Here is a 57,166-nt window from a genome sequence, read left to right as displayed (position 1 = left end):
CATTAAACGTGTAATGTCTATGATCTGTCTATTGCAGTTAATCGAAATGACTCCTGCTAAAACCTGATCATGAAAATACCCATAAAATGTTTCATCACTCAGCTGTAAGTCACTCTCACGCTCACGTAATGGAGGGAAATCACTTATGCGAAGCAGTTCTGCCTCTACTTGATAAGAAAGCATCTGAAGCTTCCAGACTTTTGATGCCATATCAGCCTGATCAATCGCAATTTCTTTAATCACGATATTTCTTAAATGCTACCACAGCGTTATGCCCGCCAAATCCAAATCCATTAGACAGAGCGTATTCAATTTTTGTATTCACAGCTTTGTTTGGCACATAGTCAAGATCACACACCTCATCTGGCGTTTCATAATTAATTGTCGGTGGTGCTATATCTTCTTGAACAGCATGTAAGGTCGCAATTGCTTCTATTCCACCTGCCGCTCCGAATAGGTGACCGGTCATTGATTTAGTCGAGCTGACCTTTAATTGGTAAGCAGCCTCTCCAAACACCTGCTTAATTGCTTTTGTTTCTGATTGATCTCCTTCTGGCGTGCTTGTCCCGTGAGCATTAATATATTGAACATTCTCTTTGCTAATGCCACCCATCTCAAGAGCAAGTTTCATCGCCCGCTCCGCCCCACTTGGATCTGGCGACGTAATATGGTAAGCATCTGTTGTAGATCCATACCCTACAATCTCACCTAGGATCGAAGCTCCACGGCGTTTTGCATGCTCATACTCTTCAAGAAAGAGGATACCTGAACCCTCAGACATAACAAAGCCATCACGATTTTTATCAAACGGTCTGCTCGCAGTCTCAGGAGAATCATTTAACGTAGACATGGCTCTCATTCTAGAGAAACCTGAATAAGATAGTGGGTTAATTGGAGCCTCCGCACCACCCGCTAGGATGCCATCTGAGTATCCGTGTTTAATATTTAGATATGCTTCACCAATCGCATGGTTAGCAGTCGCACAGGCAGACACCGGGGAAAAGCTCGGTCCCTTAAATCCAGTTTTCATTGAGACAATGCCCGTTGCCATATTGCCAATCATCATTGGTACCATAAATGGTGACACTCGTCTTGGGCCTTTCTCTAAAAGAGAGGAATGATTTTCTAGAGTCGTATCAATACCACCAATTCCAGAACCGATATAAACCCCCATTCGCTCACCATTCACTTGTTCTACATCAAGCTTGGCTTGCTTAAGTGCTTGAATTGAAGCCGCATAGGCAAACTGAGCAAAACGGTCATATTTGCTTATTTCTTTTTTATCCATATACTCTTCTGGTTTAAAGTCTGTAATGAACCCACCAATTTGTGTTGCAATCCCATCATATAATTCAGACTCAATTCGTTTTATCCCTGACTTACCTTCCAATAAATGTCCCCAAAATTCTTCTACTGAGTTACCAAGTGGAGAAATGACACCCGTTCCTGTAATCACAACTCTACGTTCCATTGTTCATGCACCTCGATTTTTCTATTTTAGAAGAAGTCTTACCTGGCTTAGTATCTTTTCTAACACCGTTTCATTTATCGCACGCTGATATTGCAAGCCACCTTTAATTGTTGAAAGCAATAACCAAGACAAATCTTCTATTTCTTCTTTCTTTATTCCCTGAATGGCTCCATCTTTCTTAGCATCTCCTACTAATCGGACCATACTATTGGCTTCTAATTGACTTACATTCGTAACTGCTTCTTGCAAATCGTACGTTAACTCATTCATATCTGCTTGAAAAGCCGTTATCGGGCAAATGCCAGTTGAAGATATATGTTCTATCCTTCTTAGAATAAAAGCATAAGGTCGATCTTTCACTTGAATGGATGAATGGTTAATCTCATTTATCAGCTCTTCTAAACCTTCACGTAGATAGGAGCAAACAGCCAAACCTAAGTCTTCTTTCTTTTCAAAATGATAATGTATGCTAGCTTTCGTCACATGTAACTCTTTCGATAAATCATCGTAGCTAAAGGACCTATAACCCATTTCTTGAATCTTCTCTACAGCTAATGTAATGATTTGTTCTTTTCTATTTTTCATTTTTTTATACTAACTTACTAGTAGGTAAGTGTCAACGAAGGATCATTACTCTTCACCAAGGCTTGTGAGCAATTGAGATGTTCTATAACATAAAACATCTGGTTTCTGAGAAAAAGTTGGTCGATAGTCAGGCAACCAGTGGACACCAACTGTACGTACACCGGCATCATGCCCTGCCAGAATATCGGCATCACTATCACCAAGGTACACCGTATCCTCTTTTGTCACTCCAAGTTTTTTCATTGCTTCTTGAATGCCTTCTGGGTGAGGTTTTGCATACGTGACGTCATCTCCTGTTATCACCACGTCAAAATACGATGTCATGTGCAGGGCTTCTAAAGATACAGTTAGACTGCGCTGAGCTTTCCCTGTAACAATACCTACTTGATACCCTTTACACTTTAAGTCTCGCAATAACTCAATCATTTCCAAAGATTGAGGGACCAACTTGTTATGGTTCTCAGCGTACACTTTATAATACAATTCAATCGCACTGGACGATTCTACATGCTTGAGGTTTTCTCGAATAATCCCCGTCTCAGAAGGTCCAAACATGCTTTTAATATCCTCATTTGTCAGCTCTCTCTCATCAAATTTCTCAAATACTTCTTGGAAAGCTTTAAAGCAGACAGGCAATGTGTTCGCTAAAGTGCCATCAAAATCAAATAAAATTGCTTTCATCTGAGACCTCCTACCTTCCTTCCCTAGATTCCATTCCAAATCTCCTCCGCTTCCTCCATCACCCGCTCAATCAGTTCTTCTGCTGTTTGGATATTTGCAAGCATCGGACTTTGACCAGACCAAAGTGACATAAATTCTCGATTGTTTTGATTTGAAGAGGCAGTGCGAATCGATTTTGTTAGGGCGTTCTGAATTGGGAAAACCGGTAAATCATTCTCATGCTTCTGCATCATTCGGATAAATGTATTATTGATCCCTCTTGCTTTTTTTCCAGAGAATGAACTTGTTAAGGTAGTTTGACTGTCTGTTGCTTTTGTCACTGCTTGCTTATGTATATCAGAGGCTCCACTTTCGATACATGTTAAAAACGCAGTCCCCATTTGAACAGCTGCTGCGCCCAAACAACGGGAGGCCATTAAGCCCCGTCCATCCATAATTCCACCAGCAGCAATAACAGGAATCTTAATGAGTCTTATAGCCTGTGGGATCAACGCCATTAAGCCTATAAGCCCTTCTTCTTCTGAGTGAAGGAACGTAGCCCTGTGACCTCCCGCTTCACTACCTTGCAAAATAACCATGTCTAGGCCGGCCCGCTCAATTTCAATCGCTTCTTTAACCGTAGTAGCAGTTCCGATCATTACGATATCTTGCTCTTTTAATCGCCGAATCAGATCACTAGATGGCAATCCAAATGTAAATGTACACACTGGAACGTTCTCTTGAATAATTACATCAATTAGTTGGTGGTAGTTGGCTACGTCATGTTTCGACTCGGGTAGTGAAACATCTAGCTGATTTATTTGAAGGCTTTCATGAATAGGTTCAAGCAGAGTTTTTGATGTATGTAGGGCACAATCCTCTATCTCATAATCATTTGGCACAAAGACATTGACTCCAAACCAGTTCTTTGTCTTCTTTTTGACCTCTTTGATTTGTTTAAGAAGCGCTTTCGAATCTAAATATCCCGCGGCTATCATTCCTAAACAACCGTTATTTGAAACGGCTGCAGTTAACTCAGGGGTAGAAATCCCTCCTGCCATAGGAGCTTGGATAATTGGGTGTGTAAGATGTAAACGATCGTACAAGCTTGCTTGCTTCATTTGGGTCACCCCTTTGTAAAATTTTATGATGACGTTAGCTATGGTTTGGTTCTTGTGCCACTGTTGCCTCAACTTTATCTCTTCAAAACAGATTGAATAAACTCAGACTTTGCCTCTGTATAGGCTTCACGATTATTCTCGAATTTGGTGGCAAGCTTCTTTTTTAACTCTGCATATTCTTTAACTAACACGGGTTGGCTTCGCAGTGTGTCACGGAATTGTATATGCTCGTCCCATTTCACTGTACCTTCTTTGACTATATGTAGATGAGCCACTCGTTTGTTGTTATGTACTTTCACAAAGTATTTCCTCCACTCCCTCTGGTCAAGGTTCGGAGGAACATAGTTCCAATCATGCTTACTTAATGTAGCTATGATTTCTTCGATTTTGTCAAAAGACTTCACTTTTGCCATGATATCAATAATCGGTTTAGCAGGTAAGGAGGGAATAGAGGTGCTACCTATATGTTCAACAGCTTGAACCTCAAGCGGTTGAAGTAACGCATGCAAATGTCTCTTTTCTTCTTCCCCTTTTATTTGCCATTCTAAGCTTGATTCTTCTATGATTATCGTCTCTTCTGCCCAAACAGGCCACTCGCTCTTATCTTCTGATTTGCTCATTCTTGACTGGCCTCCACGTATCTGTTCGTTAATTTTTGCTTATGCGCTTCAAATATTTCGTCTAATGTAATGTCGTATTGATTGGCAATAACGAGTAGGTTACCTAATACGTCCCCCAATTCTTCAGTCAGTTCAAGTTTATTCTCCTCATATGACCTTTTAGACTCATCCGGTCTGTCTCGACCAATTTCCAACGCTCGGATCGCTCTTGCTACTTCGCCAGTTTCTTCAGCAAGAAAACCAATCCGCACAAAAATATCAAGATCTGACCAACCTCGCTCTGCGTACTTAACTTTTACCCACTCTTGAAAGTCCTTACTATTCATTCACTGACACACCCTTAATTACCCCATTTAGATACTTCAAACGGTTGAAATTGATGCAGCTTTTCCAGTAAATCCTCTGCTTTGTTCTCAGTTATAATTAACTCTTGGTATGCCGGTCTCATAAATCCTTGTTCAATCGTATGATCGAGCATTTGTAGCAATGGATTGTAAAACCCGTTTATGTTCAGAAAGCTGCATGGCTTGTGGTGATAACCAAGCTGAGACCATGTAAAGACTTCAAACCATTCTTCCAAGGTACCGGCGCCTCCAGGTAAAGCAATAAAAGCATCTGATAGGTCAGCCATCATTGCTTTTCTCTCATGCATGGTTTTAACAACATGCTGTTCAGTTAGTCCATTATGCGCAATCTCTACATTCATCAGCTTTTCGGGAATTACTCCGATCACTTCTCCGCCAGCTTCTAAGCAAGCATTAGCAACCGCTCCCATACAACCAACTTGAGCCCCTCCATAAACAAGACCAATTCCTTTTTCAGCAAGTAACGTTCCTAGCTTTCTAGCTTCCTCCATATAAATTGGATTCTCTCCCTCACTCGACCCACAAAAAACAGCTATTCTTTTTATCTCATGCATGATAATCTCTCCCTTTTTTATCTTTTCATCTAATTTGTTTTTCTTACTTTCGCTGAAATAATCATAGTCACTGCAGATATCGCACTATATGATACGGTGTAGAGAACAAGTCCATCTAAGTTTGCTCTAATGCTTTCAACATCAGATCCCCATACAATAAGTGTAAATGGAAAGAGAAAAGCGAGCAGAAACACTACGTATCGGAAACGCTTTAGAAACATACTTAAAACAATCAATATCGTTGGAAACACGACAAACAAAAGCAACATTAAAATAGCCATTGTTAATCACCTCTCATTCGATTGACCATTTCAATCAAACCTCTTATGTATAAGTATTCATTAGTTACCGATATCTTTCAACATTAAAGCTATTTTCTTTTCTCAAAAATTGTGAAAAGACTGTCGGTTTAGTGACAGTCTTCCTGTTTTTCGTTTAATTTACTTTTTCAAACGTGATCGGTAACTCTTCTAATCCTCTTATGATTAAACTAGGTCTCCAAATTAACTTGTGCTCTTCTACATTTAGTTTGAGGTTAGTCAAGCGATTCAACAAAGTGCCAACAGCAATTTCTGCTTCAAGTCTTGCTAAAGGAGCACCTAAACAAAAGTGAATGCCTTTACCAAAAGCAAGGTGTTTACTCGAATCCCTTGTAATATCAAAAAGATCAGGATCATTAAAGACAGATTCATCTCTGTTTGCTGAATTTAATGCGACCAAAACATGGTCCCCTTTTTGAATCATCTGTCCTCCTATTTCTATCGTTTCAATGGCCCATCGGTCTGTACTGAACTCAACTGGACCATCAAAGCGAAGAAATTCCTCAATTGCTGGCTTAATAAGAGATGGATCTTTTCTTAATGCCTCAAGCTGATCCGGATGATTGAGTAAGGCTAAGACGCCGTTACTAATTAAATTTACGGTTGTTTCATGACCTGCCATGATTAATAACGCAATTACCCCGTATAACTCTTGCTCCGAAAGACGATCCCCTTCTTCTTCTGCGTGAATTAATTTACTCACAAGGTCTTCTTTTGGTTCATGTCTACGTGTCGCTACCCAATCAGTTAGATATTGGGTGAACTGCTGCATATGCAACATGACTTTCTCTGTATCCTCTGGATCTCCTGTAGATTCAATCAATGTATTAGACCACATTCTGAATTGATCTCGATCTTCACTTGGCACACCAAGCATTTCACAGATCACTATAATCGGGAGAGGAAAAGCAAAATCATCAATTAAGTTCATTTTACCGTTTTGTTCAACTTGATCTAATAAATCATCTGTAATCTCTTGAATTCGAGGTCTTAATTCCTCAATAACTTTTGGCGTGAATGCCTGCTGAACTAACCCACGCAATCGACGATGATCAGGCAGGTCAGCAAATAACATATTTCGGGCAAAGATACTTGTGTGTGCGTACCTATCTTCTTCCTTTTCAAATTCCATAAGGTTTGTATAATCTTTAATGAAGCGTTTATCTTTAAGTATGGTTTCTGCATCCTTATAGGTTGTGACAATCCATGTATAATGACCACTTGGCAACATGGTTTTGCGAATAGGGTCTTCCTGACGTAAACGCTTAAAAATTGGGTACGGGTTACGATCAAAAGATTTCGAGAATATGGCTTCACTTGACTTCTCTTGCTTCTCTGTCATAAGAAAACTCCTCTCTTCGATCAAATAAAATAAGCCTACTATTTAGGCTCAAAACTTTACTACCACGCTGTAATTACATTGCCTATCTAAATGATAACATGATAAAGAAGAGACTGGTTAACTAAACCATCCCTTCTCCTTAGAGTGCGTTACTGCTTCAATACGATTTTTCACATCTAACTTCTCTAAAATAACAGAGACATAATTGCGAACAGTCCCAATCTTAATATCGAGTTCAATCGAGATTTCCTTTGTACTTTTCCCATCTGCGATCAGAGAGAGAACTGCTTTCTCACGCTCAGTAAGAGGGTTTGTTTCACGAAAGACATCATCCATTAATTCTGGAGCGTACACTCGTTTTCCTTCTACTACAAGACGAATAGCCTGGGCTAGCTCATCACTAGAGCTGTCTTTTAATAGATATGCACTAACACCCGCTTGAAGAGCTCGTTGAAAATAACCGGACCTAGCAAAGGTTGTCAGAATCACTAATTTACAATCGAGTGCCTTCAATTCTTCTGCCGCTTCAAGCCCAGTTTTCTCAGGCATTTCTATATCCATAATACACACATCAGGTTGATGCTTATGAACATAATCTACAGCTTCCTGCCCACTTTTTCCTTTTCCAACAATTTCCATGTCGTCTTCAAGATTAAGTAATGCTTCAAGTGCACCAAGGAGAAGCTGCTGGTCTTCAGCTATATAGATACTAATCATGAATTCCCATCCTTGTATATTATTTTTATATCATAAGGTACTTGGATACTAAGCTCGGTTCCTTCTGTCGTATCGACAGCAAGGCTACCATTTACAAACTCTAGACGTTCCTTCATTCCAGCAAGGCCATTCCCTTTTTCTAAATAATTCTCTTGGGCTTTGAATGTACCGTTATCTCTAACAATCATCACTAGCTCATCATTTTTTGATTGAATATATACTTCACATGTCGTCGCGTTACTATGCTTCACCACATTTGTTATCGCTTCTTTTAAACACATTGCTAAGATGTTCTCCGTAATGAGGTTAACATTTGTTAAGACATCTTTATCCTCTTCATGCCAGCCCCATGCAATATGGGCAGCCTTGAGTAACTGTGCAGACAACGTTCGCTCATCTTTGAGCCTAAGCCCTCTCATTGATGAAACCAGCTTGCGGACTTCATTTAATGACGTTCTCGCCGTTTGTTGTACTTCCTTGATCTCTATGACCGCCTGTTGCGGATCCTTATAGATTAACTTCCTAGCAAGCTCGCTCTTCAACCCGATCATCGAGAGACTCTGCCCTAATGTGTCATGAAGGTCTCTTGCTATACGCTGTCTTTCCTTAATCTTAATCAACTCAGACAGTTGCTCGTTGGCATCTTCAAGCTTGTCTTCTAATATATCCCGCTCATTTTTATTGTGAGTACTAAAAGGAAGCAAGATAACGCTAATCCAAGCAATGATAACAAAGGCCAACTGCGGTACAAATAAATTAGGTTCATTTATAATTCCATAATTAATAGAGAAGGATGTTGTCCCTAAGTGAATAAAATAAAGGAGATAAAAAGATCGTTTATTCCTAATGTTACCAATAAAATAGGCAATAAAAAAGGCAAAAAATGTGTAACCGAATAAAAAGATCGTTGATGTAGAAACACCCATCAAGATAAAGGTACAAAGGTAAAGCAGCCAACCTTTTGATAGAAAGGCGATTCGATAAAAAACAAAAAAGCTTACTGTTAAAATGACACTTGCGATCATATCAACTTCAAACGAGAACTGAAAGATATAATAAAAGGGTAGAATGAAGAATACCGCCCAAATATAGGGCGATATTCCGCTGTAGGTATGGAGATTTAATTTTTGCATTTTATTTAACATGTGTGTACTCATCCCAACCTATAAAAGTGTTTCAATGATTTGATTGTGGTGCTGTTTTTAGTGCTTTGTAGCTAACAAATCGTTTTTCTGTTGAATCCCATAGACGAAACTTTAACGATTGAAGACTAGTCATTAATGTCACAGTAGGAATATTTTTTAATTGTTCCGTGCCATTATGTGCTTCTGCAAGCTTATAATTTGGAATTCGAGGGCTAAGGTGATGCACATGATGGTAGCCAATATTACCGGTCAACCACTGAAGTAAAGGAGGAAGCTTATAATAAGAGCTACCTTCTACTGCTGCTTTCACATAATCCCAATTTTCATCTTCCTCGAAATACGTATCTTCAAACGTATGCTGGACATAAAATAACCAGATACCAAGCATGCCAGACAAAAAGAAAATAGGTCCTTGTATTAAAACAAATGCCTGCCAACCTACAATCCAGCATGTGAAAAGAGCAAACGCAACAATTAAACCGTTAATTGTGTAAGTGTTCATTCGTTCCTTTAAAGGTGCTCCTTTGCGGTTAAAACGATTCTTGATCAAGAAAAGATAGATTGGGCCTAAGCCGAACATGACAATTGGATTTCTATATAGTCGATACATCATCTTCTCACGAGAAGAAGCTGCTTGATATTCTTCAATTGTTAATACCCAAATATCACCTGTTCCACGTTTATCTAAGTTACTGCTTGTTGCATGATGAATCGAGTGGTCACGTTTCCACTGAAGATATGGAAATAAAGTAATCACACCTGTTATCGTTCCAAGGATATTGTTGACCTTCTTACTCTTGAAGAAAGATCCGTGGCAGCAATCATGAAAGATAATAAAGATTCTAATAAGAAAGCCTGATGCAACAATAACGAGTGGCAATGACAACCAATAAGAAACGTCCATTAAAAGATAAGCACCTATCCATAGAGCAATAAATGGGATAAATGTATTAAGAAGTTGAGTAATACTATGTTTATTTTCACCCTTGGCATATTGTAAAACCTGTTGTGTTAATTTTTTAGTTTTTTGAGTGTGATCAGAATTAGTCATACTACATTCTCCTCCGCTGCTTGCTTATAAACTAACTATAAATCAGCTTCGGCTTTACCGTAAGTAGTAACCATCATGTAGTGAGTATGACAGATGTCATACTCTAGACTTCCATCACTTGTAAATCTTCATCCGAAGTCTTCTTAATCTGCTCATCTATAGAAGTTCTATTCGTAGTTTTACTCAATCTACAGGACGTCAGAAGAAATAAGATATTCAAACAAAATCAGGGATTAAATCGTTTTTTTCTCCATCCTTCGAGGCCTTCTGACTAACTCACCACCACAATTCGGGCATATTTTTTTCATTTCTTTTGTACAATTCGTGCAAAATGTACATTCATAAACACAAATGTATGCATGCAAATGATCTTTAAGCTTTGCCTCACAACGTTCACACTTTTTCCTCATTTCTAGACCCATTTAAAATCCTCCTATTTTTAGATGTAAAAAAGAACCGCAAAAAAACAGCGATTCATTTTCTAACCTTATTTTTTTATTAGTGAGTAGCCAATAAGATCTAGAGCGACTTTAATACTATGAACGGTTTTAACGCCTAATTTAGAAAGTTGATTTTTATTTGATTCTAACATCGCAAATTGCGGACTAATTCCAGTTATGATGACTTCTATTCCCATGATACGAAGGGCTTGTACGATATCGAATAACATGGTCGGGAACGTCTGGTCTTGGACAGCAAGTTTAGATAAGTCAAACAAAAAGTAATCTACGTGATTTTCTGAACCATAATGTAGCGCCTCGTGCATGATTTTCTCTGCACGCGATGTATCAACTATTCCTTGTAACGTAAGAATCGATACACCTTCAATAATTGGAATGATCGGCACACTTAGATAACTTAAATGATGTCTATTTTGATCTAATTCAAGAATATAAGATAAGATGTCTGCCATAGAATGAAGAAAATCAATATCATCCTGACTGAACTCTTTTTCTTCTTTATCCATGACACAAAGCGTACCAAAAACATTCCCATTCAGATCCTTTAGCGTGACACCTAAGAAACCTTTTACCCCTAACTCAGGTGTTACAGCCAATTCTTTTGTTAAAAGATCTTTATTCAAATCAGCTGTGGTCATAACGTCACCATCATTCATAATGATCAACCGACAGTAGGTTCCTCCGTATTCAACACTATATCCTTCAGGAATAATTTGTTCTTCTTTGTTAAAAGAACTGAGAACCGTCATTTCCGATTCTCCTCTTTGAGTAATATACGTTGTATTCACATTTAATCGGTTACTTATTAATTGAAATAGTTTTTTAGAAACAATCTTTAACGAATATAGCTGTTCTGATGAAAGTTGATTAGTGGGATTCATACAGATTCCCTCCCTTACCTTATGATGTGCTCAATCAAGTATATCATAAAGCAAGTTGCATGCTTTCTTCATAGCTTTTAATTTATTTCCTTCTTATCTATCATGACTAAACCCAAGCCATTCCTCTCTTAACACTCCATATCGAATAGAATCATAATAAGTATCCTGATACAATCGACATTTGCGAAGCCTTGCTTCTAGAGTCATGCCTAGTTTCTCTCCCAGTCTCATCATACGTTTATTACCTGACCACGTAGTAAAACCAACCCTAACTAGTGGAAGGGTATCAAATAAATGAGTAATCCACGCTTTTAGAAAAGGCGTTCCATAGCCTTCATTCCAAAGGGTAGAATCATAGATTATAATACCAGCCTCCAACCAGTTCGAAGGTTGGTGTTCCCAATAAAACGATACCGTGCCAATCAGTTTTTCACCAACAAACATACCGAATAGATCCTCTTGCTTTTCATAATGAGGCCATTTATCTAAAAAAGATTCATAGGATAATGCCTCGTGTGTATAATAAGGAGCATCCCATTTTTTCCATTCTGGATTTGCATCTTTAAATGCTAGCTCCCAAAACACTTTCTTATCTTCCTCTTCTAATGGCCTCATTCTCATTTTTTCATTAAGTGTAATCAATTCCTCAACTCCAAATGACTTATTTTTACAGTCATTCTAACATAATAAGCATAATAAAACGTTGGAGTTCAAGATTTATTTTCCATTTTCCCCAGGAGAGGTGTGATCCTTTCTTTCCTCTTGATCCCGATCTCGGTTCTCAATCGTGTCCTCCTGGGTGTTCGTGTAGCCTTTTCCTTCTTTTTCAGTAGTTTTTTTATGTTCAGGATCGGTATGGTCTTCCCTATCTTCTTGGTCGCGGTCACGATTTTCAATCGTGTCCTCTTGCGCCTCGGTATACCCGTCACGATTATCCTTAGTTGATGGTTTGTCTTTTTTATAATCCTCTTTCATATAATCAGATCTCTGTCCGTGCCAAATCAAATCAAAAATAGCTCTGCCATTTGTCGGTTGACCATCTGGAAGATAAACAGGAATGAGATCAAAGAATACATAATAAAAGATATAGAAAAGAAATGTACTCCAAAACATGTTGCTCTCGAGTATATCCGTAGCTAACAGAGAATTAATAAGTAATCCAACAACCAAAGGGCTAATAATTGGTGAAGCATAAATTAAGCCGTGCCAGAACCGATTAGATGGATTTAATTCTTCATATTCCATCCAACTATACATAAAAAAATACCGTCTAACCTCAATAGTGGGCAAAGTAAAAAGAATGGGACCACTACCTACAATTAGCTTTTTCTCCTTCGCCCCTAGAATCGTAACCGCAAAATAATAGCCTGACTCCCGTATAATGGTCGTTATAGGTAAGATTATTAATGCCGAAACAATCAAGCGAAATAAATCATATAAACCAAACATATAAACCTCTCAAATCTAATGTATTGAGTACCGATTATCATATTCCGGATAACACTTACTACATTTCTTATAGTTTTTTTCTTTAATGAGTTTCAACACATAATTCTCATCGTGTGTACTTTCTCTGCTTTCAAGAGCTGTTGTATGATACTTACATGCGTCTCTAACAAAGGAGGATCGGTGTATTAGTTGCTGAGTATTATCAATTAGAAATTTCATCGTGTATCTCCCCTTATCTTGTGATACTAAACAAAAAAAAGCCGAAAAGGAGATTAATCCCTTCCGGCTTACGTTCAGCTCTATTTGTCTGACCCGTTACTACCATGGCTTTTATTTGGTTGTAGTATAAATGTGATGTAGCTTTTATCTTCTTTAAAATCCCAATCAACAAAGATATCCATTATCTCTGAATTGAGAATATCATTAAAGTCTCCTGTTTCAAGTAGACTTTTCTCTAAATGTCTTTTGGTCAGCTTTAACTGCTCTTCAAAGCCTGAGCGGATCAGCTCTTTTTCAATTCTAACAAGAATACCTGTTCTTTTGACAATCAACGTTCGCTCATTCAAAAAGCAAGAGTTGACTGTTTCAGGTATTTTCTCGGCTTGTTTACTAACTTGAGCGACTTCATTATGAATCGCTTCTTTTTGTGGATAATCCTCAAGTACTTCTCCAGATTCCAGCCCATCCTCATGCATGACTCCAATAATAATGCCAGAGCGATTATGCAGAGACCAATCATAATATAACTCATCAATGGATACTCCAAGACTTGCCTTTAATGTAGCTTTTACTTCAGGAATAAGCTCAGTCATTAATAAATCTCTTATTTCCTCAACCTTCAAATGTTTCTGTTGAGACATTAACACCCGTTCCATTGGTGCAAGAAATTCTCGCAAATGCATAGTAATAAACGGCTTCTTAATTGAAACATATACCGATGATGGTCCCTTACCAAAGTTATCCCTTAGTAATTTACCTATGTAACTGGCGATTTCTGTTTGTACTGATTTTTCCATTGTTCTATTCCTTCTGTGGAGACAAGAACATTATTTTTCTCGTCCACTTTTAGTATACTAGCCATACTTGCATATGAAAAGGCATGCGTCTTTCTTATACCCTACTCTCTCTCTTAAAATCTATTAATACCCCCTTTCCATCAGCTTATTCCTCTTTTTCATTTTTTTTAATTTCAACCAAGAAAAACCTTGAGGTACATTCCGCTACCCTAAGGTTTAAACATGTAGTAACTTTATTTCCTTGGAAACCCATTAAAGATCTCACCAAATTTCATATTATAAATATCGTTAACCACCGTATTAACTTTTCCCCCATCAGATAAATGTCCCTCTAATACAATCTCAACACGTTGATTATTATCTACTAATACAGCTTGAACAACCAATGCATCCAACAGGATTCCCGTAATCACTGCAATTTGTTGAGGGGACAAGCTGTATTTTGAAAACATACCGTCATAATGACTTCCATCCTTACCCATGCACTGATTCCCTCCTATTATGTCGAAATGATCTCAGCACTACCCAATGTTGAATCTGAACGAGCTGCCCCCACACTAAATAAGATGAAAATAATCACAACAATAAAAAATAAAGCGCCTGACTTGAAGGAACTTTCCATAAATACTCCTCCCACTTTATATAGCCTTATGTACCATATGATGAGGAGAATATTTAGTGACACATAACCATAAAAAAGAAATAATCCAATTTGCTCCCCTTACCATCATTCTTTTATTCCTAGATAAATTTGCAGTTTGACAGTTTATCTCACAGGGAAATTAGGTAAGTAACAACATTTAGGAGGAGATCACTTGACCGCAATGAAGAAAAGGCAACAACTAAGAGACAAATTAGTAGAGGATTTGTACCACTATTACTTTGAACACTCTGGTTCTCCACTCAAAACAGTGGTTACAGAAACGGAAACAGAAGAAGAACTTGCTTACCGTTACCTTGAAGATAAGGGTTATCTTTTAACCGAGAGACAAGGTCGAGATAATTTGTATATTGAGTTAACAACCAAAGGAATCGATTACGTTGAAAGTTTGGCTCGTAATTAGTAGAGCTCTTCTTAAAACTCACTCATAAAAGGGCTAAGACATAGTCATACTAATGACATGAAACGACGAACAATTTGAATAGTGTATAGCTAAAGATGAGATTCGCTCATTTTGTCAGTAACTCAATTCCCTTACAATTGAGCTAAAACCAGCGTAGGACATACATGTAGACTCCTATGGGAGTAAAGGCTAGGGTGAGACTTCGCAGTGCGTAAGCACAAGGAGGCTCACCAGCCTCCCATGGAAAGCGGAGTGTATGTCCGGAGCGGTAGCCTCACTCTCTTATTTTTAGTTGACAAAAACCCGAACCATTATGCGAGTTAAACCGCAAAATGGTTCGGGTTTTTAGATAGCTAAAACAGTTCTGTTCCAGCCCCTTAAATCTTATTTTAATTGATCTCGTATTTCTGAAATCATCTCATAGGCGCCTTCTGATACATTAGAGCAAACGACTACTTTGAGCGATGTTTTAGGATAGAATACTGCTCTGAAATTCACACCAGGATCATACCCCATTAGTATCTGCCTGGTTATCCCTTCTGAATTTGTCTCAATATAATGACCATATCCATAGAAGAAATGATCTTCAATCTCAACCTGAGGCTTTAGAAACAGATTGGTTAACTCCTCATCCAACAGTTTGTAACTGATGATTCCTTCCCAGAACCTTATCATGTCCTCTACCGTGACATATACTCCACCATCTGAAGCACTTTTGGCTGGAAGGGAATACACATTCGTCCGGTAGCCACCGTCAGGCTTTTCAATGTAACCAAGAGCCGTTCGCTCTGGTAACGCATCCATCTCAAAATACCCGGAGTCAGCCATATCTAGCTTTTGAAAGATATATGTCTCTACAAAGTCGCTAAATAACATGCCACTTACCTTTTCAACAATAAGGCCTAACACAATATAACCAGCATTATTGTAATGAAATGTGGCGCCTGGCGCTGCTTTCATCTGTTCATTCTGAAAAAGTGGCAAAAAGTCACTCAAGTCTCTAATCAGATACATTGGGTGTTTTACCCAGAGCTCTTCAAAATCGTCCATCACATCTTCATCGAAATAATCTGGAATTCCAGAAGTATGCGTGAGCAGATGATGAATGGTCATTGTTTTATCAAAATGAGGAAACTCTTTATCTAGGTACTCGCTTAACCTTGAATCAACTGACAGCTTTCCCTGCTCTACAAGCTTAAAAATGGCAGCTGCTGTAATAGGTTTAGAACCAGATGCGATACCATATCTTGTATCTAGTTGATTTTCAAGCTTCTCCGAACGGTTTGCGAACCCGTAGCTTTTTGTAAAAACCTCATCACCTAGCTTTGCATAGACTGTCCCTGAAAATTGAATATCTTTTTGAACTTTATCTACTTTTGCTTCAATCCCTCTTATCTTCATATACATTCTCCTTAATTTATCTTTTTTGAGCGGTTGTCGTTACAGACTGATCAAAAAAGATAACTCAATAAAGCGTTCACATTTGATGGATTCTCAACATATAGCAACCCTCCCTCTCTCCTTAAGTATATCATTATGGAAAATATAGGTTAAGCATGACTATCAATTAATTTAATTGTCTGACAGACTAATAGCATGTCTTCTTTGTACTGCATACCCACTTCTCGTAGCTTCTCAGTGAAATAGCGTTTGTGTATGGTGTACCAGTTCTCATACGAACCATCACCTTCCGCTATGGCAAACGCTTCATCAACCTCATTCAATGGCTTTATTTCAACTTTTGTTATTTGAGTAATGGCAACTGGCTCATCCTTTTTATTAAGAATGATGCTGTAATCTCCTACAGTAGGGATTTGTACTTTCTCTATTTCATATAGTTGATAACCATAGCATGTAGCTGTTTTCGTACCATTTATGACCAATCCGGCGAGATAGTCCGGTTCATCACCAAATTGTCCAGCACTTACTGAGTCTGGGGGTTGCTCTTCTCCCCAGTACTCAAGCCAATAGTTCCATGCTGCTTCATTCATATCGCGCACCTCTTATCCTACTTATGTTTTTCTAACTAATTGTTTCAGACAAATAAGCTGATCAAGTTTCCATCAGGATCCTTCACAATCGCATAACGCTGACCCCAGAAAGCATCCCATGGCTCCTTATGACTTTCATAACCCTTCTCAATTATTTGATTGTACAGCTTATTTAGTTCCTCATTGCTTTCGCATAGAAAAGCTAATTCAATTCGATGTCCAGTCGGTTCATCCCATGATCCATACACTGATTTAGCGATATCTACTGTGTCAAAACCTAATCTGAATCCATCTTGATTTATCTCAGCATGTGGTTCATTGTTTGAGCTTTCAGGGATACTAAATCCGAGTGAACGATAAAAATCTAATGAAGCTTTCATATCTTTTACGACGATACCAACCATATCTAATTTCACTTTCATATGAACCAACTCCTCGTTATTGTTTTCTTTCATCTTACTATAAGTAGTATTTATGTAGGTAGTATCTTCATTAAAGAATCCACCCAGCTCATTGATGCGGGGTGGATTCTTATTATCACTTTAGAAAATAATTCCGTACCTCTTGCCAATTGTTCACTCTGACTTGTCCAGTCTCATGAATATTGTGAGGCGCTGTGTAGAGAACGCCTTGTCCCTGAAAGGTTTTAAAGTGGCGAGAATTATCATCAATTAAATAATCCGCTCTGATAATGCTCTTATTTCCGCAGAAGACAAGATTCATATCACTTAAGAAAGGAAAATGTTCCTTCAACCATTCATACTTTGCTGTAAATGAAGTTGGATATTCCATAGCTGCTGTTGTGATAAATACTTCATATGAACTCGTTAGCTCTTCTATCACCTCTTGGCAGTCCTTCATGACTTCAAGATCCCGGAAAAAAGTTGGTTCTTTTATGTAGCCTTTTATGATGTCCTCTTTATCAGGTCTAAGTGATTCCAACGTACAGCCATGCAGTTCCTGAACCGTAATGTTCTCATTGTATTGCTGGTTATACAGAGACAAATGTTTAGGGATAAAGTCAGCCATCACCTCATCCATATCAATCGCAATTCGTTTTTTCATTTTCTCACTTCCTCTATTATAACTTCATTAGTCACCAGTTTGATTATGTTAATGTACCCTCTAACGTTAAAAGTATAAGAACGAGTATGATTAGAATGACACAAGAAAAGGCTCATCTTTGTTTGCGAGACAGTGCTCGATCCGAGCTCTGAAGTTACCCCACGTCACCATATCAAGTGCTTGATCAATAGGAAAGAAACCAACCTCTTCGCTTTCTATTGATGTTCGACACTCGCCTCCAATAGGTTTCCCCAAAAATAAACTATTACAAATGCCCTTCTCTACATTTTGAAAGATCCCGCAGAACCTTGTTATTTCTACGATGATTCCACTTTCTTCTTCTGTTTCTCGAATCGCTGCGTCCGTTAATGATTCACCTTCCTCCACCTGACCACCTGGCATCTCCCACCCTCTTCTTGGACCTTTTATAAGGAGCATTTCATCCTTCTCATTTAACACAACCGTCGCTGCCGATATAATGTGTTTTGGACCATGCATACGTATCACGCCCTCTGTTTAGGATATAGGAACTGAAGAATGTCTTGCCATCTCTTTAGTAAGACCAAAGAATCCAACTAGGATGTTTGGCCTTACTGCGAGAGACAACATGTGTCTAAGAACTACGACATCGTTATTTCCATTGCTTAAAAAAACCTTTCATTTTCCGTACAAGTTGTTGCCATTGTTCTCGTATGGTCGTCTCGTCTTCTCGCTTTTTGAGCTCCTGATACGTAGCAAAACCGATTAGAATTGCTCCACCTGCCATAAGGTAGACCCACCATGGAATACTGAACCAGAACACTCTCGTGGCATAGAGTGTATTCACCAAGAGAGCCACGACACCAGTTATGAAGTATGCGGCGTACTTCAAATAGAAACCAGCTAAGATCGCTATAACAGCCAATATACTTAAGGTTAAACTACCATATAACGTTTGATTAGCTAGCGTAGACAGGCTCATCACAACAAAACTGCCAACGACAACAACCATTTCACTTGGTGGTCTCCATGACTCTTCTTTAGCTACCACTCGTAGTAAAAGACTAACAAGAATCATAAATGGCACTGCATAGAGGAAAACAACATATTCATCTGCAATAGGTAGAAGGGAGAGCAGAAGGGAATATGGATAATAAAATCCCGCGATCAAGGTTACAGCTTTCACATACCGGACATTTCGGCTCTGCTCCTTGATGAATAAGAGAACTAGATAGGCCAGAAGTACAGTTGCCAATGTCAATTCTAATTCTGTTGCAATGATCGTATCGAGTCGTAACTGCATACTAGCTAAAACAACAAGGATCGTACTGATAATCTGATAACTGTTTACTCTTTTATTTTGGATTAAGGACCAGCCCATATAGTGGACCCCTGCAGCTTTCCCTGCAAATGCCAAAATCAATAATAGAATAACAATAGTGAGTGTCTCTAGATGGCTTAGAAGCACCACCATCGAAACAAGGACATATGGAATGGCCGAATAATCGACTCTCTTCCACTTCTCTTCAATATAATATATGGTTGCCACGGAAATGAGGAGAACCACGCCTACTTTCCACAGTCCGTAGCTAGTTGACTCAACAAGCATAATGGCGATCGGATAAATGTTCAGAATACCTAACCCTACTAGTACTCCATTTTTATTGTATGAGAGTGGTTTCCACAGCATACACAGAAGGATTAACGCCCCAGTTAAAAGTAAGCTGTCTGCTCCTGTGACAATAGGTAGTTCATTAAACCATATCAGATTGTGAAGCAATAAGTAGAGAACCGCCACTATACTTTGCCCTATGCGCCAGCCTCTGTTTCTCGATGAGATCACTTCTACAAGCAAGAAAGCGAACGGTACAAGAAGTCCATGAATGGAAAGATCATTAACATCACTTATAGCTACATAAGCAAGACCAACAAGTAAAAGCAGAGCCTGACCGCTTGTATAGAAGAGCAAACTACCATAAGTAGTTCTTGATCTTACTCCTCTGCCAATCCAGGTAAACACACCTCCAGAAGCTAACAGGACGGACCAAAAACCAAAAGATGACTCTGCAAATGAATAATGTAGGAGACTCATGTATGCGGCAATACTAAATACAATGACTCCCCAATAGAACTCTTCTTTTTTGAAAACAATAATCGTTGCCATTAAAAAATACATAGTTAGTACAACGGCATAGATCGTTAGCAGGTAAGCATAGGTAGTAGCCATCAATGGATACTCAAAGAGAACGTGAAAGAACATGATGATGAACAATAAACCGCCTGCTATAAATGAACGTTCTGCTGTCTTTTTTCCGTGAAGTCGTTTGTATAGAAAATAAAATGCACTTACTAAAACAGCCCCAATTAGATAATGATTGGCTGTCTCTATAGTAGGTCGTACAAGCGAGTTGGACCAGATGGCAGAGTGAGAGGTAATCACTGCAAAAAACAAGGAACCTACACCAACCATTTCTGTGCAACTCTTAACCTTTGCCTGCTCAAATCTTGAAAATAGTGACGCTAAGACCGTAATCACTAGTAATAAACCTGTTAGAAGACCCCATTCCTCACTTAAAGACAGTTGCAATGCAAGTAACAGAAGCGCAATAGACGTAGCGAGCTTTAATGGATGACGAATGAGTTTTATATTAATCTTCTGTACGAATATCATTCCAGTGTAACTAGCAATAAGGACGATAGCCATTAGAATAGAACGAACTATCAATGATTCCATATAGAACGTGAGTAGTAACCAAATCGTATAAGCACTAAGTAAATAACCAAAGAATAGACTCACCCTGCTCCTTGCAAACCAACTACATCTCATGAATAAGGCAGTGGCACCAATGAGAGTTAGAGCGTATAGATTTAATGAAGATTCATCTATCAATAACATCAACTGACCAACCAAATGAGTCATAACAACCGTTATCAGAAAAATAATTTTTATTGGTACATACAAAATCTTGTCACGACCATTTTTCTTTTCGATCTCATATGCAGCCAAAAGGATGGCAGGAAGGATGAGCAACGTCAGGGCATAATACGATGAATACATGTATTGATTTGATGAGATTAAGCCATTTAATCCTATGCTAAATCCTAATACTCCAGGAACGGATAATCCATTATATGCGCTGTGTCTTACTGCGATTAGGTAATACAGCATACCTATGAATGTTACATTTAAGAAGTCACCCTGTGCCCAACCAAAGAAAGCAAATTGGATGAAAGACACAAGAATAAGTTGGGACAACACAAACCAAGGCAGCAACAACCTATACGCCTGTAAATATTGACTATTCATGCCTTTATTCCAAAGAATAAGCTGAACGAATACGAGCCCAGAAAGCGTCAAAATATACATGTCAACCGTTGCTGTTACATAGCCTGCTGCATACAGAGAACTAGCCCCTGTAGCCACTAGCGTTACAATTTGAAAAACAAGATGGGTTTCCATACGATGCAGAAATGCATATAACGCTGCACAAAGTAATGAGGCAATTGCTGCAAAGAGCATGCTCCCCTCTCCACCAATAGATAAATAAGGACCTAACACTCCATAATAACTAATAGAGAAAAAGACAATTGGAACAAAGAAAGCAAACAACATCAAAAAGGCAAACATCGTCTGGCGAATCTTCAATTTGTTCGCTAGATAACTCATTCCAGCAAAAACAATGGCTATTCCACTAATAAGAAAAACTTTCGTTGTATCCGCAAGCACCAACCAGTTAGTTAATGCAAGTAAAACTCCCCCAAGCAAGAGCAATGCCACACCCGATGTAAGGATATAGGTTAATCGCCTTTGGCGATTCTCTTCAGGAGAACGCTGCTTCTTCACGATTTCTGGGACAGTTGGAGATGGCGCAGACGCCGACTCTTGCTCAATCGCTTCTGGAGTTGAGTTGTTCAGTTTGATTGATTCTTCTTGAGGGTCCGCTTTTTCTTCTAATTGTGCGAGCCTCTCTTCTTCTTTTATAGCAAAAAGCTTTGCATCAAAGCCTCTTTTCACTTCTTTATACGTTGACAATGGAATTAAATCTTCTTGAGCTAATAGCTTTACCTCATCCATTGCAGAATCAATACGACTAAGCTGCTCCTTTTGTTTTTGCTCCAAGTCAATCACTCCCTCGTGATTCCTAATACTTACCATGTAGTTTATATCTTTTTTTAGTACCAGGTCTTTATTTTCAGAATATTTACATACTATTCTACATTTTCAAAAGTTAGAAAGAGAAATGATTTTCCTAGTATATGTACCTAAAGATGAGAAATAGTCCGCACAAATCATAGACCTTCCTAATAAAAATTTAGACTTACCTGAACAAAAGATAAATTAGTACGTGAGATTCTTGTTTGAATTTTCTATCTAATGACATCAGAATTGAATGTCATCGATGGACTCCCATTTATAAATAATGACATCAACATCCTCGCCCTTCACACTCATTTGCTCTTCTAAATGTAGCTTTGCACCAAGTAATTCATAGAAATGTGTAGCTTGATTATCAGCTATCACTTCAACGTAAAGGGATGTGCAACCATGCTCGCTCAGCTTAGTGACTAGTTCCTTCATTAACTTTTTGCCAATACCGTGCCTTTGATATTCCTCTAGAATATATAGAGAGGTTAAATCTCCTGACTCCGAGTCTTTATTTGTTTCTCGCTTTGAACCGGAGGCAAATCCTACGACTTGACCTTCTTTCGTCTCAGCAATATATATAGGATCTCCCTCTGCTGCAATATTATCTTTCCATAAAGAAGTTCGACTCTCATAGGAAAGCTTATCTAAAAACGAATCTGGAAAAATCCCTTTATATGTAGTTCTCCAACTATCCACATGTACTTTAGCAATACCTGGTGCATCACTCAAAACAGCTTTTCTAATTATCATTGGTGATCCTTCCTCCTTACCTTAACTGAACTCGAGTCATCTCTACTTAAAAGCCAAAGGGCAGTGAATCATATTACTGGGCTATTGTATTTTTATCTTATCCTATTAAAGAATGTGGAGCTAGTTAGAGTATTTTAATAAAAAAAGCAGCCCATCAATATGGGCTGCTTTCTCTATCTACCTATGCTTTTACTATAAATGCTGCCTCCGTGCATTCACGAATGTCCTCAACAGTATACTCACCAAGTGTTTCTACTAACACCATGCCTTTATCAGTAAAGTCAAAAACAGCACGGTCTGTGATCAGACGATCTACCACACGTAATCCAGTTAAGGGTAGGCTGCAGTTAGTCCGCACTTTTGTCTCTCCCTGTTTGTTGACATGATCCATAATAACCACAACTTTGTTCGCCCCTTGAACGAGATCCATCGCTCCGCCCATACCTTTGACCATTTTTCCTGGAATCATCCAATTTGCAAGGTCTCCTTGTTCGGATACTTCCATTCCACCTAATATGGCGAGATCAATATGCCCTCCGCGAATCATGGCAAAAGATTCTGCATTATCGAAGAATGAAGCTCCTGATAAGGCAGTTACTGTTTCTTTCCCTGCATTAATTAGGTCTGCATCTTCTTCTCCTTCTACTGGATATGGGCCAATACCGAGTAATCCATTTTCTGATTGTAAGAATATATTCTGATCATCGGGGATCTCGTTTGCAATCAGTGTTGGCATACCAATGCCTAGGTTCACATTCATTCCGTCCTTAATTTCTAAAGCCGCTCGCTTCACAATCGTTTGACGTGACGACATTATTGACCACTCCTTGCATTGATTTGTTTTTCGCTCACCGTTCTGCGTTCAATTCTTTTTTCATAGTTTTTGCCTTCAAAAACGTATTGAACATAAATACTTGGTGTATGGATGTGATCTGGGTTCAATTCTGCAATACCAACCACTTCTTCAACTTCAGCAATTGTTACTTTTCCAGCTGCCGCAGCGAGCGGATTAAAGTTTCGTGCTGTTTTATTGTAGATTAAATTCCCATAAGGGTCTGATTTCCAAGCTTTAACTAGTGCAACATCTCCTTTGATCGCTCTTTCAAGTAAATACGTTTTCCCATCAAATTCTTTCGTTTCTTTTCCCTTAGCAATCTCAGTACCAACTCCAGTTGGTGTGTAGAAACCTGGTATCCCGGCCCCACCTGCACGAATACGCTCTGCTAAAGTTCCTTGAGGGACTAGTTCGACTTCAAGTTCTCCATTCAAATATTGTTGTTCAAACAGCTTATTCTCTCCTACATAGGACGCCATAATTTTAGAAATTTGCTTGTTAGCAAGTAATAAGCCCAACCCCCAGTCATCCACGCCGCAATTATTACTGACAATCGTTAAATCCTTTGTCCCTTTATCAGCTAATGCTAAAATCGCTTTTTCTGGAATTCCACATAATCCAAAGCCTCCAACAATGACTGTATCTCCGTCTTTAATCGTATCAATGATATCTTCCATACGTTCCACTCTTTTTCCACTCATCTCAATTCATCCTCTCTTGTTTTTATAAGAATAATAGCCCTATTGAAATTGGGATAAACGACCAAAACAACAGAATGACGCAAAAGCCCATAATATCGCGTACTTTTAAGCCCGCAATCGCTAAGATGGGAAGAGCCCAAAAGGGTTGAATCATGTTCGTCCACGCATCTCCCCAAGCAACAGCCATTGCAATTCTAGCTGGATCTGCTCCAAGCTCAAGTGCCGCTGGAATCATAATCGGACCTTGCACTGCCCACTGTCCTCCGCCAGACGGAATAAATATATTAATTAACCCTGCACTGATAAAGGTCAGCAAAGGTAATGTCTGTTCAGTTGAGATTTGGACAAACCATAGGGCAATTTTATCCGACAAGCCTGATGCAACCATCATTCCCATTATTCCCGCGTAAAAAGGAAACTGAATGATGATTCCTCCTGCATTCTTCACAGCTTCGGTTACAGATTGCAGGAGTCTTTTAGGTGTACGGTGAAATAGAATCGCTAAGAACAAAAACGTGAAATTCACAATATTAATGTTCAGGTCTAATCCGTTTTGGCTAAAGTAGAAAATTACATATCCAAGTCCAGTCAGTCCAATGATCAAAGATAAAATCTGGCTGTTTTCTAACCTTTCAGCTGGTGTATGTGCACTTGTTGCTGCCTCTTCCTTTTTTGTGCCCAAATCAAGAAAAGCCGGATCAATTTGCTGGGTTTGATTGGTTGCTTTTAGAGACAATGCATTTAGAATAGGTAGGCTAACAAATAACACAGCCACGATAAACAGATTGTAGGGTGTGAACAACGTTTCAGAGATTGGAATAACGCCAAGGCTATCCACTAAAAAGTGATCAGATGTAGCAATGGTTAAAGGAATCGATGCTGATAGACCTCCATGCCAGACAAGAAAGCCACTGTAAGCAGAAGCAATAAGTAAGCGGTAATCAACCGTTGGCACCTGTCGTGCAACATGTTTGGCAAACAAAGCTCCAATGACCAATCCAAACCCGTAATTAATCAGACAAGCAGTCAGTGCCACGATGGTCACAAGAACAATGGCCTGCACAGGAGTGTGAGCAAACATCGAGAGTCGTCTTAACAATAGGGTGACAGCTGGTGCACTTGCTAACATGTAACCTGTAATAACAATAAGAGACATCTGCATCGTAAATGCTAGGAGATCCCAGAAGCCATCTCCCCAATGAGTGACCATATCAACAGGTGAACTGTCTGTCATCCCAACTCCAAGTAAAAACACCAGTACTGTTAAGATTAAAGCAAAGATAAAAGCATCAGGCAGATAGCGTTGAACCATTCGATCAAAAAAACGAATGACGGGAACAAACATAACGCTTCCCCCTTTCTAATTTAATAGGAGAACTACATCCCTAACGAAAATAGAATGATTGCTAGTACAACTCCAAGAAGCGGTACAACAACGGTTACAGCACTAAATGAAGCATAAGCTGCTTTATGAGTTTCCCCGCATATTGCTCGAATGGTTGTAACCACATACCCACCGTGAGGCAATGTATCCAATGCCCCAGAGGAGATGGCTACGACTCGGTGAAGTGAATCAGGATCCACTCCTGCATCTAAGTAGTGAGGTGCAATTAGTGGCAGAGCAATTTGCTGTCCACCTGATGATGAACCCGTTAATCCAGCTATGACACCAACTGCTACAGCGGCTCCAACTAATGGACTCCCAGGAAAATGAGTCACGACATCAACCGCTGCCATAAAGGCCGTTGTTTGCTGAGCAACTGCTCCGAATCCAACAACAGCAGCTGTATTCGTAATGGCTAGCAGCGCACCCATTGTCCCCCCCCGAAGCCGACTCCCAGACGTTATCAAGATACTTCCGATTAAGCGCCCAAGCCGCAACGATCCCACTAGTTAAAGCGATAATAAGGGCCGATGTTCCAAGTGAATCATGAAAGATAAATGAAATGACTAGCACAACTAATAGTGGAATAGCAGCTAACAATGGGTTTGGTAACTCCCTTTCCTCCACAACTGGATCTCCTTCTCTTACATCAAAGCTTTCACCTTTCGCAACAGCTCGATAGATGATCTTCTTTAACCACCAGTAACCAAATACAATCATGAATAGTGCTACAATCGCACTGACCTGCCATGCGGCATATGCTGTAGTACCTAAAAATTCAATAGGAATCCAGTTTTGTATCTCTGGCGAACCTGCCGAAGTCATCGTAAATGTTACGGAACCAAAAGCCAGAGTTGCTGGAATAAAACGTCTTGGTAGATTAGCTTGTTTAAATAGGCTAAGAGCTAAAGGAAAAACGGAGAATCCAACAATAAACAAACTGACTCCGCCATAGGTTAAGATGGCACATGCCGCAACAACTGCCATAATGGCATACTTTGTTCCGAGCTTATCTACAACAAATTTAGATACGCTATCAGCAGCACGAGCATCTCCCATCACTTTTCCAAAGATGGAGCCAAGTAAAAACATGATAAACCAGTTGGCAACAAATCCAGAGAAACCTTGCATATAGTTACCAAGCATGTTCGGATCCCCATCACCCACTAATTGAGGAAACAAGGGGATGCCACTGAAAACAGCGAGGAACAGAGTCGAGAGTGGCGCAGCAATTAACAAATTCATACCGCGCATCGTTAACACAATCAAAAGAGTTAATCCGCCAATGAGTCCAATCATGCTAAAGATCATGAAATATCCCTCTTCTCATATAGTCTATCAACAAAGTAAAGCGCTTACAATTTATTGAGCTGTATATCCTCCGTCAATGACAATGGCCTGACCTGTCACACCACCCGCTAAGTCACTAGCGATAAACATCGCATAATCCGCCACTTCCTGCACAGATAATAATCTCTTTTGTGGTACTAAAGGATAAATGACCTCTTCCAATGCTTTATCAAGAGTGACCCCTCGATTGTTCGCCAAATCCTTTAACTGGTTACGAACAAGAGGGGTATCGACATAACCTGGACAAAGGGCATTTACCGTAATGCCATGAGAAGCTGCCTCTAGTGCTGCCACCTTCGTTAACCCTATGACACCATGCTTTGAACTGTTGTACGCAGCTTTTCCTGCAAATCCTACAAGCCCATTTATGGATGACATATTAATGATTCGCCCAGACCCTTGCTTCTTCATAATTGGAAATACATGCTTAGTCGCCATAAATGGTGCAACTAACATAATTTTTGTAATTAATTCGAAGGTTTCAGTTGGAAAATCCTCCATTGAAGCTACGTGCTGTAAGCCCGCATTGTTTATTAAAACGTCTAGTCTTCCATACTGCTCAACTGCCTGATCAAGAGCTTGAGTCAGTTCACTCTCCTTTGTCACATCACATTGTAATCCCAAGCAGTCAAACCCAGATTTTTTTAATTCGTCAACGGCTAAGGTGACTTTTTCTTCATTTATATCTGAGAAAATAACCTTTGCCCCATTTTTTAGAAACGCCACACCAATCTCATGACCAATGCCACTCGCAGCTCCCGTAATGAATACAACTTTATTTGATACCATCTATAATCCTCCCCTTCGCAAATGTTTTCATATATCCTCTTGCAATAAGTGTGCCAACTTATAAAACGCCGAAAGATCGACATTAAAAAGATCCCTTTTCCATTTTTGCGGAAACAGGGATCTACAAAGAACGATGTAAGCACTTACAATATTCCTTATTCCAGGTATCCAGAATATTTTCCAGAATATCAGAATACGTTACAGACCATATTTTTTAATCTTCTCATACAAACTAGACTTTCCTATCTTCAAATCACGCGCTGCTTTTGACTTGTCTCCGTTTACCTTTTCTAATGCATGTCTTATCGCTTTTTTCTCCGTTTCACAGAGAATATCCTGCAAGCTTCCGGTTTGATTAGATCGGTTATCAGCTACCCGCATCCGGTCAGGAAGGTCCTCTAGCTTGATCATTTCAGAGCTTGTTAAATGGACCGCTGATTCAATCACATTTTCAAGCTCTCTTGCATTACCTGGCCATTGATAGCTATAAAAACAATTCATTACATCATCATCAATATCCATCACTCTTTTTCCTGTACGTCGTGTGATTTTATGAAGAATGTATTTAGCAAGCACTAGAATATCCTCAGGTCTATCTCGTAATGCGGGAATCTGCAATTGCACAACATTAATTCGGTAAAATAAATCTTCTCTAAATTTCTGTTGTTCAATAAGCTTTTCTAGCGGCTGATTGGTTGCTGCAATAATTCTTACATCAATATTCTCCAGTCGAACAGAACCAACCGCCTCAATTTCACCCTCCTGAAGAACACGTAAGATCTTCACTTGAGCACTTAATGGCATGTCACCAATCTCATCCAGAAAAAGGGTTCCTCCATCAGCCAGCTGAAACTTCCCTGGTTTGCCTCCTTTTTTGGCTCCAGTAAAAGCACCCTCTTGGTAGCCAAAGAGCTCCGACTCAAGTAGATGTTCTGGAATCGCAGCACAATTGACTTTAATAAATGGCTTTGTGTTTCGTTCACTTAAATGATGAATGCTATGAGCGAATAATTCTTTGCCTGTCCCACTTTCACCTCGGAGCAGGATTGAGACATCACCGGTTGCCAGCTTTTTAACTTTTTCCTTTAAACGATTCATTTTCTCGGAACTGCCAACAATATCATGGAGCGAATATGTCGCACCATACTGACCCTTTTGTTGATTTCGATAGTGTTCGAGCTCGAGGAGGAGATCTTTAATGTGGCTGTTCATGCTCATCCATTCCTTCGTATCACGGAACAGAACCGTGCCAACTGCACCAACGACAACTCCTTTTGAGCGCACAGGAATACGATTTGCAACCATATGATTTCCCCGAATAAATTGAAGATCTGCAATCTCTTCCTTTCCCGTCTCTGCTACAATATGCATCCGTGAGTTCTCAATCACATCCGTGACATGCTGACCAATCACCGAATCCTTCTCTCGATTAAGAAAATGACAATAGCTATTATTCATATAAGTCACAAATCCATGCCTATCAACAACTACAAAACAATGGTAAGCGTCTTCAAAAACGGTTTCGAATATCTCATCCTTATAGTCGTTATCTAACGGAAACATTTATAGCACCTCCAGAGAAAGTTTGTAAGACCAAGTCTCAGATCTTTATCACCAGCATTGAATTAGCATTCGCATGAAATTCATAATTTGATTTCACTTCCTTCACCACACATCCTGCTTCAGTCAAGAACTGAATCACTTCATCTAGGTGGTTGTACCTTTGACCTTCAAGATCAACCAAAGGAAAGATTCGAATCTCTTCTTTTGTCACTCTCAATAATTCCTTCATTGTTTTAAGGTGAAAGGTTAGATCAAGCCGGTCACTGTACATAAAAAGAAAATGAGCAGATAAGGTTAAATCAAATGAGTGATCTGGAAATGGTATAGAAGGCAGAATGGCTGGAACATAACGATCTTGATTAGCATTCATATCATCTACACAATCAGTTAATGCCTTTAACCGATGTCTTCTCAACTCTTCCACATCACTAAAATAATCCCATCTATACGCATCTTTTGCCTTTGCTAGATTATTCATCGCATAACGAATGTCTTCCAATCCTTTATTCTTCAGATCATCACTCAAATGCGTATAGGCAATATCACTCGCTGTAACGTCAATCCCTAACATGCTCGCACGTGCAGTAAATGAACAGGCCCCCGCTGGACAATCTAAAATCTTCTTATCTTGAAGATCACTTAGATCCAGGCGAAACATATCCATGTATTCCTCATAGGATCTACCAATAAAAATAATACGATCTAGTTCTAGGTAGTTCTTAGTCTCATCTCTGCTCAACTCGCTCACCTCTTCTAAAGAAAGATTTATACCTTCTTTACAAACTCTGATTTTAAGCTCATTGCACCAAACCCATCAATTTTACAATCGATATCATGATCGCCCTCAACTAAACGAATGCTTTTAACCTTCGTTCCCATCTTCACAACAGATGAGCTACCTTTTACTTTTAGGTCTTTAATCACTGTAATCGTGTCCCCATCAGATAATACATTTCCATTCGCGTCCTTAATTACCTTCTCAGCTGTTTCCGACTCGGCCTCAGCTGAAGTCGACCACTCATGTGCGCATTCAGGACAGACAAACAAACTTCCATCCTCATAAGAATATTCTGATTCACACTGTGGACAATTTGGTATTTCATTCATGTTTATTGTTCTCCATTCTATTAGGTTCTATAGTAAGTAAATCATTCGTTCTCATTTTAGGCAACCGGATATTCGTCTCCATATTTTTTCTGTAAGAGCGGAATCCAAATAGTCTCCACCCATTCAAAAAAACCTGCTTCGGCCTCTTTAAAGCTATCTGCACGAAATAAATGAACTCGATCTTCACCCCATTCATAATCAAAGTGTTTTAATAAATTGTAAACGTCATGATGATCATGGCTTAATAAAACATCCCATGTGTTGTCTTCATTTAGATGAAGATCACCAATTACGCTGTATTTCCCGTCTTCTGACTCATAATAAACGTCCCATAACCTATCATTATGCTCATGAACATAGTTAACAAACTGTTGGTATATATCTTTATACAGAAACCTGCTCAACCAGCCGAATAACTTAGTTAACACCTTGTACTTTATGTTACTTGGGGTGATACTCGCCTGAACTTTCAAATGGGTCCCTTCAGTTTCTTCTGATAATTGGTACCTTGTAATACTTACGCCCTCCTTTGTCTCTGTTTTTATAGTAGCTCGAAAAGGAGGCTTATAATCAGTCAGTTCTGCTTCAAACGTGTATTCTTTGTTACCTACTTTTTGAACAGTTTGATAGGTAGAGCCTACTTCTAGTTCATCCTCAGAATGTTTCTGATAAATGCTTCTTACAATTAACTCATTCCAATGCTCAACATGCTCGTCTTTATTTAAACAAGTAAATACAAAGTCAATCGGTGCATCAATTAACTCTTCAAACGAAAATACTAGAATTTCTTTCATTCTTTTTTATTCTCCTTTTACATAATTGTTTTGTCGTGTCCATTTACTTCTTCGGCTTCCAAACACTTTTTTATAAATCTCATCCAGTTAAACATGTAAAAAAAAGATCCAACCCTGCATGAGCCATCGCAAATGCTTGGTTGGATCTCTTCTTTTTTATGTGGAAAGATCATAATGTAGTTCTACAAATTGGTTAAATGTTCTTGTACCTTTTAATCGCCAATTCAGTTGATAGTCTCCTTCTGGGAAAAGACGAATTCCTTTTCCAATCAGAGTTGGTGCCACTGTAATAATCATTTCATCCACCTGCTCTGCATCTAAAAATGATTGCAGCAACCCACCACCTCCTGCGATCCAGATATTTTTACCTTCCTGCTGCTTTAACCTATTGAGTAAGCTACTAATTTCTTCATTTACAAATGTAATGTTTTCTTTCTCTTCTTGTTCTGTGGAAGTCGTAAATATATAACACTGCTTTCCCTTATAAGGAAATTCATCTTCCATTTGTGTAGAGATCCAATCATACGTTTTCCTACCCATTATTACGGTATCAACGGTGTCATAAAACTCAGCGTATCCATTATCTCCTTCGCCCTCAACATTAAACAACCATTCCAATGACTCTTCCTTTGTTGCAATATAACCATCTAAACTTACCGCAATAAAAAGAACGACCTTACGAGACATTTTATCACTCTCCAAAAAACGAATATACGTTCTCCTTATATTACCCCTATCATACTCAATTTATCAAGTGCTCCCAGCAGGTATCAGTCCTGAAAATCATTAAAAGCAGCGGATATACCTCTCCCCTGCTTTTTTCATTTTTTCTTCACTACCTCATAGCCTTGACCCTTGCCTTTTGTTGACTGAACGGAGCGATGTAGTGATTCGTTTATAAAATGCAGAGCTGTTCCATCATTAATCCCATAGCCTTCCATGATTCCTCCTTCTTTCACTAACGCTTCATAGAAAGGTCGTCTCTTTTCTTCTCCATCATAATGAGGACAAGCGCTACCTTTTAATAAGCCTAGTCCATCAATTTTATACAAAGGTCCATTAAGTGGGTCCGTTAGTCCTTGTTCAAACCAACAAATCGCACCCGCACTTATTCCTGCTAAAAGGATCTCTTTTTGGTAAGCCTTTATAAGAATCTCATCTAAGCCCCATTCCCTCCAGAGGATCAGCATGTTCCTTGTGCTGCCACCACCTACATACATAATGTCTTGCTCAAACACAAATGCTTCTAGGTCCTTAAAGTTTGCATCAAACAGAGACAAATGTGTTGGGGTGCACGGCTTATGTTTAAACGCATCATAAAAACGTTTTATGTAATGATCCTGATCACCGCCAGCTGTTGGTACGAAACATATTTTTGGATTCGCAGTTCCAGCTTGGTTTACTATGTAATCATCTAAAGTGGGGTTGTCGGGCTCCATTGAAAAGCCACCTCCACCAAGAGCAATAATTTGTCTCATGATTTTTTTAACCTTTGATTTGTCATGACTCCCACATTAAAGACAGTAAATGGATCTGCACTCCATCGGCCGATAAAATTCATAAACACCACAATAATAAACATCAGTGAAGATAAGCTAACAAGAATAAAACTCGCTGAACTGTTCAATGAAGAAACCTCCTTTAACATTTACTCTACCTTAGCCCTTCTAGATAAACTCGTTCATACCTTCCTAGAAAACGAAATATGTCGATAGTGCGAATTCCTTGTTTATTAGTACATTCTTCGCTACCCTTTAGTTGACATCATATAAAAAAGGACTGAAAAACATGACCAAGACAAACGAGAAACAACAAGAAATTTTGGACGCTTATCATTTTAGACATGCAACAAAAGAATTTGATTCCACCAAGAAAATCTCTGAGTCTGATTTTGAATTTATATTAGAGACAGCTCGGCTTTCTCCAAGCTCAGTTGGCTATGAACCATGGAAGTTTGTCGTTGTTCAGAACCCTGAAGTACGAGAGAAATTGAAAGATGTGACTTCTGGAGCTATCCGTCAACTAACATCCGCTAGTCACTTTGTGCTCATTCTTGCCCATACAGAGGCTCGCTATGATTCAAGCTATGTTTCCTATATTAATAAGACCGTTAAAAAGCTTCCTGAAGAGACTATCAAAGAACTTGCTCCGCGATATAAAGCCTTTCAACAAGATAATCAGAATCTCTTTGAATCCGAACGATCACTGTTTGACTGGGCAAGCAAGCAGACCTATATTGCACTAGGCAATATGATGACCTCTGCTGCGCAGATTGGTATTGATTCCTGCCCGATTGAAGGCTTTCAACCTAATAAAGTAAATGACATTCTGAAGCAAGAAGGCATTATCGACACTGATACTTGGAAAATCTCAGTCATGGCCGCATTTGGATACAGAGCTTCAGAACCAACGAAAACAAAAACCAGACAGCCATTGTCTGACATAGTAAAATGGGTATAAATCAGAAAAAAAAGCAGTTCACACTATGGGTGAACTGCTTTTTCATATTATGACAATGTTTTTGTTGACTCTTGGGAGTACGGTACAGCTTTCTCCAATTCTCCATCCTTAAGCTTTGAAGCCCATTCTGGATCTGCTAAGAGCGCACGACCAACTGCCACTAAATCAAACTCATCCTGCTGCATTTTTGAAATGAGTTTCTCAATATTCTCAGATATCGATGTTTCATTAGCTGCTCCATTTTCATCTCTAAATGCATGATCCAAGCCTAAAGAACCGACTGTGATCGTAGGTTTTCCTGTTACTTGTTTAGTCCAAGCTGCCAGATTCCATGAATCGGATTCCTCTGCAAACTCAGGCTCCCAGAAACGTCTTGTCGATGCATGAAATACATCAACACCTGCTTCTGATAATGGTGCCAGTAGCTGTTTAAGCTCTTCAGAGTTATGCGCGAGTTTTGCTCCATAATCTCCGAGCTTCCATTGAGAATAACGGAAAACAATTAGAAAATCTGGTCCTACAGCTTCTCGACAAGCTTTTATCACTTCTTGAGCAAATGTGGTACGTCCGACTAAATCGCCACCGTATTTATCCGTTCGTTTGTTGGTTTTCTCCCAAAGAAATTGATCGATTAAGTAGCCATGCGCTCCATGTAGCTCTATTCCATCAAATCCAACTTTTTTGGCATCCGATGCAGCTTGCGCATACGCAGCAATGATCTGCTTGATCTCTTCTTCCGTTAACGGATCCGTCACTTTATTTCCAGCTAAGTCAAGCCCAGAAGGACTAACAGGCAATGCCTTTTCATTAGGTAGTTCACCTATTTTACGGGCGCCACCAACATGCCAGATTTGCGGAATGATCAAACCACCAGCCTCGTGAACTTCATCAACTACATGCTTCCATCCTGCAAGTGCGTCTTCTCCGTGAAAACGTGGAATATCCTGATGACTTACAGCCGATGGATGATTAATCGCCGTTCCTTCTGTAATAATTAACCCAACTCCATGTTCAGCTCTTCTACGATAATAGGCAGCAACGTTCTCATCAGGCACTCCATTCGGAGAAAAAGCCCTTGTCATAGGTGCCATCGCAATCCGTGTTGGTACAATGACATTGCCTAGAGCAACTGGGTGAAATAAGAATTCTTGATCTTTTATTTTACTCATAATTAAAACTCCTTATTTCTTCGTATTTTTTATCACGTATCTTTACCAATTTTCACTACTATACAGCTTAGCTGATTTCTATGTCCAAATTTCTGCTCAGGATCTCGTCACGGCAAATAAAAAAAGCCGCACCCTCAATGGATACGGCAACTTCTATTATTCTTCGTCAATCTTATCTTCATCCACTGGTGTAAGGTACACATCAATGGTTTTAACTTGATGCCCTTCAAACTCATTTATTTTAAATGAATATTGATCAAAGAATAGCTCTTCCTCTTCTTTTACATCATATTTCTGAGTTAACATCCAGCCACCTATCGTATCAGCATCCTCTTCCTCAATGTTCATCTGAAGCAGCTCGTTCACTTCAGTAATCATGGTTTGGCCGCTGATTCGATAGTAATCGTCATCTAGTTGAATGACATCTGGTTCTTCTTCTTCATCAAATTCATCATTGATTTCACCGACAATTTCTTCAATGATATCCTCCATTGTAAGAAGCCCCGCTGTTCCACCATATTCATCAAATAAGATGGCCATATGGTTTTGATTTTTCTGCATAACAACCAAAACATCTTTGATTGGAACGGATTCAATTACAGAAAAAACAGGACGAATGAACTCTTCAATGGACAGTTCTTTTGTTTGGTCAACGACTATATTTGATAACAGTTCACGAACATTTATAATGCCAAGTATATGGTCTTTATCTCCGTTTACTACAGGATAACGAGTATACTTCTCTGAACGGATCACTTTAATAATATCTTCTATAGGATCATCTACAGAAATGGTGACCATCTCTGGTCTTGGTACCATAATTTCTTTTGCAACTCGTTCATCAAAATCAAAGATTTTGCTAACATAATTAAATTCCGATAAATTAATTTCTCCACTTTTATAGCTATCTGAAAGAATTAATCGCAATTCTTCCTCACTATGGGTCACTTCATGCTCACTCATTGAATGTAATCCCACTGCTTTTGTCAAAAGACGCGCAGATCCGTTTAATACCCAAATAAATGGATACAACAAGCGATAAAACCAAATCAATGGTCGTGAAATCCAAAGCGTCACTTGCTCCGCTTTTTGGATAGCCAGTGTTTTTGGAGCAAGCTCCCCAATAACAACGTGCAAAAACGTTGCAATACCAAAAGAAATGACAATAGAAATAGTGGTAACTAAGCCTTCACTAATAGCCAATTCTCCAATGATTGGATGTAGCATTCGTTCAAATGTAGGCTCAGCTAAACGTCCAATACCTAGTGCCGTAATCGTTATCCCTAGTTGGCAAGCTGATAAATATTCATCTAAATTAGATACAACTCTTTTGGCTGCAAGAGCTCGTTTGCTCCCACCTTCAATGTGAGGTTCAAGCTGTGTGCTCCGAACTTTAACAATAGCAAATTCAGAAGCAACAAAAAAAGCGGTTAAGGCAATCAAAGCTGCCACACCAAGTAAATTAATAATCGTTGCAATCTCCAATAAGTTCCCTTAATGTAAGGGATTCACCTCCGTAAATGATTTAAAGTCTAAAGAACCTGCTGTTAATCTATTCACCTGAACATATTTAACTACGGCCTCTCCACCATCAAATCACCTACTTTCTGATTACATCCATATTCACCTCATGAATGAGGTACTAATTACTTATTATACACATTCATATGACATTACATTAAGTATTTTTAACAAAAGTTCTCATCTTGTTGAAATAAAATGAACATTCTCGCAAGAAAGTAGCGACCATCAACTCTTATTTAAAGAAGATTTTTCAATGTACATCATTCATTCCCTTGGAAATGATGCTTTCAATCCTTCAGAAAACTTATCAATTGATAAGTCGTCTCTAACATGGTATAACCCTTGTAGATTCTTTTTTTGCCTCGAACTTATCGATTGATAAGCAATCTATTATACTTTTAAAGGAGATCATATGAAAAATTTCATCACGCAAGCATCAAGAGCTATTGTCGGCAAAAAAGGTCGATGGATTACGCTTGGTATATGGGTAGCGCTAATTGTAGCTTTACAGCTGTTATTGCCCGCCTCTGGGGATTACACAGATGACACGACTGAACCTCTACCAGATGATCAGCCTTCCATTATAGCTGCAGATATTATGCAAGAGTATTTTCCAAGTAGTGATGGGCTACCTGGTTTAATTACATGGTACCGTGAAGATGGTATCCAGGAAGAAGACCTTGCAGCCATTCAGGAGCTCTCTGCAAGTCTGACAGAAGACGAGCTCAATGCTCAGGAAGCCGTTGTTCCTTATCAGGATATTCCGTACCCTGCTTTGCAGGAGATGATTTCTGAAGATGGAACTACCTTTATACAAACCATTTTGTTTCAAAGTAATGTATCATCTGATGAAACAAAAGAAGGGTTAACTCAATTAACAGAACGAGTAAATGACCAGCTCAATGAAAATCCATTTGAGAGTTCACTGGACTCAGATGAGTTAGTTGCTCGTGTAACTGGGCCTGCAGGAATTAGTGTTGATGCTACGGAATTATTTGAAAATGCCGATGTATCACTTTTAATTGGAACCGTGGTCCTAGTGCTTGTCTTTTTACTATTAATTTATCGTTCTCCTATCCTTCCATTTATTCCGTTACTTGCAGTAGGCGCAGCGTATGCGGTAGCTACTCCAATATTAGGCTGGATGGCAAAGTCAGGTATTATCTCGTATGACTCTCAAGGGATAGCGATTATGACCGTGCTTTTATTTGGGGCCGGAACTGATTACTGTCTATTTCTGATAGCAAGATTCCGATTATTTTTATATGAAGAACAGAATCGACTAAAAGCGATAAGGCTTGCTCTTACTGATACAGCAGGTGTGATTGGAATTAGTGGACTGACCGTCGTATCAGCTTTAATGGCTTTACTCATTTCACAGTATGGTACCATCCATAATTTTGCTGTTCCATTTGGTTTATCCATCTTTGTGATGATGATTTCGTCCATTACTCTTGTTCCTGCTCTTCTAAGTATGATTGGGCGTATGGCTTTCTATCCATTTGTACCAAGAACCGAGGAGATGGAGCATAAGAGAGCGAAGAAAAAGAATAAGAAAGTGAAAATTCATAAGCAATCTCGCTTTTGGCATCGAATTGGTGATTTCGCTGCTCAAAAACCAATTCGTACGATTGTCATTACACTTGTATTATTAGTGGGTAGCTCACTATTTGTGACTCAAGTTCAATACTCCTATGATACGTTATCTTCTTTTCCAGAAGATACACCATCTCGTGAAGGTTTCGCTCTCATCAGTGACGCTTTTGGATCTGGTGATTTAGCACCTGTACAAGTTGTTTTTGATACGGGTGGAGAGGATGTAGATTTAACTGAGGAACTAGGTGAACTCGGTGGAGTTTATAACGTTGAAGAACCTGAGGTCAGCGAAGTAGACGACCATCTTGTTATGTATCAATTGGAATTAACTGAAAACCCATATAGCAATGAAGCGATGGATGATTTAGAGGCGATTCAAGCAAATGTTGCTGATCTCAAAGATCAATACAACCTTAACGAAGTGTGGATAGGCGGTCAAACGGCCGAGCAAGTGGATCAACGTAGCATTATTGAAACAGATGAATTTAAAATCATTGCACTGGTCGTTGTGATTATCTCTATTCTATTGTTGATTTATCTACGTTCAATTACAGCTATGATTTATCTAGTTGGAACGGTTTTAGTATCCTATACCAGTGCATTAGGACTTGGTTGGGTTATTCTGCACTACGGATTTGATGTACCATCCATTTCGGCATTAATCCCAATCTACGCGTTTGTGTTTATTGCTGCACTTGGTGAAGATTACAATATCTTTATGATCTCAAACATCTGGGAGAAGAAACGCAAACTTCCACTAAAACCTGCGATTCGTGAAGGTGTTGGTCAAAGTGGAGGCGTAATTACCTCAGCAGGCGTAATCTTAGCTGGAACATTCGCCGTCTTAACGACTCTCCCAATCCAAGTTCTCGTTCAGTTCGGATTGATCACAGCCATTGGTGTGCTGCTTGACACCTTTATCGTTCGACCATTGCTTGTACCTGCCATTACCAGCTTACTTGGAAAGTGGGCATTCTGGCCATCTAAGCAAATGGAGAAGAAATCTGCTGATACAGAGAATTAGGAAAGAGGCCGTTTCGTAAGTCTCAATATATAGAAAAACTGGCGGAATGGGCTCAAGCTCATTTCGCCAGTTTTTTTAGGGTTCTTGGTACATTTTCAACCGTCGTGATTCCTTTGTGTTTCCTCTTACTAAATCCTCAAAAAATACAATTCGGTTAATAAACATGTCCATTTTTATTTCTTACCCTTTTTGACCTAGCCTGAACACTTCGCTCTCTTGGTAAAGCTGACTTTCCCCTTGATGAAACCAGGGGAACTCTTGGTGTCGCTCTTCGGCTCTTGGCAAATTTATGTCCATCTTAGTTTTAGATAGATCTCTCTTGATAACGGGCTCTGCCTCTTGGTGAATCTATACCCGTATTGGTTACAGCTGCAATCCTCTTAGTAAGACCCGCTTGCTCCACTTACAGATTCCAAACTCCCTACTCTCTCTATGTATTCTTTACCGTCCCCTGATGAAAATACAGCTGCCATCTCCCATCAATATGCTTCCATATCGAGCTGCGAAGAGTCTGACTGTTTTTAGTCTTATTATCTATACGATACGTTGTTAAAACGGCATTTACAGATAAACGTCGTAAATTAAATTCATGTATGCTCATCTCATCTAAGAACACACCATCCGTTAAACACTCTTTTTTGTTGTACATTCTACCTGAACTGCCTATTTCAACAAAATCATCAGCTAAAATGAATCCTAGCTTTTCGGACGACACACGAACATCAGGACGTAAGTGGCTTTCCTCCAGCTCACGAATTTGTTGTATAAACTCACTTTCATCCAATTCAGTGACCATTGTAATAGACGTTCCTTCTATCCCAACCTCCACGAATCCTAAGCTTTTATAAAGATTCACTGCCTCCGAATTACTAGGGTCAACACTTAAAGAAAGCCTATGATAGCCATCCTCTTTTGCTTGTTTTAAAATGGCCAGCATTAATGATCTCCCCATACCTTGACCTCTTCCTGCTTTATTCACAGCAAGGCCAAGCTCAGGTGTATAATCATCGACATACCCATACCCTCGTTCTGCTTCTTGAAGCAGTCTAAACCACACAGCACCGATACGTTCCCCCTCACTATTTACAGCAAGTAGTGCCCGATCTCCAGCTCTGCCCCAATTCGTATGGTATTTCAGCATATCGCTTGAATAGAGCAGCTCATTTAATGGTGGTTTCTTTGATTCATCTATAAAAATGGATTCATACAGCATCTCTAGTAAAAATGAATGCTCATCTGCCTGTAAGGTTCTAATCTCAAACATAATAAACCGCCCCCATTCAATATGGTCTTGATCGATGCCCTCAACCTCTTGATACGTCTCTTTTCATCTTGATTTCACTGCTTATCCTCTTGCTCACAGTTCGTTTCCCCTCACCTTTAAGCATGGTTCATGATCAACCTATGTTCATTCCTTCCCTCTAACCCCATCAAAAAACACAACTAAAAGTTCCTTATACACACGTCTTTTTTCTTCCCCATCAGGCAATTGCTCTAGATTTTTCATAGCCTGACTGCTGAACAATTGAATGTAAAAAAGCAGTGTCTCAACAGAAAGTGATTGATTAAAATATCCCTTTTCTTGTCCTTGCTTAATAAACTGCACCATTAACGGTGTAATTTTCTTTTCATATGCTTGAAGAATGTTAGCCATTTCAGGATCACTTGAAACAAATGAGTCTAAAAACGACAGATTCATACTATCAAATGCCTTATCTTTTTTAGAGAAAAACCATTCCACCTTCTCCATAAATGGGAGCTCGGACAGTACAAGCTCCATAAAAACTTGATACTGCTCATCCATGTATGATTCTAAAACGTATAGGCTTAAGTCTTCCTTACTGCCAAAGTAGTTATATATCGTTACCTGAGATACATTTGCCTCTTCCGCAATTTCTTTCATACTCACCTTACGCATCCCATTTTTCATAAATAATTGCAATGCGGTTCGCCAGATGGTTTCTTTCTTACGCGCTTTTCGCTTTTCAAATCCGTTCATACAATCCACCTCCTCTTAAGCATACTAAAATTTATATACTTATTAAATAAAATTAGTTCAAAACTAATTGTAAAGAAAGTGCGCATCTTGTATTCTATATTTATGAACTTTTCTTGATTTTATATTTCATAAATTATTATAAAGGAGTTTTTTATGCCTGTAGTAACTTTAAATGGAGTAGATTTGTACTATGAAATAAAAGGAGAAGGTCCACCTCTCATTTTCACTCATGGACATTCGATGAACCATGAGCAGTGGGAACCGCAAGTGAATGCATTATCTTCTTTCTATCAAATCATTACCTGGGATGCTCGTGGACACGGTCATTCGACTTTGCCACCTGGTCCTGTTGATCCCCGCGATTTTAGTAGGGATTTACATAGTCTTATAGACTACCTTCAGCTTAAGAGCGTAGTCTTATGCGGCTTATCGATGGGTGGACATATTTCTTTACAAACGGCTTTATTTTATCCGGAGAAGATTCGAGGACTCATATAAATTGGCACACCTTATACGAATCAATTTAATTGGTTCGAAAAATATGCAGCTCCATTTAGTTTATTATCTCTTCGTTTACTCCCATATATGTGGACAGCTAGCATTACTGCTTCTGTGATGTCGAAGGTAAACCGAGGAAATAAAGCATACATTAAAAAAAGCTTTCAGCAGATGACTAAATCAAAGTTCCTTCGCCATTGGGCTGGAAATCTTAAAATGGAAAGTCGAGAGCAGCTTCATCACATTAAGTGCCCAACACTTATACTCCATGGGGAGCAAGACAAAATGGTAGCCAGACAGCAACAGATCTTATCTACATCAATACCTCATTCACTCTTTCAACCTATTAAACATGCTGATCATTTAACAAATCGAGATAACCCAGAGGACGTTACAAAAGCGATTCACACGTTTGTTAAGGAACTAACTCCTTATGCATGATTACAATAATTACAATATGAAACATGCCATCTCCAACACATTCAGCCCTGCCACTATTTAAGGCAGGGGGCATTCATCATCTGGTCACCTTTAAATTTTTGATAAAACAAACACATTCATGGATTCTATTACTTTTCTTTTCTATTGCTGACGGATCATCACCATTATAATGAGCAAAAATAATCTCTGGTGTAAAGTTTGATTCAAAACCCTTCATCACCCGTTTAACTTCAGCATGCCCTTCAAAATACACATGGTAATAGGCATCTGTTATGGTAAATTCAGATTTTCTGTACCAGGCACGGACCCATTCATCATCTCGAGTCCATGCCTCAAAATAGTTTATACCCAGCTTTGCCGCTAATTTCTCTGCTTCAACTAGAAGCTGACTGCCTACACCCATTCTCTGATAATCAGGATGTGTAGCAATATGCCAAATCATACCTCCTGTTTTCTTCGTATGAGAACAGACCTTTTGTTCACTTGTATCATATTCAATATCGATTAGACCAACCACTTGGTTATTTTCTATTGCCACCAATTCGATCGAGGGATTATTGTACGTTTCCTTTTGAGTTAGAACGTTATCGTAGTAGGCGGTATCTAGAAAAGATAGTACACGGCACCTAACCCAACTAACCTCATCACTAGATACATAGCTTCTAATCTCCATGAACGGACTCCCCTTTGTATTCCTGCTCTAACATGCTATAAAGCCATGAATCCCTCCATGTTCCATCCTTGAGCAGAAGATTTTCACGTAATCTTCCCTCTTGAATCATTCCGATCTTCTCCATCACTTTGGCAGATGCTTGATTTCTAGGATCACATTTGGCAAAAATCCGGTGAAGCTTTAGTTCTTCATAACCAAGCTCAAGTAAAAGCTTTGCAGCCTCCGTTGCGATACCCTGTCCCCAATAGTTCGGGTGAACAATATAAGCGATTTCGCCACTCTTATTCGTACGATCGCGTATTAATAGTTCTGCACATCCTATACAGGTCTGAGTGCTTGTATCCACTATAGCAAAGGCATATCTATGTCGTGGGTGCTTTAAAGAGTCACATACAATTTGCTTAACAAATGCTTTTGAGTCTTCTATTGAGTTCGGGCCCCACGTTTGATATTGACAAACTTTTTTTTGGCTTGCATAATCATGTACTTGCTCCCAATCTGACTCTTTAAATTCACACAAACCTATATGTTTTGATTGTAATTGGACCTTCAATTATTCCCCTCCTTACCCTTAATTCATCTACTCTTGCCATCTTATTAGATCCATAGATTCTAAGTACCGTGTATGCTCATCTAGCTTAGGGGAAGCAAACCAATCAGTAGCTATGTCACTGGAACCGTACTTAATCGTATGAATCACGCTATCTGCTGACATATAGATGTTGTGAGCAAGGAATGGCTTTACCTTTACATCTTTACCTTGATTGAGTATCCTGATCTGCACTTTATCCTCAGTAGTTAATTCTGCAAAAGCAATCCAGCCTTTTTGAACAACATATAGTTCCGTTATCCCTTTATGAAAGTGACTATTCTGCCAAGCACCCTGTGTAGACTCAGTACGACAGTACGAGCTTCCATCCTCATGTAATAGCCTGAATCGCCTCTCTCCATTTCCCATCGTCTCATGTTTCGTATAAATCCCATGCTGCTTAGCTTGATCGTCATTCATCATTCCCACAGTCTACCCCCCTATCTTTTTCCTAAAGACCTGCTGCCAGTTTATGTTCTCGTAGCCTATCTGGTTATAAAATTGATGCGCCTCTTTTCGTTGTCCACCAGAACGAAGTCTAATCTCTGAATACCCATGTTTCCTCGCCCATTCTTCACATTTTTTCATTAGTTGTTGACCAATTCCTTTTCTTCTCTCTTGACTATCTACAACTAACCCTCCAATCTCCGCATACTCTAATTCGATTAAATGTTTTCCAAGCACATGCGCCCAGCCTAAGATTTTTCCTTCTGTCGATTGGTAGACAAAGATCCCATCACTCTTTGCTTTGATCAACATTGATAATCGTTCTGTCGCTATTTTTTCATCTAATTGATAACCCATTTGTAAACACAAGGTAGCTACTGAGTGTGAGTCCACTAATTCAGCGTCTCTAATCATTGCGTTACCTCCTAGGCTGAGAAATTGTTTTTTCAAGTTTAGGCTGCATGATTAGTACTTTCATACATCGTTCACCTCTTCATCTTTTTATTGACCAAACGCAAAATCTTCAATCACTTGGATCTGTCCATCTGCAGTGTACTCAACTAATGTTAGCGATGTAAGCGTCTGATGTAATTGAACTTGATCAGACTTATACGTCTTCATAAATGCTTGAAACTGAGATTCATCTAAATCTTCCATGGCTAATGTAATATGTGGCACCCAATTACTTGGTTCATATAAATGAAAAACTTCCTCGCATGTACTTTTCAAAAATTGGTGTACATGTTTATGAAGGGCAGCTAATTCTAAGGATTTCATCACTTCCAGATAAATTGTTGAATGACCAAAAGAATGAAGAAGACCTGTTTCAATGTCTACTGCCCTCAAAGATTTTGTAAGATCATGCAGACCTTTCTTTAGCTGATTCAGATCACTACACATTCCACCCTGAAATCCAATATTAGGATGAGCAAAGGATTGAACGCCGGTTGAATTAAAATCCTTTTCGAACAGGTGCTAGTACTCAAGAACTTGCTTTCTTGCATCCCCAGTAAGGCATGAGCAAACACCTATCTTTTTCACACGTTACCATCCTTTCATTTCCTGCTATTATCTGAGCTCTTGAATAAGTAACGAATTCCCTTACCTGCAAGGGGTTCATCTTTGTATCTTGGTAAAACATGCATATGAGCGTGAAAAACATGCTGTCCAGCCACACTCCCGCAATTCCAACCAATGTTATACCCTTCAGGTTGATACCGATTATCTATCCAACCTTTTACTTCCTGAAGTAAGGAATATGTATCTTGCCATTCTCTTTCAGTTAGATCAAAGACCGTTTCTCTATGTGCTCTTGGCACAATGATTCCTGCTCCTTCAAGTGGCTCCCCATCATGTTGAGCAGACTTCAATTGTAGAAACATACAGCTAGTATTGCTCAGGATCACCGTCTGATCTGGCTCCCTCTCAGGGTAACAACATTCACAACTTTGAATCATATGTATAACCTCCTACTTCTAACTGTGTTCCATACTCAGTGTCAAAATCCTTCAAAAAAAACCAACACTGGATTCAGCGTTGGTTTCTTCATCTAATCAAAATTTCTCTACCCAATAATCTTATAGTATAAATTGGTGGTCTCAAGTGCCCCATCAGAATTACTTGCGAAATTAGGAATTGCCCCTGCTTGAATATAGCCTATACTTCGATATAATCGGTTTGATGGGTCCCCTTCTCGTGTATCTAATACGAGTAAAGATCGATTTTTTTTGATTGCTGTTTTTTCTATTTCCTTCATTAGCGCTCTACCCACACCCGCTCTTCTTAACTTTGGGTTGACTATTAATTTACAAATCTCTGCTCGATGCCAGCCATTTGGTTTATTCACTAAATCCAGATGAACTGTTCCGGCTAATTCATGATCTATAAACGCCAGTAACAATATTTTATGTTCATCTATTTGAAGCTGTTTCCAATATTGTTCAGCCTCTTCAAGCTGCATAGGTGATAAAAAACCAATAGATGCTCCTGCATTCACTGTATCTTGGAGGATCATCGCTAATTCTTTTATATAGGCTTCAGTAGATGTCACTTCTTTTATTTCTATATTCAATGATGAAAGCACCTCCATTATTGTATTTTACCTCTTGGATCTGATCTTATAAACATTTAACGTAAGATATCCTCACACTCACAAAAAAAGACACCCGCCTTCCAGCAGATGTCTTTGACTATTCTAATCGATCTTGCTCTCGTTTTCCGGAATATGGTCTTCCAAATGCTTAGTCTCATTCTTCTTCTTTTTAATATAGAAATACGACCAGTAGAATGAGCCGACGATACCTGGTAGAACCGTAACTAGAAATGTCGTTCCAATGGATAGATCAGCGACTAATCCATCCGGCCAAATAGCTTGAACGATAAAAAGAACACCAGTACCAACCGCACCTGTAATGAATCCCCCGCCTATTGCAAACAAGATCCAGATTCCTAGATAATTACTCTTTTTCGATTTCATTTCAACCATCCCTCTACCATAAAACTAGTTTGTTTTGTCTCTATATGGATTTTCAGCGCCTACTATTTCTTAACTTTTGTGCTTATATTCTATCTAAGCTCATGTCTATAATGTACTGTTCCCATTGATGGCAAGAAGGAAACATTATAGATCTAAATTTGTACTATGCACCAAGCATAGTACTTCTTCAACACAAAAAAACTAGAAGGTTTAACTCCTAGTTTGATCGTGCTTCTACTTATTATTCTGTACCTCATCCTCTGGCTCAGGATGAATAAATACTTCTGCACGTGGAAATTCTTTTTCTATTTTCTCTTCCATACGATCGCACAGATCATGCACATCTCCAATTTTAGTGTCAGACGCAACAACTAAATGAAAATCGATGTATTCCTGTGGCCCAGATCGTCTAGTTCTGAAATCATGAACTTCAATATATTCTTGATTAAAGGATTCAATGATAGCAAGGACCCCTGCTTCTTCATGTTCAGCAAGGCGGGAATCGATTAAAGGTGGGAAGGTTTCTTTCATTAATTTGAACGCTTCTATCATAATATAGATAGCAAGGACCATCCCAATGATGGAATCAAGAATATACCAACCTGTAAGTGAAACAAGCAGTAAGCTCACTGCAACCCCTAAAGACGTATACACATCTGTTAGAAGGTGAAGTGCATTTGATTTCATCGCCACGGAGTGAACTCGATCAGCTTCCTTACGTACCACTTTAGAGACAATGAAGTTAATTGTCGCACCGACAACCATCACAACGACACCTAGCATTGGCAGCTGAAGTGGCTCAGGATGCATAATCTTATGAACACATTCGTAAATAATCCAAATACCGGCCACAAAAATCAAGATGGTTTCTATGGTCCCCGAAACATTTTCTACTTTACCATGTCCATATGGATGAACGGAGTCAGCTGGTTTTTTTGAGATACGTACAGAAAAGAACGCAATTAATGAAGCCATTAGATCTAATGAAGAATGAATGGCCTCTGAGAGTACAGCCACTGAACCAGTGATAAGACCAACCACAATTTTTATCGCCACAACAAATGTGTTACTCATAACCGATAAAAAAGCAATTTTTGACGTTCTCATGACTACACCCTTTTCTTTGTCATTCCTATCGCACAAACACCTCCATTTAGTATTTACTCGTGTGTTCTAATCCATTCATTTTATTTGTATGCGAACCGCTCATTTTTTATTTGCAAAGATAAGACCTTTCTCTTGTAAGGCTTCCCGGAGAATTCGAACCGCCTTTGGTCCTACTCCATGAAGAGCAAGCAGTTCTCGCTCTGAGATGTCGGTTAACTGCTCCAAGCGTGTGTATCCAACTTCTTTTAATGCTCTCCGTGCTGGATTTCCTATATTATTTGGAAGGTCCACTAGATTCATTCGATGTTATCTCCTTTTTTAAGAAACGTGAATACTTGTTGGCTCTGCTTTTGCCTTCGATTCATCTGTAAAATAGATTCCGTTCCCTGATTGGTCAAGAGCACGTAACCAGAGTCCATCTGGCGTATCAGCTGGTTCTCCTAAAAATGTTAAGTGATCTTTATATTTGTTGAAAACCTGATTAACCGAAGGAACAAGAAAAACCGGCCCAGCAGCATCTCGACTTCCGTGCTCCACTTGTTCGACCATTAATTTCACTTCCGTTTCCGGGAGTAAAAATGCCACCGTCCCATCTCCTACACGCCATGCCTCCGAAAAACCAAGAGTATCACGATACAGCTCAACTGCTTTTGCGAGGTCTTGAACAGGAACAAATTGAAAAATAAGCTTTCCTTCCATTGTGTACGCCTCCTCTTGAATGGTAGAATCATTTCGCCGAATGCAATGTGCTTCTGACAGATTTTCTAAATGAAATTCATGAGTCCCTTGAACATCTGAATGGCTCTTAGTACTCTTTCTATACTTATTTCTTCATTCCTCTGTTCTATGTATTTTACTCGTACCTTCGTTCAGCATTTTTATTGTAGATTTTTAGCCCTGTTTGATGATATTTGCTCCTCTTTATTGATATCCACTACTCTTTACTGATTTCCGCTCCTCTTTGCTGATTCCAACTCCTCTTTACTGATCCCCGCTCCCCTTTACTGATTTCTGCTCCCCTCAAATACTATTCACCCCCTTTCCCACACAAAAAGCCGTCTCCAACTATGGAGACGACTCTTATTTTCAGCTATTTATTTCAGATCTTCTATTGAATCAATATCTACATATTCAGGCACGGCCAATCCAATTCGAGCGCCTTCTAAATTTGTACCGAGATCGACAATGTTGTCTTTATAATCCTCATAGTATGATCCGTGGGTCTTAGGTAACCAAGCACCAACCATCGCATCTGCATCACCTGTATCAACAGATGCCCACATAAACGCTGGCTCAAGCTGTGTTAATTCAACTGTGTATCCAATATTCTCGAGTACTTGTCCGATGACATGCGTAGATGCTGTCTCAGAATCCCAGGCAACATAAGAAAGTGAAATGTCACCACCTGATACCTCATCGACACCTTCTGTCCACTCAGATACTTTATCCTGATGCTCTTCTACCCAGCTCGAAGCTGCTTCAGTTGGATCCATTCCTTCAAAGACATCAAGCATAACAGCCCCAATGTCTTCTGGCTCCCAATAAAATTGATCTAGCACTGCAAATGCTTCTGGTGCATCTTCTTCAAGTCCATTCCGAGCAAAGGTATGGATGTTCTCTGTTTCACCATAGACACCCTTTGGATCATCTAAATATTTCAGGTCATAAGCCAGAAAGATCCAATGTGGGTATGAAGCCGTCACAATGATAGGTTCTTCGTTATCATAGGCATCACCCAATGCAGCTGTCATAGCAGGGTCCGAACTCGGCTGTAAATTGATATCCAATCCATATTCCTTAATTGCTTCTTCTGTGTTCATCATGACACCAGCACCAGGGTCTACACCCATAATTTCATCAATTTGCTGATCCGTTTCTCCACTTTCATTTGAACCAGAACATGCTGTTAATGCTAATACTGAAACAAAACCAACTGATACAATACGACGATAATTCAAGACTGACCGCTCCTTCTGATTGTTCATCCGTTACTTCCGACTATTCACTCTGCTTACTATACGTTTAATACCGATTTCAAACAATCGTGTAATAAGATGATAAAAGTATGTATTCTGTCCATGTAAGGTGAACTGCTTATACTGGCATAGACGGTTCGTATGTTTGCTCGCAGATACTATCGAATTATGTCGAACACGCCTTATTAAATTGTCCAATTCTACTGTTTCGCATACGTAAAAAGCATCGGCGTATCTTTCACCGATGCTTCACCAAAATATATGACTACCTCAATTCCTGGATGCCTACCGTAAACGCTTCATCAAATCCCTCCCTTTATTTACTCACCTTTTCGAATCCAAACAGCCATCTCACCTGTCTTTCGGTTAGCCCATGCATAATAAGGAACAGCTTGAAACGAGGTTTCCTTTCTTGTGACGGAGCCTTCCACCATGTAGAGCTGGCTCTCTAGACCTTCTGCAACCTCCGATCGAACGGCTTTTCCCTCAAGCACCATCACTCCCTGGAGTAATGTTTCATCAAATGAAGCCTCTATGGGTTGATCAGTCTGAATAGCTAAATCAGGAAGGTTTGATCCATTGTCTTCTTCCTCTAAACAATAAACAACGGGTCCACGCTGTAAGGCCACTTTTCCTGCGTTTACTCTTAATTCTGGATGCGCCTGCAGAATTTCGACCTGCATTGGAATGGATAGCTTCACTTGATCTCCACTCTCCCAATTTCGAGTGACGTAGGCATATCCATTATCAAGTTGTGACCCCGCTTCCTTACCATTAATCCATAGCTCATACGAATGAGCCCAACCTGGAATCCGAAAAGCTAACGTGAATGAACTAGAGCTCTCGAGGCTGACATCGAAGGTAACATCTCCATTCCAAGGAAAGTCGGATGTTTGCTTGATTTCAACCTTCTTCTCCCCCAGCTGTAAGACCGTTTCACTTCCAATGTATAGGTGGACAAATCCTATATTGTCTTTTCCCGAGTAAACGTACTTACCAACGGATGCAATTAATCTTGCTATGTTAGGAGGACAGCACGCGCATCCAAACCATGGCTGACGTTCTGACTTCACATGCTTGTAATCATGACGATGGTTTGCAGCCTTTGGCCATACCTCTAAAGGATTGACATAGAAGAACTTAGTTCCATCCAACTGAATGCCACTAATTGTTCCGTTATATAGCGCTCGCTCAATAATATCTGCATATTGACCATTTGGTGTTAGTTCGAGCATTTTCTGAGCCCAGAATACCAAACCAATGGATGCGCAGGTTTCCGTATATGCAAGATCATTTGGAAGATCATAATCAAAGCTGAAGGCTTCACCAAATTCTGCTGAACCAATTCCAGCCGTAATATATAGTTGTCGTTGCGTCACATTTGTCCAAAGGGTTTCGCATGTTTTTACTAGGCTCTGATCGTTTAACTCTTTTGCTAAATCAGCCATTGCAGTATACATATACACAGCACGAACAGCGTGCCCAGCAGCCTCTTTTTGTTCTCTGACAGGAAGATGAGACTGGGAATAGCTATAGCTATCATGAAACCAGCGATGGCTTTTCTCTCCACGATTCTCGGCTTCTTGATTGAAAAAATGTGGCTGTTCACCACGCGTGTCGATAAAAAATTGACACAGTCTTAAATAACGCTCTTCTTTTGTCACACGGAACAGCTTTAATAGAGCAAGTTCGATTTCCTGATGTCCGTCATATCCTCGTAACTTGCCTGGCTCTGGTCCAAATACAGTATCAACATAGTCAACAAAGCGACACATGACATCTAATAGTTTTCGCTTTCCTGTCGCTTCGTAATAGGCAACAGCGGCTTCTATAAAGTGTCCTCCTACATATAATTCGTGGTTATCACGTAAATTCGTCCATCTTTTCCCCGGTTCTTTTATCGTGTAATAGGTATTAAGATAGCCATCTGGCTGCTGCGCTCTACTCACAAGTTGAATCAATTCATCACACGTCTCTTCTAGCTGTTGATCCGGACGCTCTTCTAACGCATAGCCTACCGCTTCGATCCATTTTGCAACGTCACTATCCTGAAAAACAAACCCATGAAATTCACCTTCTGCATCACCTGCTGCAATCTTAAAGTTCTTAATCGCATGACTTGGAGCAGCTCCTTCCACCCGGTCGTTCAAAGCCTCCCATTGATACGGAATGACTTTATCTTTCACTAGATCGATGTATCGGTTCCAAAAGACATCATTAACGCTAACTGGATTCTTCTGCTTGATAGACATTTCCCATCATCCTTTTCACTTTTAATGAAATCGCTTACAATAAATACTATCAGACCTTTTACATGTTGTCGGTAGTTCAATCAAAACAATAGGTGGACTTTTTCACACTATTTATTTATTCATTCAGATAAAAAATATCAATGAGGTGAGCAGATGGAAGATAAATACTTAATGATTCAGGCTATGCAGCCAGTACAGTTTTCCTCAGCAGGGAGGGTAGAAACAACTAAACCTTTCTTACACCCAACTAGAAATCTTGACAGCTATGTATTGCTCATCGGTATTCATGGAAAAATGAGTATCGAGCAGCAGGGTCAACCATTTGATATTGTTCCTGGCAGTACGATGCTCTTAAAAAAAGATGAAGATCACCGTGGATTACTTTTTTCTGATGCACCGCTCTCCTACTATTGGTTTCACTTTTACTTAGAAGATAAGTATGCGGAGTATTTGTCACATACACAAATGAATGAGCAGATGGTGTCAATGATCCAGGAGCCTTCTAGTCAAACATTCAGCAATCACATTTATATCCCTACATTCTCTAAACCTACGAAGATTGAGCGATTAAACATTCTCTTTAATCAACTGTTAGATATTTCTCAAGCTGGAACGCACACTTACCTAGCTGCTAGCTACTTAATGACTTCCTTGCTCATCGAATTATCTAATCAAACGATCGAATCCTATACTTATGAGCAAAAACGCCATCCTTCTGATCATGATCTTTCACATATCATTGAATGGATTCGAGTTCATGCGGATCAAACGCAGTCTGTCCATGCGATATCTGACCAATTTAACTATCATCCTAATTATCTATCGCGACAGTTCAAGTCACAAATTGGCATGTCTCTGCAAAAATATATAACACTTGTTAAAGTCACAAAAGCCAAGGACCTGCTTTCACGAACAAGAAAAAGTATTCGTGATATCTCTTTATCTATTGGCATTGAGGACGAAAAATATTTTATGAGGCTATTCAAAAAATCCGAAGGCATCACACCCTCGGAGTTCAGAAAAGCATTCTATCGTATTCACTTAACCGACTTGGAACAAGCGGCTAGCCACGACAATAGGCAAAAGACACCATAAGGCCAACAATCATCACAAAGGTCAAAATCCGTGTGAGACAGCCTCCTTGTGTTAAGTTATTCCATCTACCAATCGTTGCTCGATCAATCGCTTCACCAATCGTCTCTTTCGTTTCTGGGTGTCTTTCATGATCATTCATTTTTTTCATAAAATTATCCTCCCAGCTTCTTATTCAAATCATTCATTTGTATATAAGCCACTCAATCTGTTTATTTTATGGCAAACTATCTAGTAATAGATTAATTATCTTAAATCAGTTAGGACTGTCCTATATGAATTCTCTTGAGAAGCTTCAAACGATCCTTATATTCGCAGCCGTTATGCTTGGACTAGGTTTAGGACAGATTTCCATTATCTCTTCGTACTCGGGTTCACTCATTATTCCATTTTTATTCATTATGTTATATGGACTCTTTCTAACGATTCCGCTTACTCATCTAAAAAAAGCCTTCATGCATAGTCAATTCCTAAGTATAAGTACGATCATTAATTTTGTTTGGACGCCTTTGCTTGCATGGGGACTTGGAGCTGTCTTTCTCTCAGATCATCCAGCTCTATGGATTGGGTTCGTTATGTTAATGGTAACTCCTTGTACAGATTGGTACCTGATTTTTACGTCGATTGCTAAAGGGAATGTCGCTCTCGCTGCATCTGTTCTTCCTATTAACCTCATTCTTCAAATGCTATTATTACCGGTTTATTTATGGATTTTCGCTGGCACATCTGGGACCATTTCGCTTTCTACAATTGGCGAAAGTGTGTTACTTGTTTTTATTTTACCTTTTGGACTTGCCCTGCTCACACGTTTGATTCTCAAAAAAAAGTCAGCTGTTTTAGAACAAAAGGTCATTCCTTTCTTCGCATCTGCACAGCTTATCTTTTTGTGCTTAGCCATTGTAGCCATGTTTGCTTCACAAGGCGCGTACCTTTGGTCAAATATGAATATATTGTATCTCTTACTTCTCCCTATCCTCTTTTATTTCATCATAAACTTTGGAGTGGCACAGTTAGTAGGAAAGTGTATGAAAATGCCTTACGAGGATTCTGTTAGCTTACATTTTACGATCATTGCGCGTAACTCCCCTGTTGCCTTGGCTGTTGCCATTACAGCTTTTCCCGATCAGCCAGTAGTGGCATTAGCTTTGGTCATCGGTCCGCTACTCGAACTACCCGTTCTAGCCATTGTGTCACAGGTCTTGCTTCGGATTAGACCATATAGATAGCTTGGAGCTTTCAATTTAAGATGGCTCCAGCTTAATCTTTATTGCAACCGCCCCCCATTTCTCTTCTTCATTTTTTGTATAAAATTTATAGGTTGCTTCAATCATTTCATCCATAGTCCATTGTTCACAATCCATATCGGCAAAAGGAATATCCTCATAAAGATTACGGAACGTATCGTATCGCTTTGTCTCTATTACGGTTGTTTTAAGCGATTCATTCTGATACACAAAAATAATGGTATCATCCGGTTGAATGTTTCGAATGGATTGATCATTTAAACGAATCTCTACTATTTTTCGACCGCTTTTAATAGAGTAAAACGGAAGATCATATAATTCTAATGTATAGTCCATAGTCATTCTCCTTTTTGTCCTTTATACCATACTAGTAAGTACAACACACTTTACCAAAACAAAAAAAGCCCACTCGTTTTTACGAGTTGAGCCCAATTTTGATTTTTAGCTTCTTCTAAATGTAGCTGTAGCAAACGCACAGATTTCCCCTGACTCGTTTGTCAACGTTCCCTCTGTAGTCATCATAGAATTTGATTCATGGACAACCTTTGCCTGGACACGCACCTTCTCTTCTTTTGCCGGAGCTAAATAATGAATGTTCAGGTTGGTGGTAACCATCTTGTCTTGTGGTTTGGACGACATTGCTAAGATCCCCATTGCACTATCTAGCATTGTAGCGTGAACGCCCCCGTGCAGAATACCGATGAGGTTCAAATGATGAGATTTGACATCAAGCTCAACTGTTACGCTTCCCTCCTTTAATTCAACCATTTTACATCCAACATGCCCCCAAAAAGTCTGCTCAGCAATTTCTGTGGCTTTCTCTAAAAAAACATCTCGTTCCGTTGATGTTTTTGACATCGTACTCCACTCCTTTTTAAATTACGCTTTTTTGTATTTGGCAAGCTCTTCTTCAACAACCTTTCGACGCAATGTCTTACCAATCAGTGTCTTTGGAAGTTCTTCTCGTACTTCGTAGCTACGAGGCACTTTATAGGCTGCTAACCTCTCACGGCAAAAACGATCAATTTCTACCTCATCTACCTTTGCGCCTGTCTTTAATACTAAAAAGGCTTTTACGGTTTCACCGCGATACTCATCTGGAATCCCAGCTACTACAGCATCCATAATTGATGGATGCTCAAACAGAACTTCTTCTATTTCCCTAGGGTAAATGTTAAATCCTCCTGCAATAATGATGTCCTTTTTTCGGTCCATAATATAGAAGTACCCTTCTTCATCTACTTGTGCCATATCCCCTGTATAGAGCCATCCGTCTTTTAATGTACGTGATGTCTCCTCCTCTGCATTCCAATAACCTTTCATCACCTGAGGCCCTCTAATGACTAGTTCACCCACCTCACCAATGTCTAAGTCCTCTCCTGTTTCCGATTGAATGATTTTTGCTTCTGTGTCCGGAAAAGGAATACCAATGGAACCCAGTTTTCTTTTTTTCCATATGTTATTGGCATGAGTAACGGGTGAGGTCTCAGTTAATCCGTAGCCCTCTGTCAACTTGCCTCCTGTAATGGCTTCAAATTTTTCTTGGACTTCCCCCGGTAATGGCGCTGCCCCACTTATACAAATATTGATAGAGGATAAATCATACTTCTGGATATCTGGGTGATGAAGTAAGGCAATATACATTGTGGGTGCACCAGGAAAAATGGTAGGTTTCATTTTATCGATCATCTTCAATGTGGTCTCAGCATCAAATTTCGGCAGCAGAATGATCATTCCAGCTTGGAGCATGGCGAGGTTCATCAATACGGTCATACCAAACACATGAAAAAAAGGAAGTGCCGCTAAATACCGTTCCTTACCTTCTTCCGTTTGATACGACCACGCTTTTGTTTGATGAGTGTTTGCGATTAAATTATAGTGAGTCAACATCACGCCCTTTGACACACCCGTGGTTCCACCTGTGTATTGAAGAAGAGCGAGATCTTTCTCTGGATCTACTTCCACTAAAACAGGTGTATTTGGCGATTCGGCTAAACGTCGCTTAAAGGAATGCTGTGTAGTGGAATAATCTACTTTTGTGGATAGTCCATCTTTCTTTAATGTAAGCGGATACAACATATTCTTAGGAAAAGGTAAGTAATCCTTAATCGACGTAAAGATCGTCTGTTTTACTTCTGTTTTGTGAAGGACTTTATTTACTCGTTTAGATAGGATGTCTAATGTTATGAGAAGAGTCGATCCAGAATCATTCAACTGATGCTTTAGCTCTCGTTCGGTATACAAGGGATTCGTTTGCACAACGATGGCACCGGTGAGTAATGCACCGTAATAAGCAATGACGGCTTGCGGGCAATTAGGTAGCATAATTGCTACCCGATCACCCTTCTTCACACCAAGGTCCTGTAACGAGTTGGCCAATCGATAGGTCGCATCTAAAAGCTGTTTGTAGGTTAGCTTTTTCCCTAAAAAAAACAAGGCATCTTTTTCTGGATGTCTTTCTGCGCTGTCTATTAAGAACTGTGCCAAATGCTGCTTTGGGTATTCATAGGTTGGTTGGACTTCCTGTGGATAATGGGTTAACCAGACTTTGTCCTGCATGATCAACACCCCTTTTTTGGTGTTATACTCGTTTTACACAACATACTTACTTGAATACGCGACTTTTTCAGCGATTTGACGTTTCCTTGCAGTCAGATTGATCGGCGTTCTACGACCGAGTTTTTTAAGCACAGATAGTTGAGTTCGCAGGGTATCTCCTGATTCCATAGATGCAATGGATTCTTTAGCTAATGATTCAATGACATCAAACGCTTCATGTACGGCAATTTCGGTCATCGCAATGGCGTTGGCTGCCTTTTCTTCCCCTCGCTTATCAATCAGTTGCTTTGTGCGGGCAAAGGCACTTTCGATAGCAAATACCTGGATCATCATGTCGGCTAGGTGACTAAGGATTTCCTGTTCTTTTTCTAAATCAAGCTGATATTTCTGAACGGCTTGACCGCCAACCATCAGGAACATCTTTTTAGCCATGGCAATCAGATGGGACTCTTGTTCAAGTGTTCCATCAAATGTTCTACCTGGCACCATAGATAGTAATTCAGATTGTAGAGCTTGCGCTTTTTCCATTAGCGGTAATTGACCTTTCATCGCACGTTTGATTAATGTGCCTGGGATTAATAAACGGTTGATTTCGTTGGTTCCTTCAAAAATACGATTAATTCTTGAGTCACGGTAAATCCGCTCAACCTTATACTCTTGAATATAACCGTACCCTCCATGGATCTGCACACCTTCATCCGCAATAGAATCTAATGTTTCTGAGCTAAACACCTTATTAATGGAGTACTCCAATTGATACTCG

At 39.4% G+C, this 57,166-nt stretch carries 67 protein-coding genes and 1 pseudogene (2 of these 68 running past the window's edge); 7 read left to right on the top strand and 61 right to left on the bottom strand.

The genetic code is table 11. The features are described from left to right. The 20 genes from J2S05_RS17755 to J2S05_RS17660 form a co-directional block, all read right to left on the bottom strand. Positions 1-243: the 5' portion of a GNAT family N-acetyltransferase gene (locus J2S05_RS17755; protein ID WP_306985180.1), read on the bottom strand. It extends 216 nt beyond the left edge of the window; 243 of the gene's 459 nt are visible here — the first part of the coding sequence; its start codon is at positions 241-243; its stop codon lies off the left edge, out of view. Further along, entirely contained in the window at positions 236-1,471 is a 1,236-nt protein-coding gene (gene fabF, locus J2S05_RS17750; protein WP_306985177.1) for a beta-ketoacyl-ACP synthase II, read from the bottom strand. Before fabF ends, J2S05_RS17755 begins: the two co-directional genes overlap by 8 nt. Positions 1,472-1,492: 21 nt before the next feature. Next, entirely contained in the window at positions 1,493-2,056 is a 564-nt protein-coding gene (locus J2S05_RS17745) for a TetR/AcrR family transcriptional regulator (RefSeq protein ID WP_306985175.1), read from the bottom strand. 45 nt (positions 2,057-2,101) lie between these two features. Next, positions 2,102-2,737 carry an HAD family hydrolase gene (locus tag J2S05_RS17740; RefSeq protein WP_306985173.1) on the bottom strand — a complete coding sequence of 212 codons (636 nt, stop codon included), beginning with the start codon at positions 2,735-2,737 and terminating at the stop codon, positions 2,102-2,104. A gap of 23 nt (positions 2,738-2,760) precedes the next feature. Next, entirely contained in the window at positions 2,761-3,837 is a 1,077-nt protein-coding gene (locus J2S05_RS17735) for an NAD(P)H-dependent flavin oxidoreductase (RefSeq protein ID WP_306985170.1), read from the bottom strand. Between the two features lie 74 nt (positions 3,838-3,911). Further along, on the bottom strand, positions 3,912-4,457 hold the full coding sequence (locus J2S05_RS17730; RefSeq protein ID WP_306985168.1) for a GrpB family protein: 546 nt from the start codon (positions 4,455-4,457) through the stop codon (positions 3,912-3,914). Then, entirely contained in the window at positions 4,454-4,783 is a 330-nt protein-coding gene (locus tag J2S05_RS17725) for a MazG-like family protein (protein WP_306985166.1), read from the bottom strand. The genes J2S05_RS17730 and J2S05_RS17725 overlap by 4 nt, the downstream gene beginning before the upstream one ends. A 14-nt stretch (positions 4,784-4,797) precedes the next feature. Further along, entirely contained in the window at positions 4,798-5,367 is a 570-nt protein-coding gene (locus J2S05_RS17720; RefSeq protein WP_306985229.1) for an LOG family protein, read from the bottom strand. 38 nt (positions 5,368-5,405) lie between these two features. Next, a complete protein-coding gene (locus tag J2S05_RS17715) occupies positions 5,406-5,657 on the bottom strand; it encodes a hypothetical protein (protein ID WP_306985165.1) in 252 nt (83 codons plus the stop codon). Between the two features lie 154 nt (positions 5,658-5,811). Continuing rightward, positions 5,812-7,038 (bottom strand): cytochrome P450 family protein, encoded by a 1,227-nt coding sequence (locus tag J2S05_RS17710; RefSeq protein WP_306985163.1) that lies wholly within the window; start codon positions 7,036-7,038, stop codon positions 5,812-5,814. Positions 7,039-7,155: 117 nt separating this feature from the next. Beyond that, positions 7,156-7,755: a response regulator transcription factor gene (locus J2S05_RS17705; RefSeq protein ID WP_306985161.1), complete on the bottom strand. Its 600-nt coding sequence runs from the start codon at positions 7,753-7,755 to the stop codon at positions 7,156-7,158. After that, the gene (locus tag J2S05_RS17700) at positions 7,752-8,900 is read right to left on the bottom strand and encodes a sensor histidine kinase (RefSeq protein WP_306985159.1); all 1,149 of its coding nucleotides are present in this window, start codon (positions 8,898-8,900) and stop codon (positions 7,752-7,754) included. The genes J2S05_RS17705 and J2S05_RS17700 overlap by 4 nt, the downstream gene beginning before the upstream one ends. A gap of 31 nt (positions 8,901-8,931) precedes the next feature. Continuing rightward, a complete protein-coding gene (gene desA / locus J2S05_RS17695) occupies positions 8,932-9,951 on the bottom strand; it encodes a Delta(5) desaturase DesA (RefSeq protein WP_306985157.1) in 1,020 nt (339 codons plus the stop codon). Positions 9,952-10,184: 233 nt separating this feature from the next. After that, complete coding sequence (locus J2S05_RS17690) at positions 10,185-10,373, bottom strand: DUF1272 domain-containing protein (protein WP_306985155.1); 189 nt, start codon at positions 10,371-10,373, stop codon at positions 10,185-10,187. Between the two features lie 65 nt (positions 10,374-10,438). Beyond that, positions 10,439-11,293 (bottom strand): STAS domain-containing protein, encoded by an 855-nt coding sequence (locus tag J2S05_RS17685; RefSeq protein ID WP_306985153.1) that lies wholly within the window; start codon positions 11,291-11,293, stop codon positions 10,439-10,441. Positions 11,294-11,386: 93 nt separating this feature from the next. Continuing rightward, a complete protein-coding gene (locus tag J2S05_RS17680; protein ID WP_370873659.1) occupies positions 11,387-11,932 on the bottom strand; it encodes a GNAT family N-acetyltransferase in 546 nt (181 codons plus the stop codon). A 78-nt stretch (positions 11,933-12,010) separates the two neighbouring features. After that, entirely contained in the window at positions 12,011-12,742 is a 732-nt protein-coding gene (locus tag J2S05_RS17675) for a hypothetical protein (RefSeq protein ID WP_306985149.1), read from the bottom strand. Between the two features lie 299 nt (positions 12,743-13,041). Then, the gene (locus tag J2S05_RS17670) at positions 13,042-13,758 is read right to left on the bottom strand and encodes a Na-translocating system protein MpsC family protein (protein WP_306985147.1); all 717 of its coding nucleotides are present in this window, start codon (positions 13,756-13,758) and stop codon (positions 13,042-13,044) included. 233 nt (positions 13,759-13,991) lie between these two features. After that, complete coding sequence (locus J2S05_RS17665) at positions 13,992-14,240, bottom strand: hypothetical protein (protein ID WP_306985145.1); 249 nt, start codon at positions 14,238-14,240, stop codon at positions 13,992-13,994. A gap of 17 nt (positions 14,241-14,257) precedes the next feature. Further along, a complete protein-coding gene (locus J2S05_RS17660; RefSeq protein ID WP_306985143.1) occupies positions 14,258-14,380 on the bottom strand; it encodes a hypothetical protein in 123 nt (40 codons plus the stop codon). A gap of 193 nt (positions 14,381-14,573) precedes the next feature. On the opposite strand from J2S05_RS17660, the gene J2S05_RS17655 reads away from it, so the two are divergent. Beyond that, positions 14,574-14,822 (top strand): hypothetical protein, encoded by a 249-nt coding sequence (locus J2S05_RS17655; RefSeq protein WP_306985141.1) that lies wholly within the window; start codon positions 14,574-14,576, stop codon positions 14,820-14,822. 384 nt (positions 14,823-15,206) lie between these two features. Here the strand turns inward: J2S05_RS17655 and J2S05_RS17650 are convergent, their stop codons facing one another. The 19 genes and pseudogenes from J2S05_RS17650 to J2S05_RS17560 all read right to left on the bottom strand — a co-directional run bounded on the left by J2S05_RS17650 (position 15,207) and on the right by J2S05_RS17560 (position 32,904). Continuing rightward, complete coding sequence (locus J2S05_RS17650; protein WP_306985138.1) at positions 15,207-16,223, bottom strand: serine hydrolase domain-containing protein; 1,017 nt, start codon at positions 16,221-16,223, stop codon at positions 15,207-15,209. A 149-nt stretch (positions 16,224-16,372) separates the two neighbouring features. Further along, positions 16,373-16,813, bottom strand: coding sequence for an ASCH domain-containing protein (locus J2S05_RS17645; protein WP_306985136.1), 441 nt, complete (start codon positions 16,811-16,813; stop codon positions 16,373-16,375). 44 nt (positions 16,814-16,857) lie between these two features. Further along, positions 16,858-17,235 (bottom strand): VOC family protein, encoded by a 378-nt coding sequence (locus J2S05_RS17640; RefSeq protein WP_306985134.1) that lies wholly within the window; start codon positions 17,233-17,235, stop codon positions 16,858-16,860. Between the two features lie 115 nt (positions 17,236-17,350). Beyond that, positions 17,351-17,878: a 5' nucleotidase, NT5C type gene (locus tag J2S05_RS17635; RefSeq protein ID WP_306985131.1), complete on the bottom strand. Its 528-nt coding sequence runs from the start codon at positions 17,876-17,878 to the stop codon at positions 17,351-17,353. A gap of 90 nt (positions 17,879-17,968) precedes the next feature. Then, positions 17,969-18,376 carry an NUDIX hydrolase gene (locus J2S05_RS17630; protein WP_306985128.1) on the bottom strand — a complete coding sequence of 136 codons (408 nt, stop codon included), beginning with the start codon at positions 18,374-18,376 and terminating at the stop codon, positions 17,969-17,971. Between the two features lie 133 nt (positions 18,377-18,509). Further along, a complete protein-coding gene (locus J2S05_RS17625) occupies positions 18,510-21,977 on the bottom strand; it encodes a hypothetical protein (protein WP_306985126.1) in 3,468 nt (1,155 codons plus the stop codon). 261 nt (positions 21,978-22,238) lie between these two features. Then, on the bottom strand, positions 22,239-22,754 hold the full coding sequence (locus tag J2S05_RS17620; protein WP_306985124.1) for a GNAT family N-acetyltransferase: 516 nt from the start codon (positions 22,752-22,754) through the stop codon (positions 22,239-22,241). Positions 22,755-22,935: 181 nt separating this feature from the next. Next, a complete protein-coding gene (locus J2S05_RS17615; protein ID WP_370873658.1) occupies positions 22,936-23,568 on the bottom strand; it encodes a 3-oxoacid CoA-transferase subunit B in 633 nt (210 codons plus the stop codon). Next, a complete protein-coding gene (locus J2S05_RS17610; RefSeq protein ID WP_306985122.1) occupies positions 23,568-24,290 on the bottom strand; it encodes a CoA transferase subunit A in 723 nt (240 codons plus the stop codon). The genes J2S05_RS17615 and J2S05_RS17610 overlap by 1 nt, the downstream gene beginning before the upstream one ends. Positions 24,291-24,312: 22 nt before the next feature. Continuing rightward, positions 24,313-25,635: a short-chain fatty acid transporter gene (locus J2S05_RS17605; RefSeq protein ID WP_306985120.1), complete on the bottom strand. Its 1,323-nt coding sequence runs from the start codon at positions 25,633-25,635 to the stop codon at positions 24,313-24,315. 32 nt (positions 25,636-25,667) lie between these two features. Continuing rightward, positions 25,668-26,982, bottom strand: a pseudogene (locus tag J2S05_RS17600) (GntP family permease). A gap of 54 nt (positions 26,983-27,036) precedes the next feature. Next, the gene (locus tag J2S05_RS17595; RefSeq protein ID WP_306985118.1) at positions 27,037-27,813 is read right to left on the bottom strand and encodes a 3-hydroxybutyrate dehydrogenase; all 777 of its coding nucleotides are present in this window, start codon (positions 27,811-27,813) and stop codon (positions 27,037-27,039) included. A gap of 198 nt (positions 27,814-28,011) precedes the next feature. Beyond that, positions 28,012-29,376 carry a sigma-54 interaction domain-containing protein gene (locus tag J2S05_RS17590; RefSeq protein ID WP_306985116.1) on the bottom strand — a complete coding sequence of 455 codons (1,365 nt, stop codon included), beginning with the start codon at positions 29,374-29,376 and terminating at the stop codon, positions 28,012-28,014. 37 nt (positions 29,377-29,413) lie between these two features. Further along, positions 29,414-30,115, bottom strand: a complete 702-nt coding sequence (locus J2S05_RS17585) for a class I SAM-dependent methyltransferase (protein WP_306985115.1) — start codon at positions 30,113-30,115, stop codon at positions 29,414-29,416. Positions 30,116-30,141: 26 nt separating this feature from the next. Continuing rightward, entirely contained in the window at positions 30,142-30,483 is a 342-nt protein-coding gene (locus J2S05_RS17580; RefSeq protein ID WP_306985114.1) for a zinc ribbon domain-containing protein YjdM, read from the bottom strand. A 56-nt stretch (positions 30,484-30,539) separates the two neighbouring features. Further along, positions 30,540-31,277: an SRPBCC domain-containing protein gene (locus J2S05_RS17575; RefSeq protein ID WP_306985112.1), complete on the bottom strand. Its 738-nt coding sequence runs from the start codon at positions 31,275-31,277 to the stop codon at positions 30,540-30,542. Positions 31,278-31,433: 156 nt separating this feature from the next. After that, positions 31,434-31,964, bottom strand: a complete 531-nt coding sequence (locus tag J2S05_RS17570) for a dihydrofolate reductase family protein (RefSeq protein WP_306985109.1) — start codon at positions 31,962-31,964, stop codon at positions 31,434-31,436. A 134-nt stretch (positions 31,965-32,098) separates the two neighbouring features. Next, positions 32,099-32,755, bottom strand: a complete 657-nt coding sequence (locus J2S05_RS17565; protein ID WP_306985107.1) for a Type 1 glutamine amidotransferase-like domain-containing protein — start codon at positions 32,753-32,755, stop codon at positions 32,099-32,101. Then, complete coding sequence (locus J2S05_RS17560; RefSeq protein ID WP_306985105.1) at positions 32,752-32,904, bottom strand: hypothetical protein; 153 nt, start codon at positions 32,902-32,904, stop codon at positions 32,752-32,754. Before J2S05_RS17560 ends, J2S05_RS17565 begins: the two co-directional genes overlap by 4 nt. Positions 32,905-33,065: 161 nt before the next feature. Here J2S05_RS17560 and J2S05_RS17555 point away from each other — a divergent pair, with 161 nt between their 5' ends. Then, a complete protein-coding gene (locus J2S05_RS17555; protein ID WP_306985103.1) occupies positions 33,066-33,737 on the top strand; it encodes an NAD(P)H-dependent oxidoreductase in 672 nt (223 codons plus the stop codon). Positions 33,738-33,784: 47 nt separating this feature from the next. Here J2S05_RS17555 and J2S05_RS17550 read toward each other — a convergent pair whose 3' ends face one another. Both J2S05_RS17550 and J2S05_RS17545 read right to left on the bottom strand, forming a co-directional pair. Continuing rightward, the gene (locus J2S05_RS17550; RefSeq protein ID WP_306985101.1) at positions 33,785-34,906 is read right to left on the bottom strand and encodes an NADH:flavin oxidoreductase; all 1,122 of its coding nucleotides are present in this window, start codon (positions 34,904-34,906) and stop codon (positions 33,785-33,787) included. A gap of 156 nt (positions 34,907-35,062) precedes the next feature. Then, entirely contained in the window at positions 35,063-36,391 is a 1,329-nt protein-coding gene (locus tag J2S05_RS17545; protein WP_306985099.1) for a hemolysin family protein, read from the bottom strand. Positions 36,392-36,842: 451 nt separating this feature from the next. Between J2S05_RS17545 and J2S05_RS17540 the strand changes: the two genes are divergently transcribed. Next, positions 36,843-39,050, top strand: coding sequence for an MMPL family transporter (locus J2S05_RS17540; protein WP_306985097.1), 2,208 nt, complete (start codon positions 36,843-36,845; stop codon positions 39,048-39,050). Positions 39,051-39,480: 430 nt separating this feature from the next. On the opposite strand, the gene J2S05_RS17535 is transcribed toward J2S05_RS17540, so the two are convergent. Both J2S05_RS17535 and J2S05_RS17530 read right to left on the bottom strand, forming a co-directional pair. Further along, positions 39,481-40,314 carry a GNAT family N-acetyltransferase gene (locus tag J2S05_RS17535; protein ID WP_306985095.1) on the bottom strand — a complete coding sequence of 278 codons (834 nt, stop codon included), beginning with the start codon at positions 40,312-40,314 and terminating at the stop codon, positions 39,481-39,483. A 144-nt stretch (positions 40,315-40,458) separates the two neighbouring features. Then, on the bottom strand, positions 40,459-41,049 hold the full coding sequence (locus J2S05_RS17530; protein WP_306985092.1) for a TetR/AcrR family transcriptional regulator: 591 nt from the start codon (positions 41,047-41,049) through the stop codon (positions 40,459-40,461). A 153-nt stretch (positions 41,050-41,202) separates the two neighbouring features. Here J2S05_RS17530 and J2S05_RS17525 point away from each other — a divergent pair, with 153 nt between their 5' ends. Together J2S05_RS17525 and J2S05_RS17520 are read left to right on the top strand one after the other, a co-directional pair. Next, positions 41,203-41,547 carry an alpha/beta fold hydrolase gene (locus J2S05_RS17525; RefSeq protein ID WP_306985091.1) on the top strand — a complete coding sequence of 115 codons (345 nt, stop codon included), beginning with the start codon at positions 41,203-41,205 and terminating at the stop codon, positions 41,545-41,547. A 171-nt stretch (positions 41,548-41,718) separates the two neighbouring features. Beyond that, positions 41,719-41,988: an alpha/beta fold hydrolase gene (locus tag J2S05_RS17520; RefSeq protein WP_306985089.1), complete on the top strand. Its 270-nt coding sequence runs from the start codon at positions 41,719-41,721 to the stop codon at positions 41,986-41,988. 76 nt (positions 41,989-42,064) lie between these two features. On the opposite strand, the gene J2S05_RS17515 is transcribed toward J2S05_RS17520, so the two are convergent. From J2S05_RS17515 to J2S05_RS17455, 13 genes are all read right to left on the bottom strand, one after another. Further along, positions 42,065-42,661: a GNAT family N-acetyltransferase gene (locus J2S05_RS17515; RefSeq protein ID WP_306985087.1), complete on the bottom strand. Its 597-nt coding sequence runs from the start codon at positions 42,659-42,661 to the stop codon at positions 42,065-42,067. Beyond that, positions 42,651-43,214 carry a GNAT family N-acetyltransferase gene (locus tag J2S05_RS17510; protein WP_306985085.1) on the bottom strand — a complete coding sequence of 188 codons (564 nt, stop codon included), beginning with the start codon at positions 43,212-43,214 and terminating at the stop codon, positions 42,651-42,653. Before J2S05_RS17510 ends, J2S05_RS17515 begins: the two co-directional genes overlap by 11 nt. Before the next feature lie 27 nt (positions 43,215-43,241). Then, a complete protein-coding gene (locus tag J2S05_RS17505) occupies positions 43,242-43,679 on the bottom strand; it encodes a hypothetical protein (protein WP_306985083.1) in 438 nt (145 codons plus the stop codon). A 3-nt stretch (positions 43,680-43,682) separates the two neighbouring features. Then, a complete protein-coding gene (locus J2S05_RS17500; protein WP_306985081.1) occupies positions 43,683-44,111 on the bottom strand; it encodes a GNAT family N-acetyltransferase in 429 nt (142 codons plus the stop codon). 87 nt (positions 44,112-44,198) lie between these two features. After that, positions 44,199-44,597: a 2'-5' RNA ligase family protein gene (locus J2S05_RS17495; protein ID WP_306985079.1), complete on the bottom strand. Its 399-nt coding sequence runs from the start codon at positions 44,595-44,597 to the stop codon at positions 44,199-44,201. 155 nt (positions 44,598-44,752) lie between these two features. After that, positions 44,753-45,154, bottom strand: a complete 402-nt coding sequence (locus J2S05_RS17490) for an HIT family protein (RefSeq protein ID WP_306985077.1) — start codon at positions 45,152-45,154, stop codon at positions 44,753-44,755. 107 nt (positions 45,155-45,261) lie between these two features. After that, entirely contained in the window at positions 45,262-45,711 is a 450-nt protein-coding gene (locus tag J2S05_RS17485) for a GNAT family N-acetyltransferase (RefSeq protein ID WP_306985225.1), read from the bottom strand. Positions 45,712-45,891: 180 nt separating this feature from the next. Then, the gene (locus J2S05_RS17480; protein ID WP_306985075.1) at positions 45,892-46,173 is read right to left on the bottom strand and encodes a hypothetical protein; all 282 of its coding nucleotides are present in this window, start codon (positions 46,171-46,173) and stop codon (positions 45,892-45,894) included. 234 nt (positions 46,174-46,407) lie between these two features. Next, positions 46,408-47,280, bottom strand: coding sequence for a cation diffusion facilitator family transporter (locus J2S05_RS17475; RefSeq protein WP_306985073.1), 873 nt, complete (start codon positions 47,278-47,280; stop codon positions 46,408-46,410). 99 nt (positions 47,281-47,379) lie between these two features. Beyond that, entirely contained in the window at positions 47,380-47,580 is a 201-nt protein-coding gene (locus J2S05_RS17470) for a helix-hairpin-helix domain-containing protein (protein WP_306985071.1), read from the bottom strand. 18 nt (positions 47,581-47,598) lie between these two features. Then, positions 47,599-47,979, bottom strand: coding sequence for a VOC family protein (locus tag J2S05_RS17465; protein ID WP_306985069.1), 381 nt, complete (start codon positions 47,977-47,979; stop codon positions 47,599-47,601). A 395-nt stretch (positions 47,980-48,374) separates the two neighbouring features. After that, a complete protein-coding gene (locus tag J2S05_RS17460; RefSeq protein ID WP_306985067.1) occupies positions 48,375-49,238 on the bottom strand; it encodes a glycine betaine ABC transporter substrate-binding protein in 864 nt (287 codons plus the stop codon). A 338-nt stretch (positions 49,239-49,576) separates the two neighbouring features. After that, the gene (locus J2S05_RS17455) at positions 49,577-51,508 is read right to left on the bottom strand and encodes a glycoside hydrolase family 127 protein (protein WP_306985065.1); all 1,932 of its coding nucleotides are present in this window, start codon (positions 51,506-51,508) and stop codon (positions 49,577-49,579) included. Positions 51,509-51,661: 153 nt separating this feature from the next. Between J2S05_RS17455 and J2S05_RS17450 the strand changes: the two genes are divergently transcribed. Next, complete coding sequence (locus tag J2S05_RS17450; RefSeq protein WP_306985063.1) at positions 51,662-52,603, top strand: AraC family transcriptional regulator; 942 nt, start codon at positions 51,662-51,664, stop codon at positions 52,601-52,603. On the opposite strand, the gene J2S05_RS17445 is transcribed toward J2S05_RS17450, so the two are convergent. Next, positions 52,572-52,751 (bottom strand): hypothetical protein, encoded by a 180-nt coding sequence (locus J2S05_RS17445; protein ID WP_306985062.1) that lies wholly within the window; start codon positions 52,749-52,751, stop codon positions 52,572-52,574. The genes J2S05_RS17450 and J2S05_RS17445 overlap by 32 nt on opposite strands. A 124-nt stretch (positions 52,752-52,875) precedes the next feature. Here J2S05_RS17445 and J2S05_RS17440 point away from each other — a divergent pair, with 124 nt between their 5' ends. Then, entirely contained in the window at positions 52,876-53,826 is a 951-nt protein-coding gene (locus J2S05_RS17440) for an arsenic resistance protein (RefSeq protein WP_306985060.1), read from the top strand. A 15-nt stretch (positions 53,827-53,841) separates the two neighbouring features. On the opposite strand, the gene J2S05_RS17435 is transcribed toward J2S05_RS17440, so the two are convergent. From J2S05_RS17435 to J2S05_RS17420, 4 genes are all read right to left on the bottom strand, one after another. Continuing rightward, positions 53,842-54,180 (bottom strand): ASCH domain-containing protein, encoded by a 339-nt coding sequence (locus J2S05_RS17435; RefSeq protein ID WP_306985058.1) that lies wholly within the window; start codon positions 54,178-54,180, stop codon positions 53,842-53,844. Positions 54,181-54,285: 105 nt separating this feature from the next. Then, the gene (locus J2S05_RS17430; RefSeq protein ID WP_306985057.1) at positions 54,286-54,702 is read right to left on the bottom strand and encodes a PaaI family thioesterase; all 417 of its coding nucleotides are present in this window, start codon (positions 54,700-54,702) and stop codon (positions 54,286-54,288) included. A gap of 21 nt (positions 54,703-54,723) precedes the next feature. After that, entirely contained in the window at positions 54,724-56,403 is a 1,680-nt protein-coding gene (locus J2S05_RS17425; protein WP_306985055.1) for a long-chain-fatty-acid--CoA ligase, read from the bottom strand. Positions 56,404-56,436: 33 nt separating this feature from the next. Beyond that, positions 56,437-57,166: the 3' end of an acyl-CoA dehydrogenase family protein gene (locus J2S05_RS17420; RefSeq protein WP_306985053.1), read on the bottom strand. Its footprint extends 1,043 nt past the window's final position; the window shows 730 of its 1,773 coding nt (coding positions 1,044-1,773); the start codon falls outside the window, past its right edge — the gene reads right to left on this strand; the stop codon is at positions 56,437-56,439.

It is taken from the genome of Alkalicoccobacillus murimartini, from assembly GCF_030813245.1.
Lineage (GTDB): Bacteria > Bacillota > Bacilli > Bacillales > Bacillaceae_D > Alkalicoccobacillus > Alkalicoccobacillus murimartini.
Note: the sequence above shows the minus strand (reverse complement) of the source record. Positions and strands in the feature narration are given on the sequence as shown.

Coding starts and splice junctions, on each gene's coding strand:
- fabF (WP_306985177.1), bottom strand. CDS start 1,471: ATGGAACGTAGAGTTGTGATTACAGGAACGGGTGTCATTTCTCCACTT.
- J2S05_RS17745 (WP_306985175.1), bottom strand. CDS start 2,056: ATGAAAAATAGAAAAGAACAAATCATTACATTAGCTGTAGAGAAGATT.
- J2S05_RS17740 (WP_306985173.1), bottom strand. CDS start 2,737: ATGAAAGCAATTTTATTTGATTTTGATGGCACTTTAGCGAACACATTG.
- J2S05_RS17735 (WP_306985170.1), bottom strand. CDS start 3,837: ATGAAGCAAGCAAGCTTGTACGATCGTTTACATCTTACACACCCAATT.
- J2S05_RS17730 (WP_306985168.1), bottom strand. CDS start 4,457: ATGAGCAAATCAGAAGATAAGAGCGAGTGGCCTGTTTGGGCAGAAGAG.
- J2S05_RS17725 (WP_306985166.1), bottom strand. CDS start 4,783: ATGAATAGTAAGGACTTTCAAGAGTGGGTAAAAGTTAAGTACGCAGAG.
- J2S05_RS17715 (WP_306985165.1), bottom strand. CDS start 5,657: ATGGCTATTTTAATGTTGCTTTTGTTTGTCGTGTTTCCAACGATATTG.
- J2S05_RS17710 (WP_306985163.1), bottom strand. CDS start 7,038: ATGACAGAGAAGCAAGAGAAGTCAAGTGAAGCCATATTCTCGAAATCT.
- J2S05_RS17705 (WP_306985161.1), bottom strand. CDS start 7,755: ATGATTAGTATCTATATAGCTGAAGACCAGCAGCTTCTCCTTGGTGCA.
- J2S05_RS17700 (WP_306985159.1), bottom strand. CDS start 8,900: ATGTTAAATAAAATGCAAAAATTAAATCTCCATACCTACAGCGGAATA.
- desA (WP_306985157.1), bottom strand. CDS start 9,951: ATGACTAATTCTGATCACACTCAAAAAACTAAAAAATTAACACAACAG.
- J2S05_RS17690 (WP_306985155.1), bottom strand. CDS start 10,373: ATGGGTCTAGAAATGAGGAAAAAGTGTGAACGTTGTGAGGCAAAGCTT.
- J2S05_RS17685 (WP_306985153.1), bottom strand. CDS start 11,293: ATGAATCCCACTAATCAACTTTCATCAGAACAGCTATATTCGTTAAAG.
- J2S05_RS17675 (WP_306985149.1), bottom strand. CDS start 12,742: ATGTTTGGTTTATATGATTTATTTCGCTTGATTGTTTCGGCATTAATA.
- J2S05_RS17670 (WP_306985147.1), bottom strand. CDS start 13,758: ATGGAAAAATCAGTACAAACAGAAATCGCCAGTTACATAGGTAAATTA.
- J2S05_RS17665 (WP_306985145.1), bottom strand. CDS start 14,240: ATGGGTAAGGATGGAAGTCATTATGACGGTATGTTTTCAAAATACAGC.
- J2S05_RS17660 (WP_306985143.1), bottom strand. CDS start 14,380: ATGGAAAGTTCCTTCAAGTCAGGCGCTTTATTTTTTATTGTTGTGATT.
- J2S05_RS17650 (WP_306985138.1), bottom strand. CDS start 16,223: ATGAAGATAAGAGGGATTGAAGCAAAAGTAGATAAAGTTCAAAAAGAT.
- J2S05_RS17645 (WP_306985136.1), bottom strand. CDS start 16,813: ATGAATGAAGCAGCATGGAACTATTGGCTTGAGTACTGGGGAGAAGAG.
- J2S05_RS17640 (WP_306985134.1), bottom strand. CDS start 17,235: ATGAAAGTGAAATTAGATATGGTTGGTATCGTCGTAAAAGATATGAAA.
- J2S05_RS17635 (WP_306985131.1), bottom strand. CDS start 17,878: ATGAAAAAACGAATTGCGATTGATATGGATGAGGTGATGGCTGACTTT.
- J2S05_RS17630 (WP_306985128.1), bottom strand. CDS start 18,376: ATGCATGGTCCAAAACACATTATATCGGCAGCGACGGTTGTGTTAAAT.
- J2S05_RS17620 (WP_306985124.1), bottom strand. CDS start 22,754: ATGATAATTAGAAAAGCTGTTTTGAGTGATGCACCAGGTATTGCTAAA.
- J2S05_RS17615 (WP_370873658.1), bottom strand. CDS start 23,568: ATGTCGTCACGTCAAACGATTGTGAAGCGAGCGGCTTTAGAAATTAAG.
- J2S05_RS17610 (WP_306985122.1), bottom strand. CDS start 24,290: ATGAGTGGAAAAAGAGTGGAACGTATGGAAGATATCATTGATACGATT.
- J2S05_RS17605 (WP_306985120.1), bottom strand. CDS start 25,635: ATGTTTGTTCCCGTCATTCGTTTTTTTGATCGAATGGTTCAACGCTAT.
- J2S05_RS17595 (WP_306985118.1), bottom strand. CDS start 27,813: ATGGTATCAAATAAAGTTGTATTCATTACGGGAGCTGCGAGTGGCATT.
- J2S05_RS17590 (WP_306985116.1), bottom strand. CDS start 29,376: ATGTTTCCGTTAGATAACGACTATAAGGATGAGATATTCGAAACCGTT.
- J2S05_RS17580 (WP_306985114.1), bottom strand. CDS start 30,483: ATGAATGAAATACCAAATTGTCCACAGTGTGAATCAGAATATTCTTAT.
- J2S05_RS17575 (WP_306985112.1), bottom strand. CDS start 31,277: ATGAAAGAAATTCTAGTATTTTCGTTTGAAGAGTTAATTGATGCACCG.
- J2S05_RS17570 (WP_306985109.1), bottom strand. CDS start 31,964: ATGTCTCGTAAGGTCGTTCTTTTTATTGCGGTAAGTTTAGATGGTTAT.
- J2S05_RS17565 (WP_306985107.1), bottom strand. CDS start 32,755: ATGAGACAAATTATTGCTCTTGGTGGAGGTGGCTTTTCAATGGAGCCC.
- J2S05_RS17555 (WP_306985103.1), top strand. CDS start 33,066: ATGACCAAGACAAACGAGAAACAACAAGAAATTTTGGACGCTTATCAT.
- J2S05_RS17550 (WP_306985101.1), bottom strand. CDS start 34,906: ATGAGTAAAATAAAAGATCAAGAATTCTTATTTCACCCAGTTGCTCTA.
- J2S05_RS17540 (WP_306985097.1), top strand. CDS start 36,843: ATGAAAAATTTCATCACGCAAGCATCAAGAGCTATTGTCGGCAAAAAA.
- J2S05_RS17535 (WP_306985095.1), bottom strand. CDS start 40,314: ATGTTTGAGATTAGAACCTTACAGGCAGATGAGCATTCATTTTTACTA.
- J2S05_RS17530 (WP_306985092.1), bottom strand. CDS start 41,049: ATGAACGGATTTGAAAAGCGAAAAGCGCGTAAGAAAGAAACCATCTGG.
- J2S05_RS17525 (WP_306985091.1), top strand. CDS start 41,203: ATGCCTGTAGTAACTTTAAATGGAGTAGATTTGTACTATGAAATAAAA.
- J2S05_RS17520 (WP_306985089.1), top strand. CDS start 41,719: ATGACTAAATCAAAGTTCCTTCGCCATTGGGCTGGAAATCTTAAAATG.
- J2S05_RS17515 (WP_306985087.1), bottom strand. CDS start 42,661: ATGGAGATTAGAAGCTATGTATCTAGTGATGAGGTTAGTTGGGTTAGG.
- J2S05_RS17500 (WP_306985081.1), bottom strand. CDS start 44,111: ATGATTAGAGACGCTGAATTAGTGGACTCACACTCAGTAGCTACCTTG.
- J2S05_RS17495 (WP_306985079.1), bottom strand. CDS start 44,597: ATGTGTAGTGATCTGAATCAGCTAAAGAAAGGTCTGCATGATCTTACA.
- J2S05_RS17490 (WP_306985077.1), bottom strand. CDS start 45,154: ATGATTCAAAGTTGTGAATGTTGTTACCCTGAGAGGGAGCCAGATCAG.
- J2S05_RS17485 (WP_306985225.1), bottom strand. CDS start 45,711: ATGATCCTCCAAGATACAGTGAATGCAGGAGCATCTATTGGTTTTTTA.
- J2S05_RS17480 (WP_306985075.1), bottom strand. CDS start 46,173: ATGAAATCGAAAAAGAGTAATTATCTAGGAATCTGGATCTTGTTTGCA.
- J2S05_RS17475 (WP_306985073.1), bottom strand. CDS start 47,280: ATGAGAACGTCAAAAATTGCTTTTTTATCGGTTATGAGTAACACATTT.
- J2S05_RS17470 (WP_306985071.1), bottom strand. CDS start 47,580: ATGAATCTAGTGGACCTTCCAAATAATATAGGAAATCCAGCACGGAGA.
- J2S05_RS17465 (WP_306985069.1), bottom strand. CDS start 47,979: ATGGAAGGAAAGCTTATTTTTCAATTTGTTCCTGTTCAAGACCTCGCA.
- J2S05_RS17455 (WP_306985065.1), bottom strand. CDS start 51,508: ATGTCTATCAAGCAGAAGAATCCAGTTAGCGTTAATGATGTCTTTTGG.
- J2S05_RS17450 (WP_306985063.1), top strand. CDS start 51,662: ATGGAAGATAAATACTTAATGATTCAGGCTATGCAGCCAGTACAGTTT.
- J2S05_RS17445 (WP_306985062.1), bottom strand. CDS start 52,751: ATGAAAAAAATGAATGATCATGAAAGACACCCAGAAACGAAAGAGACG.
- J2S05_RS17440 (WP_306985060.1), top strand. CDS start 52,876: ATGAATTCTCTTGAGAAGCTTCAAACGATCCTTATATTCGCAGCCGTT.
- J2S05_RS17435 (WP_306985058.1), bottom strand. CDS start 54,180: ATGGACTATACATTAGAATTATATGATCTTCCGTTTTACTCTATTAAA.
- J2S05_RS17430 (WP_306985057.1), bottom strand. CDS start 54,702: ATGTCAAAAACATCAACGGAACGAGATGTTTTTTTAGAGAAAGCCACA.
- J2S05_RS17425 (WP_306985055.1), bottom strand. CDS start 56,403: ATGCAGGACAAAGTCTGGTTAACCCATTATCCACAGGAAGTCCAACCA.